General features: G+C 64.5%; 53 protein-coding genes and 1 tRNA gene (2 of these 54 running past the window's edge). 25 read left to right on the top strand and 29 right to left on the bottom strand.

What is annotated here, in order from left to right:
• Positions 1-393: the 5' portion of a nucleoside deaminase gene (locus tag L5849_RS09535; protein WP_236925388.1), read on the bottom strand. Its footprint begins 63 nt before the window's first position; the window shows 393 of its 456 coding nt (coding positions 1-393); its start codon is at positions 391-393; its stop codon lies off the left edge, out of view.
• 158 nt (positions 394-551) lie between these two features.
• Between L5849_RS09535 and rpmB the strand changes: the two genes are divergently transcribed.
• A complete protein-coding gene (gene rpmB / locus L5849_RS09530) occupies positions 552-842 on the top strand; it encodes a 50S ribosomal protein L28 (protein ID WP_115415467.1) in 291 nt (96 codons plus the stop codon).
• 57 nt (positions 843-899) lie between these two features.
• Here rpmB and L5849_RS09525 read toward each other — a convergent pair whose 3' ends face one another.
• The 4 genes from L5849_RS09525 to xseA are packed head-to-tail and all read right to left on the bottom strand — an operon-like array spanning position 900 to position 4527.
• Complete coding sequence (locus L5849_RS09525) at positions 900-1877, bottom strand: esterase-like activity of phytase family protein (RefSeq protein WP_236925387.1); 978 nt, start codon at positions 1875-1877, stop codon at positions 900-902.
• 44 nt (positions 1878-1921) lie between these two features.
• A complete protein-coding gene (locus L5849_RS09520) occupies positions 1922-2839 on the bottom strand; it encodes a M23 family metallopeptidase (protein ID WP_236925386.1) in 918 nt (305 codons plus the stop codon).
• Positions 2836-3045: a DUF2093 domain-containing protein gene (locus tag L5849_RS09515; protein WP_115415465.1), complete on the bottom strand. Its 210-nt coding sequence runs from the start codon at positions 3043-3045 to the stop codon at positions 2836-2838. The genes L5849_RS09520 and L5849_RS09515 overlap by 4 nt, the downstream gene beginning before the upstream one ends.
• A 24-nt stretch (positions 3046-3069) precedes the next feature.
• On the bottom strand, positions 3070-4527 hold the full coding sequence (gene xseA / locus L5849_RS09510) for an exodeoxyribonuclease VII large subunit (protein ID WP_236925385.1): 1458 nt from the start codon (positions 4525-4527) through the stop codon (positions 3070-3072).
• Between xseA and purD the strand changes: the two genes are divergently transcribed.
• Positions 4526-5800, top strand: coding sequence for a phosphoribosylamine--glycine ligase (purD, locus tag L5849_RS09505; protein ID WP_236925384.1), 1275 nt, complete (start codon positions 4526-4528; stop codon positions 5798-5800). The two genes, xseA and purD, sit on opposite strands and share 2 nt — an antisense overlap.
• A gap of 11 nt (positions 5801-5811) precedes the next feature.
• Entirely contained in the window at positions 5812-6492 is a 681-nt protein-coding gene (locus L5849_RS09500; RefSeq protein ID WP_236925383.1) for a phytanoyl-CoA dioxygenase family protein, read from the top strand.
• Between the two features lie 102 nt (positions 6493-6594).
• Here the strand turns inward: L5849_RS09500 and L5849_RS09495 are convergent, their stop codons facing one another.
• Positions 6595-7590, bottom strand: a complete 996-nt coding sequence (locus L5849_RS09495) for an adenosine kinase (protein WP_236925382.1) — start codon at positions 7588-7590, stop codon at positions 6595-6597.
• Between the two features lie 112 nt (positions 7591-7702).
• On the opposite strand from L5849_RS09495, the gene L5849_RS09490 reads away from it, so the two are divergent.
• The 4 genes from L5849_RS09490 (at position 7703) to L5849_RS09475 (ending at position 11014) form a co-directional block, all read left to right on the top strand.
• Positions 7703-8392 carry an EI24 domain-containing protein gene (locus L5849_RS09490; RefSeq protein WP_236925381.1) on the top strand — a complete coding sequence of 230 codons (690 nt, stop codon included), beginning with the start codon at positions 7703-7705 and terminating at the stop codon, positions 8390-8392.
• Complete coding sequence (locus L5849_RS09485; RefSeq protein WP_115415460.1) at positions 8385-8804, top strand: hypothetical protein; 420 nt, start codon at positions 8385-8387, stop codon at positions 8802-8804. Before L5849_RS09490 ends, L5849_RS09485 begins: the two co-directional genes overlap by 8 nt.
• A gap of 279 nt (positions 8805-9083) precedes the next feature.
• Positions 9084-10121 (top strand): diacylglycerol kinase family protein, encoded by a 1038-nt coding sequence (locus tag L5849_RS09480; protein WP_115415459.1) that lies wholly within the window; start codon positions 9084-9086, stop codon positions 10119-10121.
• Positions 10118-11014 carry a hypothetical protein gene (locus L5849_RS09475; RefSeq protein WP_236925380.1) on the top strand — a complete coding sequence of 299 codons (897 nt, stop codon included), beginning with the start codon at positions 10118-10120 and terminating at the stop codon, positions 11012-11014. The genes L5849_RS09480 and L5849_RS09475 overlap by 4 nt, the downstream gene beginning before the upstream one ends.
• On the opposite strand, the gene L5849_RS09470 is transcribed toward L5849_RS09475, so the two are convergent.
• Complete coding sequence (locus L5849_RS09470) at positions 11005-11502, bottom strand: DUF2141 domain-containing protein (RefSeq protein WP_236925379.1); 498 nt, start codon at positions 11500-11502, stop codon at positions 11005-11007. The genes L5849_RS09475 and L5849_RS09470 overlap by 10 nt on opposite strands.
• A gap of 280 nt (positions 11503-11782) precedes the next feature.
• Here L5849_RS09470 and rpe point away from each other — a divergent pair, with 280 nt between their 5' ends.
• The 7 genes from rpe to dxs all read left to right on the top strand — a co-directional run bounded on the left by rpe (position 11783) and on the right by dxs (position 19324).
• Complete coding sequence (rpe, locus tag L5849_RS09465; RefSeq protein WP_236925378.1) at positions 11783-12445, top strand: ribulose-phosphate 3-epimerase; 663 nt, start codon at positions 11783-11785, stop codon at positions 12443-12445.
• Entirely contained in the window at positions 12442-14304 is a 1863-nt protein-coding gene (locus L5849_RS09460) for a heparinase II/III family protein (protein WP_236925377.1), read from the top strand. The genes rpe and L5849_RS09460 overlap by 4 nt, the downstream gene beginning before the upstream one ends.
• Before the next feature lie 7 nt (positions 14305-14311).
• A complete protein-coding gene (purH, locus tag L5849_RS09455) occupies positions 14312-15898 on the top strand; it encodes a bifunctional phosphoribosylaminoimidazolecarboxamide formyltransferase/IMP cyclohydrolase (RefSeq protein WP_236925376.1) in 1587 nt (528 codons plus the stop codon).
• Between the two features lie 107 nt (positions 15899-16005).
• The gene (locus L5849_RS15940) at positions 16006-16137 is read left to right on the top strand and encodes a hypothetical protein (protein WP_255704225.1); all 132 of its coding nucleotides are present in this window, start codon (positions 16006-16008) and stop codon (positions 16135-16137) included.
• Complete coding sequence (gene msrA, locus L5849_RS09450) at positions 16137-16817, top strand: peptide-methionine (S)-S-oxide reductase MsrA (protein ID WP_236925375.1); 681 nt, start codon at positions 16137-16139, stop codon at positions 16815-16817. The genes L5849_RS15940 and msrA overlap by 1 nt, the downstream gene beginning before the upstream one ends.
• Positions 16818-16855: 38 nt before the next feature.
• The gene (locus tag L5849_RS09445; RefSeq protein WP_236925374.1) at positions 16856-17323 is read left to right on the top strand and encodes a Fur family transcriptional regulator; all 468 of its coding nucleotides are present in this window, start codon (positions 16856-16858) and stop codon (positions 17321-17323) included.
• A 78-nt stretch (positions 17324-17401) separates the two neighbouring features.
• Complete coding sequence (gene dxs / locus L5849_RS09440) at positions 17402-19324, top strand: 1-deoxy-D-xylulose-5-phosphate synthase (RefSeq protein WP_236925373.1); 1923 nt, start codon at positions 17402-17404, stop codon at positions 19322-19324.
• 10 nt (positions 19325-19334) lie between these two features.
• On the opposite strand, the gene L5849_RS09435 is transcribed toward dxs, so the two are convergent.
• A complete protein-coding gene (locus L5849_RS09435) occupies positions 19335-20240 on the bottom strand; it encodes a LysR substrate-binding domain-containing protein (RefSeq protein WP_236925372.1) in 906 nt (301 codons plus the stop codon).
• A gap of 118 nt (positions 20241-20358) precedes the next feature.
• On the opposite strand from L5849_RS09435, the gene L5849_RS09430 reads away from it, so the two are divergent.
• From L5849_RS09430 to L5849_RS09420, 3 genes are all read left to right on the top strand, one after another.
• Positions 20359-21078 carry an FMN-dependent NADH-azoreductase gene (locus tag L5849_RS09430; RefSeq protein ID WP_236925371.1) on the top strand — a complete coding sequence of 240 codons (720 nt, stop codon included), beginning with the start codon at positions 20359-20361 and terminating at the stop codon, positions 21076-21078.
• A gap of 316 nt (positions 21079-21394) precedes the next feature.
• Entirely contained in the window at positions 21395-22798 is a 1404-nt protein-coding gene (locus L5849_RS09425) for a serine hydrolase domain-containing protein (protein ID WP_236925370.1), read from the top strand.
• 238 nt (positions 22799-23036) lie between these two features.
• Positions 23037-23834: a crotonase/enoyl-CoA hydratase family protein gene (locus L5849_RS09420; protein WP_236925369.1), complete on the top strand. Its 798-nt coding sequence runs from the start codon at positions 23037-23039 to the stop codon at positions 23832-23834.
• 103 nt (positions 23835-23937) lie between these two features.
• Here L5849_RS09420 and L5849_RS09415 read toward each other — a convergent pair whose 3' ends face one another.
• The 5 genes from L5849_RS09415 to L5849_RS09395 form a co-directional block, all read right to left on the bottom strand.
• Positions 23938-24621: an NnrU family protein gene (locus tag L5849_RS09415; RefSeq protein ID WP_236925368.1), complete on the bottom strand. Its 684-nt coding sequence runs from the start codon at positions 24619-24621 to the stop codon at positions 23938-23940.
• A gap of 247 nt (positions 24622-24868) precedes the next feature.
• Positions 24869-25357: an FKBP-type peptidyl-prolyl cis-trans isomerase gene (locus L5849_RS09410; protein ID WP_234041517.1), complete on the bottom strand. Its 489-nt coding sequence runs from the start codon at positions 25355-25357 to the stop codon at positions 24869-24871.
• Positions 25358-25370: 13 nt separating this feature from the next.
• Entirely contained in the window at positions 25371-26750 is a 1380-nt protein-coding gene (locus tag L5849_RS09405; RefSeq protein ID WP_236925367.1) for an amidohydrolase family protein, read from the bottom strand.
• Positions 26747-28129, bottom strand: coding sequence for an amidohydrolase (locus L5849_RS09400; protein ID WP_236925366.1), 1383 nt, complete (start codon positions 28127-28129; stop codon positions 26747-26749). The genes L5849_RS09405 and L5849_RS09400 overlap by 4 nt, the downstream gene beginning before the upstream one ends.
• A gap of 106 nt (positions 28130-28235) precedes the next feature.
• Positions 28236-29882, bottom strand: a complete 1647-nt coding sequence (locus L5849_RS09395) for a peptide MFS transporter (protein ID WP_236925365.1) — start codon at positions 29880-29882, stop codon at positions 28236-28238.
• 219 nt (positions 29883-30101) lie between these two features.
• Here L5849_RS09395 and L5849_RS09390 point away from each other — a divergent pair, with 219 nt between their 5' ends.
• The 4 genes from L5849_RS09390 (at position 30102) to L5849_RS09375 (ending at position 31818) form a co-directional block, all read left to right on the top strand.
• Entirely contained in the window at positions 30102-30443 is a 342-nt protein-coding gene (locus L5849_RS09390) for a GntR family transcriptional regulator (protein ID WP_115415444.1), read from the top strand.
• A gap of 152 nt (positions 30444-30595) precedes the next feature.
• Positions 30596-30877 carry an integration host factor subunit beta gene (locus L5849_RS09385; protein ID WP_115415443.1) on the top strand — a complete coding sequence of 94 codons (282 nt, stop codon included), beginning with the start codon at positions 30596-30598 and terminating at the stop codon, positions 30875-30877.
• Between the two features lie 73 nt (positions 30878-30950).
• A tRNA-Leu gene (locus L5849_RS09380) sits at positions 30951-31036 on the top strand.
• 146 nt (positions 31037-31182) lie between these two features.
• On the top strand, positions 31183-31818 hold the full coding sequence (locus tag L5849_RS09375; RefSeq protein WP_236925364.1) for a PilZ domain-containing protein: 636 nt from the start codon (positions 31183-31185) through the stop codon (positions 31816-31818).
• A 91-nt stretch (positions 31819-31909) separates the two neighbouring features.
• Here the strand turns inward: L5849_RS09375 and msrB are convergent, their stop codons facing one another.
• From msrB to L5849_RS09355, 4 genes are all read right to left on the bottom strand, one after another.
• Positions 31910-32422: a peptide-methionine (R)-S-oxide reductase MsrB gene (gene msrB / locus L5849_RS09370; RefSeq protein ID WP_236925363.1), complete on the bottom strand. Its 513-nt coding sequence runs from the start codon at positions 32420-32422 to the stop codon at positions 31910-31912.
• 68 nt (positions 32423-32490) lie between these two features.
• Entirely contained in the window at positions 32491-33831 is a 1341-nt protein-coding gene (locus tag L5849_RS09365; RefSeq protein WP_115415441.1) for a cytochrome P450, read from the bottom strand.
• A 149-nt stretch (positions 33832-33980) separates the two neighbouring features.
• Positions 33981-35192, bottom strand: coding sequence for an ABC transporter permease (locus tag L5849_RS09360; RefSeq protein WP_236925362.1), 1212 nt, complete (start codon positions 35190-35192; stop codon positions 33981-33983).
• Entirely contained in the window at positions 35189-36169 is a 981-nt protein-coding gene (locus L5849_RS09355; RefSeq protein WP_236925361.1) for an ABC transporter ATP-binding protein, read from the bottom strand. The genes L5849_RS09360 and L5849_RS09355 overlap by 4 nt, the downstream gene beginning before the upstream one ends.
• A gap of 66 nt (positions 36170-36235) precedes the next feature.
• Between L5849_RS09355 and queG the strand changes: the two genes are divergently transcribed.
• The gene (gene queG / locus L5849_RS09350; protein WP_236925360.1) at positions 36236-37285 is read left to right on the top strand and encodes a tRNA epoxyqueuosine(34) reductase QueG; all 1050 of its coding nucleotides are present in this window, start codon (positions 36236-36238) and stop codon (positions 37283-37285) included.
• Here the strand turns inward: queG and L5849_RS09345 are convergent.
• The 10 genes from L5849_RS09345 to L5849_RS09300 form a co-directional block, all read right to left on the bottom strand.
• Positions 37269-38495 carry an NAD(P)/FAD-dependent oxidoreductase gene (locus tag L5849_RS09345; protein WP_115415438.1) on the bottom strand — a complete coding sequence of 409 codons (1227 nt, stop codon included), beginning with the start codon at positions 38493-38495 and terminating at the stop codon, positions 37269-37271. The two genes, queG and L5849_RS09345, sit on opposite strands and share 17 nt — an antisense overlap.
• A gap of 46 nt (positions 38496-38541) precedes the next feature.
• Positions 38542-43230 (bottom strand): NAD-glutamate dehydrogenase domain-containing protein, encoded by a 4689-nt coding sequence (locus tag L5849_RS09340; protein WP_236925359.1) that lies wholly within the window; start codon positions 43228-43230, stop codon positions 38542-38544.
• A 179-nt stretch (positions 43231-43409) separates the two neighbouring features.
• Positions 43410-44387, bottom strand: a complete 978-nt coding sequence (locus L5849_RS09335; protein WP_236925358.1) for an LLM class flavin-dependent oxidoreductase — start codon at positions 44385-44387, stop codon at positions 43410-43412.
• Positions 44384-45223, bottom strand: a complete 840-nt coding sequence (locus tag L5849_RS09330) for a tetratricopeptide repeat protein (protein WP_236925357.1) — start codon at positions 45221-45223, stop codon at positions 44384-44386. Before L5849_RS09330 ends, L5849_RS09335 begins: the two co-directional genes overlap by 4 nt.
• Positions 45220-45963, bottom strand: coding sequence for an alpha/beta hydrolase (locus L5849_RS09325; protein ID WP_236925356.1), 744 nt, complete (start codon positions 45961-45963; stop codon positions 45220-45222). Before L5849_RS09325 ends, L5849_RS09330 begins: the two co-directional genes overlap by 4 nt.
• A 39-nt stretch (positions 45964-46002) precedes the next feature.
• Complete coding sequence (locus L5849_RS09320) at positions 46003-47109, bottom strand: M48 family metallopeptidase (protein ID WP_236925355.1); 1107 nt, start codon at positions 47107-47109, stop codon at positions 46003-46005.
• The gene (locus L5849_RS09315) at positions 47084-48175 is read right to left on the bottom strand and encodes a YjgN family protein (RefSeq protein ID WP_236925354.1); all 1092 of its coding nucleotides are present in this window, start codon (positions 48173-48175) and stop codon (positions 47084-47086) included. The genes L5849_RS09320 and L5849_RS09315 overlap by 26 nt, the downstream gene beginning before the upstream one ends.
• 56 nt (positions 48176-48231) lie before the next feature.
• Entirely contained in the window at positions 48232-48441 is a 210-nt protein-coding gene (locus tag L5849_RS09310) for a helix-turn-helix transcriptional regulator (protein WP_115415431.1), read from the bottom strand.
• On the bottom strand, positions 48438-49013 hold the full coding sequence (locus L5849_RS09305) for a hypothetical protein (RefSeq protein ID WP_115415430.1): 576 nt from the start codon (positions 49011-49013) through the stop codon (positions 48438-48440). The genes L5849_RS09310 and L5849_RS09305 overlap by 4 nt, the downstream gene beginning before the upstream one ends.
• Positions 49010-49192, bottom strand: coding sequence for a hypothetical protein (locus L5849_RS09300; RefSeq protein WP_162814813.1), 183 nt, complete (start codon positions 49190-49192; stop codon positions 49010-49012). Before L5849_RS09300 ends, L5849_RS09305 begins: the two co-directional genes overlap by 4 nt.
• A gap of 160 nt (positions 49193-49352) precedes the next feature.
• Between L5849_RS09300 and L5849_RS09295 the strand changes: the two genes are divergently transcribed.
• The 3 genes from L5849_RS09295 (at position 49353) to L5849_RS09285 (ending at position 54041) form a co-directional block, all read left to right on the top strand.
• A complete protein-coding gene (locus L5849_RS09295) occupies positions 49353-51020 on the top strand; it encodes an alkaline phosphatase (protein ID WP_236925353.1) in 1668 nt (555 codons plus the stop codon).
• A gap of 234 nt (positions 51021-51254) precedes the next feature.
• The gene (thrS, locus tag L5849_RS09290; RefSeq protein ID WP_236925352.1) at positions 51255-53285 is read left to right on the top strand and encodes a threonine--tRNA ligase; all 2031 of its coding nucleotides are present in this window, start codon (positions 51255-51257) and stop codon (positions 53283-53285) included.
• A gap of 9 nt (positions 53286-53294) precedes the next feature.
• Positions 53295-54041 carry a sulfite exporter TauE/SafE family protein gene (locus tag L5849_RS09285; protein WP_236925351.1) on the top strand — a complete coding sequence of 249 codons (747 nt, stop codon included), beginning with the start codon at positions 53295-53297 and terminating at the stop codon, positions 54039-54041.
• A gap of 167 nt (positions 54042-54208) precedes the next feature.
• Here the strand turns inward: L5849_RS09285 and L5849_RS09280 are convergent, their stop codons facing one another.
• Both L5849_RS09280 and L5849_RS09275 read right to left on the bottom strand, forming a co-directional pair.
• Positions 54209-55201: an agmatine deiminase family protein gene (locus L5849_RS09280; RefSeq protein ID WP_236925350.1), complete on the bottom strand. Its 993-nt coding sequence runs from the start codon at positions 55199-55201 to the stop codon at positions 54209-54211.
• 23 nt (positions 55202-55224) lie between these two features.
• A protein-coding gene (locus tag L5849_RS09275; RefSeq protein WP_236925349.1) for a M28 family metallopeptidase crosses the window boundary here: on the bottom strand, positions 55225-56516 show its 3' portion. 415 nt of this gene lie beyond the right edge of the window; only the last 1292 of its 1707 coding nucleotides appear in the window; its start codon lies beyond the right edge, outside the window; the stop codon is at positions 55225-55227.

Genomic DNA, 56516 nt, shown 5'->3' with positions numbered 1-56516 from the left:
ATAGACCTCGGGCCGGTGCAGGCACTGGGGCTGCTCGAACACCCGCGCGCCGTGTTCGACCGCGCCGCCCTTGGGATCGCTCGCCGCATAATAGAGCTTGCCGATGCGCGCATGGACGATCGCGCCCGCGCACATGGCGCAGGGCTCGAGCGTGACCCACAAGTCGCAATCTGTGAGGCGTTCCTCGCCCAGCGCGCGCGCCGCGCGGCGAATCGCGAGGATTTCGGCGTGGGCGGTTGGATCGTGCGTTTCGCGCGGGGCGTTGTGCGCCTCCGCTATCACCTCGCCGCCGCGAGTCACCACCGCGCCCACCGGCACCTCGCCCAGCGCGGAGGCCTTTTCTGCAAGCGCAAGAGCGCGCTCCATGGGTTGCGGAAGTGTCCAGGCGGCCATATCCGCCAGGCGCTAGCCCTCGACGCGCAAGCGTGCAACGTGCTTGACGATTCGCACCCTCGCCGCTATGCGCGCCGCTTTCCGGGACAAGAACGGACCCACACTGCTTTTGCGCAGGACGGGAAAGCTCGCCCGCCCATTCGAACGAGAGACGTATCATGTCGCGCATTTGCGAACTCACCGGCAAGGGCCGCCAGGTCGGCAACAATGTGAGCCACGCCAACAACAAGACCAAGCGGGTCTTCCTGCCGAACCTCCAGAACGTCACGCTGATGAGCGAAAAGCTCGATCGCAGCTTCAAGTTTCGCGTATCGACGCAGGGCCTGCGCAGCGTCGAGCACAATGGCGGCCTCGACAACTGGCTGCTCAAGACCGGCGACGACAAGCTGTCGGCCAATGCGCTCAAGGTGAAGCGCGAGCTGAAGAAGGCGAACGCCGCTTCCGCTTGAGGTCTGCGGGGCGCCGGGCGCCCTGGCAACAGCGGAAATTCGAAGGGCGCGCGAGGGCTACTCGCGCGCTTTTTCGCGTTGGTCCCAGCGTAGTTTGAGCAGCAGGGTGCGCTGGGTCGACATGAAATTGTCGTCCGAGATCAACCACAGATGCGTCCCGTCGTGGTCACGGGTCAGCGTCAGCCCCTCGTAATTTTCCTGCGGAATCGCATCGCCGAATTCGGTCACCAGACGCGCGGCGATACTGCCATCGGGGTTCCGCCGATCGATATTCACGTGAGCGATCGCCGATTCGAAGCCGGGCGGGATGCCCCAGACCACGCGGCGCAGAAGCACGAGCGCCTGCCCGCCGCCGATCGGCGTGCCGTCGACAGGACGGTAGCCCGCCGGAATGCCCACGATCGCTCTTGCGGGGTCCCGATCCTTCACGGGGTCGGTGGCGAAGACAAGGGCATGATGCCGCCCCCGCCCGCGGCGCGCGCGTTCTTCCACCACGAGAAAACGGCCGTCCGCCAAACGGACCAGCGTTTCGGCTCCGGCATTGTCTTCCCAATCGCGCATCCCGGCCGGTCGAACCTCGGCATCGGGATTGAAGCGTGTGTCGAAGCGGACAATCGACTTGCGATATTCGTAGCCGCCCCACACCGTGCCGCTGGCCGGGTCGACCGCCAGGGATTCCAGATCGCGCCCCACTTTGGCGCTCGCTTCCTCATGGGCGAACCGGGCGAGCACGCCTGGCTGCGCGCTGCGGTCGGGCCGCTCGAATTGCAATCTTCGCCCCGTATCCGACCCGGCCAGAAAACGCCTATCGTCCCGTGCGACCAGCGCGGAAAATCCGCCGAATTCCAGCCGGTCGCCGGTCAATTCCCATGCGGCGGAGAGCGTAAAGGGGCCGCGCCGCTCCGGCGTTATCGCCAATGGCCGGATCGTCACCGACCGTTGGAAATCGCGCGGGGGTTCGGGCGCACGCCACCAGAGGCCCGGCGCAAGCGCCGCCGTGAGCAGGATGATGGAGAGCAAACGCGTGCGGCGCATGGGCGGTACGTTTCCTTCGCTGGGCGGGCGGGCGCTTTAGGCGCTCAGCGCATCGGACCGGTGAACAGCAGCGGGTCGAGCCGGGCATTGCGCCATTTGAGGCTCCAGTGCAGATGCGGACCCGTCGCCCGGCCGGATGAGCCGATATCGCCGATGTGCTGGCCCTGCGTCACCCTGTCGCCCTTGCCCACATAGAGCCGCGACGAGTGCAGGAAGGCGCTGTTGAGCCCCTGCCCGTGATCGATAATCAGCAACTTGCCCTCCAGGCTGAAATCGTCTTCCGCCAGCACGACCACACCGTCGGCGGGCGCGACATAGGGCGTTCCGCTGGTGCCGGTGCTGATGTCGATTCCCGAATGGTAGCTGCCCGGCTCGCCGCGATAGATGCGCTGCGCACCGAAGCGGCCCGAGATACGTCCCGATACCGGCCAGATGAAATCCTGCTGCCAGCCCCGCGCGCCGGTTTCCGCCAGCCGCGCATTCCAGATGGCATCGAGTTCGGGCTGGCGACGGCGCATGAAAGCCGCGTTCGACCCCCGCGGCCTGCGCGCGACGTTGACGTGCTCGATATCCCAGGCGCGCGGAGCCACGGTCAGCGGGCTGTCTATCGTCTGCCCATCGGTCAGCCGCGCGATCAGCCGCATCGTTTTCGGCGAATCGCGGTCGAAGGCGGCGAAGAACCGCCCCTCGCCATCGAAAGCGAGCTCTTCCTCGCCCAGCATCGCCTGGGCCGTGCCGTTCGGCACTGTTCCGCGTATCCAGCCCCCCTGTTCCAGCTCGCCCGCGAAAGTGAAGACTGCGGGGCGTGGCGGGTACGGCGCCGGAGTCGGAGTAGGTGCGGGGGCCGCGCGAACCGGCTGTACCACTTCCGTGCGCCGCGGCGGGGGTGCCTGCTCCGCCTCGGGGGCGGGAATGCAGGCTGTAGTCAGGAAGAGAAGCGGTGCGACCCGGGTGAAACTCACGGCGCCATTCGCTCGGTGGCGAGCTGCGCGCTGGCATAGGCTTCCTGGTGTTCGACCGACCAGTAACGCAGCTCGTCGAGCGGAATCGGCACACCGCTCATCGCACAGAAGACGTGATTGCCCGCGCGCAGGACGCGGAAGCCGGAAGGGCCATATTGCAGCTTGGCTTCGCCATTGGACGGGCCGGAATTCTTGTTCATCAACATGGTGTGAATCCTAGCAGGTCGACCTTAACCGAACAAATCGTCTTGTTTCGGTGCGGTTCGGGTCTTGCGCGGTTTGCGGCGGGGGGGGGCAGGAGATGCGGCGTCTGCGGTCGCGACATCGAGCTCGCCGTCGCGGAACTTGAGGGTGAGGGCGGCCTCCTTGGCCGCAGCGGCCTTGTCGGTGATGGTGCGCCCGTCGGGGCCGGTGACCCGGACATAGCCACGTTGGAGCGGGCGGTCGGGGTGGAGCTGTTCGGCGAGCCGCGCCAGAGCGGCCAACCGTTGGCGCCGCTCGGCAAGGGGCCGTTCGACCAGCGCGGGCACAAGCTTTTGCCCCGCCAGCGCGCGCTGCGCCTCGCGCAGATTGCGGTGGAGCGCAGCCGGAGCAAGGCGCAGGTTGGAGAGCTGCTCGCGCCCCTGCGCCGTCCGATCGCGCAGGCCCCGGCGCAGGCGTTCGGCAAGGTCGTCCAGCCGCTGCGCATGCGGTTCGAGCAACGCTTCCCGCTTCGGCAGCCGGTCGGTGCGCGCCTGCAACCGCTCGCGGCCCAATTGCACAGGGCGCAGGATTGCGCGTTTCTTGCGCGCTGCGAAATCGGCCAGAGTCGCGGCAAGTTCGGCGCGCACGGGAACGGCGATCTCGGCGGCGGCGGTGGGGGTCGGCGCGCGGCGGTCGGCGGCATAGTCGGCCAGCGTGGTGTCGGTCTCGTGCCCGACGGCGCTGATCGTGGGTATCGGGCAGTCGGCAATCGCGCGGACGACCACTTCCTCGTTGAAGCTCCACAGATCCTCGATCGAGCCACCGCCGCGCGCAACGATCAGGAGATCCGGCCGGTCGGGGTGGCCTTCGGGAATGGCCGAAAAGCCGCGCACCGCACCGGCAACCTGCTCCGCCGCGCCTTGACCCTGCACCAGCACCGGCCACACTATCACCCGGCTGGGGAAGCGATCCGCCAGGCGGTGGAGAATGTCGCGAATGACCGCCCCGGTGGGCGACGTGACCACGCCGATGGTGCGCGGCAGGAAGGGCAGCGGCTGTTTGCGCTCCTGCGCGAACAATCCTTCGGCCTGCAACCGGGCGCGGGTCTTCTCGAGCAGCGCCAGCAACGCGCCTTCGCCTGCCAGCTCCATCCGTTCGATGACGATCTGGTATTTCGAACGGCCCGGATAGGTGGTCAGCTTGCCACTGGCGACCACCTCCAGCCCGTCTTCGGGATTGAACGGCAGGCGACCGGTATTGCCCCGCCACATCACCCCGTCGAGCACCGCCTTCTCATCCTTGAGCGCACAATACATATGCCCGCTCGCCGCGCGCTTCACGCCCGACAGTTCACCACGCAGCCGCACGAAGCCGAAGCGATCCTCCACCGTGCGCTTCAGCGCTAGCGATATTTCGCTGACTGTAAGCGGCTCGGCGTTGTCGCCTGCGCGCGCCTTCGCTACCAAGCTTGCATCTTCTGCATCTGACGGGAAATCGGTGGGCATGAATATCCTTTTGCTTGGCTTGGGCGGTCGCGAGCATGCATTGGCGTGGAAACTGGCGCAATCGCCGCTGTGCGACAAGCTGTGGGCGGCCCCGGGCAATCCCGGCATCGCCCAGGACGCGGAATGCGTCGCGCTCGACGCGACCGATCATGACGCCGTGATCGCATTCGCGCGCGAGAAGGAGATCGGCCTCGTCGTGATCGGGCCAGAGGCTCCGCTGGTCGACGGATTGGCCGATTCGCTGCGCGCGGCGGGCATCGACGCGTTCGGCCCTTCGAAACAGGCTGCACAGCTCGAAGGCAGCAAGGGCTTCACCAAGGAGCTGTGCAAGCGCGCGAACATACCCACCGCGCGCTACGAACGCTGCACCTCGCTGGAGGCGGCCTGGGGGGCGCTCAAGAAATTCGATCCGCCCTTCGTTCTCAAGGCCGACGGGCTGGCTGCGGGCAAGGGCGTGGTCATCGCCGACACGCGCGAGGAAGCGCAGAATGCGCTGAACGAGATGTTCGACGGCAAGTTCGGCAGCGCGGGCAGCGAGGTGGTGATCGAACAGTTCCTGACCGGCGAGGAGGCGAGCTTCTTCGCGCTCACCGACGGCACTGCGATTCTCCCCATCGGCACCGCGCAGGATCACAAGCGCGTGGGCGAGGGCGATACCGGCCCCAATACCGGCGGGATGGGCGCCTATTCCCCCGCCCCGGTGCTGAGCGAGGCGCTGCAGGCACAGGTGATGCGCGAGATCGTCGAGCCGACTGTGCAGACGCTGCGCGAGGAAGGCATGCCCTATTCGGGCGTTCTTTATGCCGGGCTGATGCTGACCACAGACGGGCCGCAGCTGATCGAATACAACGCGCGCTTCGGCGATCCGGAATGCCAGGTGCTAATGATGCGGCTCGAAAGCGATCTCGTCGAGCTGATGCAGGCCTGCGCGCGCGGCACGCTGGGCGAGGTGGCTGCGCCGGTCTTGTCGGACGATTTCGCGCTGACCGTGGTAATGGCAGCCGAGGGCTATCCCGGCACGCCCAAGAAGGGCGGCACGATCCACCTCGGCGAAGCGGAAGCGAGAGGCGCCAAGGTCTTCCACGCCGGCACCAAGCTCGACGGCGACACGCTCACCAGCAGCGGCGGTCGTGTCCTCAATGTGACGGCGCGCGGAGCAAGCGCGACCGAGGCGCAGGCCAATGCCTATGCCGCCGTCGACGCCATCGACTTCGCCGACGGTTTTTGCCGCAGGGACATTGGGCAAAGAGAGGTGAGAAGGGAGCGCGGGTAATCAGACCTACGTTGTCGCTGGTTGATCGCGGCCTTCAACACTTCCCCCAAGCGCTTACAATTGGGATTGAAGCCCTCGAGGCAATCCTAAGCGAAGTCGGGCAAGAAGGCCCCGGGACGCGGATCACCAATGCGCCGGAACTAGACCGCTTTCTGGATCCAGAAGGTGCTCTTGCTGCTGTGTTGGCAGAATGCGGAGCCCTCGGAACTCGGCCCGTACGTGCCATCCTGTTCGACAAATCCATGAACCAGAATTGGGCGCTGGGCTGGCATCAAGACCGGACAATTTGCGTCAAGGACCGGGTGGGGGTTGAGGGTTTCGGTCCATTTACGAGAAAGCAAGGCCTCGTCCACGTCGAACCGCCGTTCGAAATCATCGAACGAATGACGACTCTTCGAATACATCTCGATGACGTACCCATGGACAACGCACCACTCTTGGTCGCCGAGGGTTCGCACCGCCTCGGAAAAATTCCCGTGTCGGAAGTCGACGCAATCGCGGCATCGCTGCCAACTTGCGCTTGCCTTGCGAGACGAACTGACGTGTGGGCCTATTCGACGCCAATACTGCACGCATCAAAGCGCGCCGGAAACGGAGGTCGCAGAAGGGTTCTGCAAGTCGACTACTCGCCCGACGATTTACCGCCTCCCCTTGAATGGCTTGGCATCTGCTCGCCTTCGGAGCCGAACTGATGTTGTTTACCCCGGTAACGATACCCATTCGCGCCTACCTTGGACGCAACTAGATATGCTACAAGAAGCGCCACTCCCCTTGATGTCTATAGCGGGTGAGCCTCAACCCAACTTCTCAGCCACCAGCGCCTTCAAATCCGCTTCGCTCCTCGCGCCGTAATGCGAGATGATTTCGGCGGCGCAGATGGCGCCCATGCGCAGGCAGGTCTCGAGGCTCTCGCCGCGGGCGTGGCCGGTGAGGAAGCCGGCGGCGAACAGGTCGCCCGCGCCAGTCGTGTCGACAACCTTGTCGATCGGCTCGGCGGCCACTTCGGCGCGCTGGCCATTGGCGATGCCGACCGCGCCCTTGGCGCTGCGGGTGGCGACGAGGACGGGGATCTGGTCCTTCACCATGGCGAGGCCCGCTTCGAAATCGTCGGTCCCGGTCAGCGTGGCGAGTTCGTGCTCATTGACGAAGAGGATGTCGATCTGTCCCTCTTCGATCAGCGCGCGGAAATCGTCGCCGTGGCGGTCGATCACGAAGCTTTCCGAAGCGGTAAAGGCGACCTTGCGCCCCGCCTTGCGCGCCACCTCGATCGCCCGGCGCATGGCGCTGCGCGGCTCTTCGGGGTCCCACAGATAGCCTTCCAGATAGAGGATGCCCGCGCTGGCGATCAGCTCGTCGTCGAGCGCGGCGGGCGGCAGGAACTGGCTCGCGCCGAGGAAGGTGTTCATCGTACGCTCGCCATCGGGCGTCACGAAGATGAGGCAACGCGCGGTCGAGGGCTGGCCTTCGCGGGCAGGCGTGTCGAAATCGATGCCGACCGCGCGGATGTCGTGGCTGAAGACGTCGCCCAGCTGGTCGGCTGCAACCTGTCCGACGAAAGCGCATTGCGCGCCGAGTGCCGACATGCCGGCCAGCGTGTTGGCAGCGGAGCCGCCCGAAATTTCCCTCGCCGGTCCCATTGCCTCGTAGAGCCGCCGCGCACCCTCCTCGTCGACCAGGGTCATGCCGCCCTTGTTCAGTTCGAGTTCGTCGATCAGCTCGTCGGTGCAGGGGGCCATCACGTCGACAATGGCATTGCCGATCGCAATAACGTCGTAGCGGGGTTCGGTCATGGGTACTCCGGCGGGGGGATTCGAATTGTCGGGCGCCGTTAGCGCTTCGTCGCGCATAGGCCAAGGGCAGCGTTGACTTAGACCCAGGCCGCGCGCATCCCGGCACCGCATGATGTCGCTGCCTGCCGCTCTCGCCCTGTCGATCCGCCAGTTGGGCGACCCGGCGATCCTGAAGGTTCTGTTCAAGACCGCGCTGGCGACCCTGGCCATCTTCGCCGCAGGGGGGGCGGGGCTCTATGTGCTGGTCGAGCGCGCGATCGACAGCGTGACGAGCGCCGATACCTTCGGCATGGGTGCGCTGGTCGCAGCAGCGGGTATGATCCTGGCAGGCTGGTTCCTGTTCCGTGTCGTGGCTCTTTTCGTCCTCCAGTTTTTCGCCGAGGACGTCGTGCGGGCGGTCGAAGCGAAGCACTATCCTCAAGCTGCGCATACGGTTCGCGACATTCCCCTGAGCGAGGAAGTCGGCAATGCGTTTCGATCGCTCGCGCGCACGGTCCTTGCCAATGCAGCCGCTCTGCCAGTCGCGGGCCTGCTGCTGGTCACGGGTGTCGGTGCGGCGGCCGTGTTCTGGGCCGTCAATGCCTATCTGATCGGGCGAGAGCTGCGCGACATGGTCTGGCTGCGCCACCGCGTCGATGCAGCCGAGATCGCGCCGATGGGCAGTGCCAAGCGGTTTTTGCTCGGCGGCGTGGTGGTCGCCTTGCTCGCGATACCTTTCGTCAACCTCCTCGCCCCGATAATAGGTGCGGCCAGTGCGACCCATCTGGTCCACCGCGCCCGCGAGAAAGGCATCGATGCGTAAGTCCGCCCTGTTCCTGCTTCCCTTGCTCGGTGCCTGCACCACCGTTCCCGCAAGCGTGCCATCCGCGCCCGCCGCATCGCGGCCAGCCGCTTCGCCGCCGCCGCAGGAAGTGCGCGTGGCTCCGACTACCCCATCGTTCCGCGCGCCGAGAGTGATGAACGTGCCCGGCCTGGAAGGTGTGATCGGCAGAAACGAGACGGCACTCGCCAATATGTTCGGTCCGCCGCGCCTGAACGTGACGGAAGGCGATGCCAAGAAACTCCAGTTCGTGGGCGAGGCCTGCGTGCTCGACATCTATCTTTATCCGCTGGAGCCGCGCGGCGAGCCGAGCGCGACCTATGTCGACGCGCGGCGGGCCAGCGACGGCCTCGATGTCGACCGGGCCGCCTGTGTGCAGGCCCTCAAACGCTAAGCTCCGCGCCAGCGCCTTGCGGGTGTGTGCCGAATCGATGTGATGAGCCTGGCACGATGCTGGCGATCAACAGATACGATGGAGGCGCAGCTATGCTCAGCACCATACGGCATTCCGGGCACGGGCACGCTGGGTCGGCGCCTCGTTCGGATCCGCTGATACCGCACCGATCGTATCCTTATCGGCACACCCGATCCGAAGAATGCGAGGCGGCACCATTACAATTTGACGAAAATATCCTAGGTAGGCGCCAGCGGGGGCGATTAAGGCACAAGGGCCATGGAACGGGTAATCTACAATTTCGACAGCCTGCCGCTACGGCATAGCGCGACGACGGCACCCAAGCGCCGTTCGATCTACCGTGCGCGGCGCGTGCCCGAGCCCCGTATCGGAATCATCTACAATCCGCGAAGCCACCGCAATCAGGGGCAGGATCTCGCCTGTGCGGGCGCCGACAGCGTCATGGTTGCGCAACCGCGCACGCGTGACGAGATCGCGCATGCCCTGGCCGGTTTCGCCCGCGACGGGATCGATTTCCTCGTCATCAACGGCGGTGACGGCACGGTCCGCGATGTGCTGACCATGGGCCAGGCGGTATTCGCCGATCGCTGGCCCGCAATAGCGGTGCTTCCCAAGGGCAAGACCAATGCGCTCAACGTCGATCTCGGCGCCCCCGCCGACTGGTCGCTCGAAGGGGCGATCGCCGCCTATGCCTCGGGCCGGCGGCTGGTTCGCCGCCCGCTCACGGTGAGCCGCGATGGCGAACAATCTCCCGCAATGCTCGGTTTCATTTTCGGTGCCGGGGCGTTTACGCTGGGCATCGAGGCCGGGCAGGACGCGCATTCGCTGGGTTTCTTCAACAGTCTGGCGGTTGGCGCAACCAGCGCCTGGGGCGTGCTCCAGGGCCTGTTCGGGAGCGATCGCAACAAGTGGCGGCGGGGCACGCAGATGGAGCTGCGCTTCCTTCCCTCGGGCACGCCCGTTCCGCGGTCGGCCCATGGCAATCCCGCACGCCGCAGCGTCATGCTGGCATCGACGCTGGAGCGCATGCCGATGGGTATCGAGCTTTTCGGCCAGCCGCGTCCGGGCCTCAAACTCGCCGTGCTCGATCACCCGCGTCGCCGCGTGCTCGCGGCGCTGCCCGCTATCCTTATGGGCTGGCGTCCGGGCTGGCTCGCCAAGGCCGGGCTCCACCAGCTCGATGCCGAGGCGCTGGCGGTCGACGTCGATGAACCGGTCATTCTGGATGGCGAGGCCTTTCCTCCGGGTCGTTACCGGGTCGGACAAGGGCCGGAACTCACTTTCATCAGCGCGTGAAGCCCGCTCTTTCGCAGCGGATCGCGAGCGCACTCGATCGCCCGGTGCGCGACGAGGTCGCGGCCTATGCCCGGCAGCTTGGGGAAGAGGCGGGCGCGCTTGCCGTGTTGTTCTACGGGTCGAATCTGAGGACCGGCTCGCTCGAGGGTGTGCTCGATTTCTATGTCCTGCTGCCCGGCCCCCAACGCGAGCGCGTCTGGCCGCGCGTCGGCTATCGCGAATGGGATCATGCGGGAGAGTGCCTGCGCGCCAAGATCGCGACCATGTCGCTCGCGCAATTCGCCAGGGCCGCGGAAGGGCAATCGCGCGATACGACGATCTGGGCGCGCTTCGTCCAGCCATCGGCCCTGGTCTGGGTAGCGGACGATACCGCCCGCACCGCAGTGCTTGCGGCGCTGGCATCGGCGGCCGTCACCGCAGGGCGGCTGGCCGCGGCGGTCGGCCCCGAAAGCGGACCGGCCGAAGACTATTGGCGGGCGCTGTTTCGCGCTACCTATCGGGCGGAATTCCGGGTTGAGAAGCCGGGCCGGGAAGATTCGATACTCGATGTGAATGCGGCGCATTTCGATGGCCTGCTGCCGCTCGCCTGGGAGGCTGCCGGGATCGGTTTTACGCGTGAGAACGGGGTGCTGCGGCCCAGCCTGCCCGCTTCGCGGCGCCGCCGCATTCTCGGCTGGTGGCGCCGCCGCGCCCGCCTTGGCAAGCCGCTCAACCTGCTGCGGCTGGCCAAGGCAACCACCACCTTCGATGGCGCTGCCGACTATGCCGCGTGGAAGCTGCAGCGGCACACCGGCATCGCTCTCGAAGTGACACCGTTCCGCGCGAAATACCCGCTGCTCGCCGCGCCGGGGGCGCTGGTCGAGCTATGGCGCAAGCGCCGCGCTCAGCGGTAGCGCATCTGGATCGACATCGTTTTCACGCCGGTGCCGACATCGAAAGCGGTCTTCTTGTAGCTCGGCTTGCCGAGATTGAAGATGTTGATGCTGGGATTGTTCGACATCGCGCCGCCATCGGTGAAGATATCGGTCTTGCCATTGCCATTGACATCGTGGCGTACCGCAATGCCATATTTCCCGGGAGCGGGCAGCGGCATGCAAAATGTCATCGACCCTGCCTTGGCAGGCGCTTCCATGCGGTAGATCCAGCGGCCCTTTTCGAGCCAGTCCTGCTTGGTCCCGCGATAGCTTTGCACACGGATTGTACCGGTGCTGGCCTTGATACCATTGATCGTCACCGACACGGCGGGGCCTGCGGCAGATACGCATTTGCTGGGATCATGGGTGATCTTTTCGCGATATTGCGCTTCGGCGGGGGCGGGCGCGGCCAGTCCCGCGAGCGAGAGCGCTGCGATGGCCGAAGCGGCGATTGTCGTGCGTTTCATCAGCATTGTCCGAATCAAATCCGTAGAAAACCGGCATATGGGCGCCGGTGAAGCGAGGCGCGCTGCCCCGAGATATGGCTGCTGTTTACCTATATTGCGCTGAATTGCGGCTGAATTACTTCGCCGCGCACGATCTGGTCCGTATGGATCGGAATGACGCCATCGACCGTAGAGCAGATGCAGCCCATGTGGAAAAGGGCTCCCCGCTCGCTTGTTAACCCTCCTTTCGCGCGCGTAGGGCTGGCCAAAGCTCACACGCGACCCAAGGCCCGTGCCCCGCATGACCACCCCGTTGATTTCCCCATCCATTCTGTCTGCCGATTTCGCCGCGCTGGGCGCGGAGGTGCAGGCGATCGACGCGGCTGGCGCGGACTGGATCCATGTCGATGTGATGGACGGCCATTATGTGCCCAACATCACCATTGGTCCGGCCGTGGTGAAGGCGTTGCGCCCCCACACCGACAAGCCGTTCGACGTTCATTTGATGATTGCGCCGATCGATCCCTATCTGGAGGCGTTCGCCGAGGCCGGGGCGGACATCATTACCGTGCATCCCGAAGCGGCGCCGCATATTCACCGCACGTTGCAGGCGATTTCCAATCTCGGCAAGAAAGCGGGTGTCGTGCTCAATCCGGGCACGCCGGTCGAATCGCTCGACTATGTTCTGGAAGACGCCGACCTCGTCCTCGTGATGAGCGTGAATCCCGGATTTGGCGGGCAGAGCTTCATCCATTCGCAGCTTCGCAAGATCGAGGCGATCCGCAAGCGTATCGATGCGCTGGGCAAGCCCATCCATCTGGAGGTGGATGGCGGTGTGAATGCCGAAACCGCGCGGCTTTGCGTCGATGCCGGGGCCGACGTGCTGGTTGCCGGATCGGCGACCTTCAAGGGTGGGCCGTCGCGCTATGCGGCGAATATCGCCGCGCTGAAAGGGCAGCAGTGAGCCACGACGCGCGCACTCTCCTGCGCGCGGATGGCAGCGCCGCCGAAAGCGAAGCTGCGCCGGCCCTGCCGCTCACCGGCATGGCGGAACCGCTGGTGGATAATGCGGCGCCCGCCGAACTCGAAGCGGTTGCCGTGGAACCGGCGCGTGCGCTGGTCCTGTCCGACTTTCGCCCGCCGCGCGCAGGCCCCGTCGACAGCGTGGTTCGCTGGGCCTACCGGATCGGTGTGCCCGGCTCGGTGCTCGCGGCGCCGCTGCGCAAGCCCTCCGCCCTGCGTATGCTGGCAACCGTTGCCAGCCCGCTGGAAGGGGAGCGGGCTGCGGGGATGGCGTTGCGGGCGGGGCAATTCCTCGTCCATGGACTCAAAGTGCCGATCGACAAGGTCGATTTCGCCAGCAATGCATCGCTGACTCCTCCGGTGCAGCGCGTGGTGCAGGGCTTCACCTGGCTGCGCGATCTCGGTGCCTGCGCCCCGCGCGAGGAATGCGCTGCGATAGGCGAGAAGCTGCTGGCCCGCTGGCTCAAGGCCAATCCGGTGCCCGCCAAGGGGCCTGCATGGAGCGTCGAGCACGCCGGGCTGCGATTGCTGGCCTGGCTGGTTCATGCGCCCCTGCTGCTGGGCGGTGATGCCAAATTGCGCGGACAAGCCCTGGAAGCGATGGAGGCGACGGCACGTTTTCTCGACCGCCAGGTGGCCAGCGCCGACGATCGGCTCGGGCAGGTCGCGGGCTGGTGCGCGATCGTGGCGGCGGGCCTGCTCATGCCCGATGGCCGTCCGCGCCGCCTGTTCGGGGAAGCAGGATTGCTGCGCGCCCTTGGCGAACTGGTCGGCGATGATGGCGGCGTGCTCTCGCGCAGCCCGCTCGCGCAGATGGAGGCCATCGCGCTGCTGGTCGATCTGCGCGCCTGCTATGAAGCGGTTGATCGCGCTCCGCCGCCCGCGCTCGAGACCATGCTCGCCATGCTCGTTCCGCCGCTTCTGGCCCTGCGGATGGGGGATCGCGGGGTCGGTAGCTGGCAGGGTGCGGGGGCGACGTCGGCCGCTCGGCTCGATGCGCTGGTTGTCGCCAGCGGTGTTCGTGCGCGACCGGGCAAGGAGTGCAGGCATTGGGGCTACCAACGCGTCGATGCAGGCAAGTCCGTGCTTGTGCTCGACGCGGCCCCGCCGCCGCGTGCGCGCCATGCACGCCATGGCTGCGCTTCCACACTTGCCTTCGAACTGTCGCATGGCGAACAGCGCATCATCGTCAATTGCGGTGGTGGAGAGCTGGCCGGGGGGCAGGTGCCCGTGCGGATCGAACAGGGTTTGCGGGGCACGGCAGCCCATTCGACGCTGGTGCTCGACGATGCGAATTCGACCGCTGTGCTGATCAAAGGGCAGATCGGCAAGGGCGTCGAGGAAGTCGATATCGCGCGCACAGCGGTCAAGCAAAAGGGCCGCGATGCGGTGCGGCTCGAAGCTTCGCATAATGGCTATGCCGCGCGTTATGGCCTGATCCATCGCCGGACGCTGTTGCTCGGCGCCGATGGCAGCGGCTTGTCGGGCGAGGACATGCTCGAACCTTCGGGCCGCCAGGGCAAGCGCGGCAAGATTGCTTTCGCGATCCGCTTTCACCTCGGCTATGGGATCGAGGCCGGTCTGGCGGACGACAGGCGCGGGGCTGGGCTCGCCCTGCCCGACGGAAGCTACTGGCAATTCCGGCTCGGAGGCGATAGCGGCGAGGCGCAAATCGCGATCGAGGACAGCCTCTGGGTCGACGGGCAGGGACGCCCGCGAGCGACCAAACAGCTTGTCGTCGAAGGACTGACATCGCGCAGCGGGGGGCGTTTCCCCTGGCTGCTCAAACGCATGGGATAACCGACACGTGACGGATGTAACGATCAAGCGGGCACTGCTTTCGGTGTCCGACAAGACCGGCTTGGTGGATTTGGGCAAGGCGCTCGCGGCTAAGGGCGTGGAGCTGGTCTCGACCGGCGGCACGGCCAAGGCGCTGCGCGAAGCGGGCCTCGAGGTAAAGGACGTCTCCGACCTCACCGGTTTTCCCGAGATGATGGACGGGCGCGTGAAGACGCTGCATCCGATGGTCCATGGCGGCCTTCTGGCGGTGCGCGACAATCCCGAACATGCGGCGGCAATGGAAGAACACGCGATCGGCGCGATCGATCTGGTCGTGGTCAATCTCTACCCCTTCGAAGCGACCGTGATGCGCGGGGCGGAGCGCGACGAGATTATCGAGAATATCGATATCGGGGGGCCGTCCATGGTGCGCAGCGCGGCGAAGAACCACCAGTTCGTCACCATCGTCACCGATCCGGCCGATTACGATACGCTGATCGGCGAACTGGAGGCGAGTGGCGCGACCTCGCTCGATTTCCGCCGCAAATGCGCCGCCAAGGCTTTCGCCGCCACCGCGGCCTATGATTCGATGATCAGCCAATGGTTCGCCTTTGCCGACCAGCAGCAGCTCTTCCCCGATTTCCTCGCCGTCAACGGCCAGACGCCGGTCGAGCTGCGCTATGGCGAAAATCCGCATCAGAAGGCCGCGCTTTACACCCCCTCCGGGCCGCATGGGCACGGCATCGCGCAGGCCGAACAGCTCCAGGGCAAGGACCTCAGCTACAACAATTACAACGATGCCGATGCCGCGCTCGAACTGTGCGCCGAATTCAAGGGCGGCGATCCGGCGGTGGTGATCGTCAAACATGCCAATCCCTGCGGCGTGGCGCAGGCCTCGACCTTGCTCGATGCATGGAACGAGGCGCTCGCCTGCGACAGCGTCTCGGCTTTCGGCGGGATCGTCGCGGTCAATACCGAACTCGACGGAGAAACCGCGCGCGCGATCTGCGAAATCTTCACCGAAGTCGTCATCGCCCCTTCGGTCAGCGACGAAGCGCGCGAGGCCTTTGCGAAGAAGAAGAACCTGCGTCTGCTGGTTACCGGCGATCTGCCCGATCCGCGCCGTGGCGGCCTGTCCATCAAGCCGATAACCGGCGGCCTGCTGGTGCAGACGCGTGACAATGGCGCCATCAGCGAAGCCGACCTCGAGGTCGTCACCCAGCGCGAGCCGACGGAGCAGGAGCTGAAAGACTGCCTTTTTGCCTGGACCGTGGCGCGCCATGTAAAGTCCAACGCTATCGTCTATGCCAAAGACGGTGCCACGGCCGGGATCGGCGCGGGCCAGATGAACCGCCGCGATTCCTCGCGCATTGCCGCGATGAAGGCCGCCGAAGCGGCGGAGAAATACGGCTGGGACAAGTCCCGCACCGTGGGAAGTGCGGTGGCCTCCGATGCCTTCTTCCCCTTCGCCGACGGCCTGCTGGCTGCGGCGGAAGCGGGCGCGACCGCGATCATTCAGCCGGGCGGCTCGATCCGCGACGAGGAAGTGATTGCGGCGGCGGACGAAAAGGGGCTGGCCATGGTCTTTACCGGGATGCGCCACTTCCGCCACTGAGCCGGGAGCAGGCGGCTCATCGCCTGAACCGATCACAACGATCCGATTAAGCGCGTTGCAATAACGGCGCGTGTAACCACGTCGGCAATCCCGACGAAAGATATTGCATGACCCTCTTCACTCCCGACCTCTATCGCAATTTCGGCATCGGCTTCGGTGCCGGTGCCATCGCCGTGTTGCTTGCCAGCGGTGGCGAAATCTTCGCGGCCGTGCCGCAACTGATCGCCGCGATTTTCTGATGCACTGGCGCGCCGCTCTGGTTGCGGCCGCGCTCGGGCTTGCCGTGTCGGCCTGCCAGGAGCCTGTCAGTGCGGCTGAGAAAACGGTCGCGGCGCCTGCCGCAAAGCGCGTCGCCGAGGAAGGCGAAGGGCTGAAAACCGCAGTCTTCGCAGGCGGATGCTTCTGGGGTGTCGAAGGGGTCTTCAGCCACGTTAAGGGTGTGAAGAGCGCGGTTTCCGGCTATCACGGCGGCACCAAGCGACAAGCGGCGTACAAGCTCGTTTCATCGGGCATTACCGACCATGCCGAGGCGGTAAAGGTCACTTACGATCCCAAGGTGATCCGCTACGATCAGTTACTTCGCATCTTCTTTTCGGTGGTTGCCGATCCCACCCAGATCAACCGGCAGGGTCCCGACGTTGGGGCGCATTACCGCAGCGCGCTGGTGCCCCAATCGCGCGAACAGGCTGCGGTGGCAACTGCCTATCTCCGGCAATTGCGCGCGGCCAGGCTGTGGTCGAAGCCGATAGTGACCAAGATGGAGCGCGCCCAGACCTTCTACCCAGCCGAGAGCTACCATCAGGATTTCATGCTCAAGAACCCCCGACACGGCTATATCGTGCGCTGGGATGCGCCCAAGGTGAAGGCTCTGAAGGCGATGTATCCCGGTGTCTATTCGGCGCGCTTCCAGCCTGACTAACTTGCGGCGAACGGGCGGCACCCCTATTTGGGCACTCTATGGCTATTCACGCGCACGCTCACCACGAACATGCAGGCGATGACCTGATCGAGGCGGCTCGCCTCGCGCTTCTCGACAGCGGCGAGCAATGGACGGGTATGCGCCAGTCGGTGTATGAAGAGCTCGCCCGGCACGACAAGCCCGCCAGCGCCTACGATATTGCCGACAATCTTTCGCGTTCGCGCGGGAAACGCGTGGCCCCCAACAGCGTCTATCGGATTCTCGACCTGTTCGTGCGCACCAACCTTGCCAAGCGGATCGAGAGCGCCAATGCCTATCTGGTCAATACGCATCCCGGCTGTCGGCACGACTGCATCTTCCTGATCTGCGACGATTGCGGCAAGGCGACGCATATCGACGATGATCGCGTGACCGGCGCATTGAGAGAGGCGGGTAGAGACGCAGGCTTTACCGACGTGCGCCCGGTGGTCGAACTGCGCGGCCTGTGCGATGAATGCGCTGAGTAATTCACGACGGCAAACCGTTCATTTTCGTCGACGAACCGTTCATCGACAGTTTCGATTTCCGAGTGTAGAGCAGTGGGCATGACAAGCCGCCCCAAGACGCCGTTGCTCGATACGGTCGATACTCCCGACGATCTTCGCAAGCTGAAAAAGAGCCAGCTTCGCCAATTGTCCGACGAATTGCGCGCCGAGATGATCGACGCGGTCGGAACGACTGGCGGCCATCTGGGCTCGGGACTGGGCGTGGTCGAATTGACCACCGCCATCCATTATGTGTTCGACACGCCGACCGACAAGCTGGTGTGGGACGTCGGCCACCAGTGCTATCCGCACAAGATACTGACCGGGCGGCGCGACCGCATTCGCACGCTGCGCCAGGGCGGGGGCTTGTCGGGTTTCACCAAGCGCGCGGAAAGCGAATACGATCCCTTCGGCGCGGCGCACAGCTCGACCTCGATCTCGGCGGCGCTCGGCTTTGCCATGGCCAACAAGATGCAGAACCGCCCCGGCCGCGGCATTGCGGTTATCGGCGATGGCGCGATGAGCGCCGGCATGGCCTATGAGGCGATGAACAATGCCGAACAGGCGGGCAATCGCCTGGTCGTGATCCTCAACGACAACGATATGTCGATCGCCCCCCCAGTGGGCGGCCTGTCCGCCTATCTCGCGCGGATGGTGTCGAGCAGCGAATATCTCGGCCTGCGCTCGATGGCTTCCAAGATCGCCAAGAAGCTCGGCCGCCGCGTGTGGGGCGGGCTGGAAAAGGCCGAGGAATATGCCCGCGGCATGGCCACTGGCGGCACGTTGTTCGAGGAACTCGGCTTTTATTATGTCGGCCCGATCGACGGCCACAATCTCGATCATCTCATCCCGGTGCTGGAGAATGTGCGCGACAGCGAACAGGGGCCGGTGCTGATCCATGTCGTGACGCAAAAGGGTAAGGGCTATGCCCCGGCCGAAAATAGCGCCGACAAATATCACGGTGTCGCCAAGTTCGATGTCGTCACCGGCGAACAGAAGAAGTCGAAGGGTGGTCCGCCCGCCTATCAGAATGTCTTCGGTGAAACGCTGGCAAAGCTGGCAAACGACGATCCGCGAATCTGCGCCATCACCGCAGCCATGCCGAGCGGGACGGGCGTCGACAAATTCGCCAAGGCGCATCCCGACAAGGCGTTTGACGTCGGTATTGCCGAACAGCATGGCGTGACCTTTGCCGCCGGTCTCGCCGCCGAGGGTATGCGGCCCTTCGCGGCCATCTATTCGACCTTCCTGCAACGTGCTTACGATCAGGTGGTGCACGATGTGGCGATCCAGAACCTGCCGGTGCGCTTCGCGATCGACCGCGCGGGTCTGGTGGGGGCCGATGGCTGCACGCATGCGGGCTCGTTCGACATCACCTACCTCGCCACGCTGCCCAACATGGTCGTCATGGCCGCCGCCGACGAGGCCGAGCTGGCGCATATGACCTATACGGCGGCCGAATATGACGATGGCCCGATAGCCTTTCGCTATCCGCGCGGGGCCGGGACCGGCGTCGAGATTCCCGAGACGCTCGAAAAGCTCGCGATCGGCAAGGGCCGCGTGGTTCGTGAAGGCACCAAGGTCGCGATCCTGTCGCTCGGCGCGCGTCTGGAGGAGGCGAAGAAGGCTGCCGACCAGCTCGAGGCCAAGGGCCTGTCGACCACCGTTGCCGACATGCGCTTCGCCAAGCCGCTCGACACGGCGCTGATCGAAAAGCTGATGCGCAGCCACGAGGTCGTCGTGACGGTGGAAGAAGGTGCCGTGGGCGGCCTCGGCGCGCATGTCCTGACTTTCGCGAGCGATAGCGGGCTGACCGATGGCGGTCTCAAGGTCCGTACCATGCGACTGCCCGACCTGTTCCAGGACCATGACGATCCGGCCAAGCAGTATGACGAGGCGGGTCTCAACGCCCCGCATATTGTCGACACAGTGCTTGATGCATTGCGCCACAACAGCGCCGGTGTGGAGGAGGCGCGGGCCTGAACCGGCGTCGCTAATCCGGACGCCCTGAGCCACCGGCCGAAATCTCGGATAGCCGTGTAACGATGCGTTCAAGATCGCCGCTGCGCGGGTGCCCGGCGCGGTGGACGGCCCAGAATGGCGGCATGGGGAGGTAGCGCTTGCCAAGCCGCACGAGTTCGCCCCGCGCCAACCGGTCCGTGATCAGCCGTTCGGACAGCAAGGCGGCACCGAGGCCCGATGCCGCAGCGCCGATGGCATGGCTCTCCTCGCTGAAATCGCCCGCAATGGCGAGATCGTCGGCGGAGATGGTCGCGCCGAACCATTGATGCCACGCAGGGGCAGGCCGTTCGCGCAAGGCCCAGCGATAGCGGATCAGCGGCAGTTCGCGCAATTCGACATCCTCCGGCGTCGGCGCAAACCGCTTCACCAGGGCAGGCGCTGCGACCGCGATCAACCGATCGCCGAACAGCCGGTGCCAGACATGGTCCGAACCGGGCTGTTCCTGCGTGCGAATGGCCAGATCGACATCGCCACCATCGAGGCTCGCCGGGCGGTTGTCGGCCTCCACGATCATGTCGAGCCCGGTATCGGCGCGCAGCCGGGGCAGGCGGGGGGTGAACCATTCGGCTGCAAAGCCCATCGTCATCGAGATGGCGAGCGGCCCCTGCCCGGCGTCGGAAGCGCGCATGATCGCCGCCTCCATATTGTCCAGCGCATCGCGGATCGCCGGATAGAGCAGCGCCCCCTTTTCCGAAAGATGCAGCGGGCGGGGATGGCGATGGAACAGGGGCGCGTCGAGCCACGCTTCCAGCTTGCGGACCTGGTGGCTGATGGCCGTCGGGTCGAGATCGAGTTCTTCCGCCGCGCGGCCGAAATGCAGGTGACGCGCGGCGGCTTCGAAAGCGCGCAGGGCGTGAAAGGGCGGGAGGCGGCGCATGGCGATTTTCCTGCGAGGATGAATTGCATTCATCTCATGCCTGAACGGGCGCCAATGGCCAAGTGCGGCTCGATCGCCCAGTTGGCGGGCGACCAACCGCTCTCTGAAGGAAACCTCGATGACCAATCTGCTACGGATCGATGCCAGCGCTCAATCGGAAGATCGTTCGCTGACCCGGCAACTCACCAGCCTTTTCGCGCAGACGTTTCTGGAGGTAGCGCCGGATACAACCCTGGTGTCGCGCGATGTCGGACATTCCCCGCCGCCCTTCGTCGATGGCCGGTTCATACATGCGGCTTTCACTGCGCCGGACCAGCGCGAGGACTGGATGGCCGATGTGCTGGCCCCATCCGACCGTCTGGTCGACGAAGTCGTGGCGGCGGACATCATCGTCATGGGCGTACCGATGTACAATTACGGCATGCCGGCCGCGCTGAAAGCCTGGATCGATCAGGTTGCCCGCATTGGCAGGACGTTTTCCTTCGATCTGGAGCGCGGGGATTTTCCCATCGAACCGATGCTGTCCGGAAAGCGGCTGGCGGTTCTGTCGTCCCGCGGCGAGTTCGGCTTCGCCCCGGGCGGTATCCGCGCGCACAAGAACGCGCTCGACCCCGCCATTGCCGCGTGCGCCCATTATTTCGGTGTGGACGAAACGGCGATCGAATCCATCGCGATCGAATATCAGGAATTCAAGGACGACCGGCATCGCGCATCGATCGATCAAGCCCGCGCGAGAACGGCTGCCCTGGCGCGGCGCCTCGCCGCCGAGGCGTCGACCGGGAGCGAAAGCGAGCCGAATTTGCCCACCTTGGAGCTTAATCTGCCCGACGGGATGTGACACAAGGCGGCTCTTTGTTTCTCCGCTTCGAAGGACCGCCGCGAATGGGCTTGCTCACGATCGGCACCGTCAATCACGGCACGGCCCTCACCCTCACCGACACGATGAGCCCGCTTGGCGCGCCGAGCGTGTGGAAGAGGCGCGGGCGTAAGCTTCTTAGGGTTGCAACCGCATCGGCAAGGCGCCACTGTATTATTAATATAATACAGTAGCGCCTTGCCGAGAGGACAATCTGATCAAGACACTCCCCATTCTGACAGCTGCATGTGCTCTGGCATCGTGTGCCTCCCTCTCCACCGAACCAGCGCGTACAGTCGTGCCCGAACCGACCCCTACGGTTGATACAGCCGACGAATTCTCCGGGGTCGAAGCCTTGATGGAGGAACATCGGCTGGTCGGGTTAAGTCTTGCCGTGTTCGACGACTATGGGAAGGTCACGACACGCACATTCGGATCGAAGGCTCGCGGCGGTCCGGCGATGGAAGACACCACGGCATTCTCCACCGCGTCGCTCTCGAAGCCGGTCACGGCGCTGCTGTGCCTCGTTCTGGCGTCGGAAGGTGCGATCGATCTCGATGCGCCGATTGCGGATTACCTCACGCGCTGGAAGTTGCCTGACAGCACGGTGCCCGGCAGCGCCGGAGTTACATGGCGCCACTTGCTGACGCATACAAGCGGTACGTCGCAGCACGGTTTTGCCGATTTCTATCAGGGGGATTCCCTGCCCACTCTGGTCGACAGCGTCGAAGGCAGGCTGCCGCGATACGACAAGCCGATCGCTTTCCTATTTTCCCCCGGGAAAGGCTGGAAATACAGCGGCGGCGGTTATGTCATCTTACAGATGGCGATCGAGGATCGCCTCGGCACGCCGTTGCATGCGCTGGCGCAGGACCGGATATTCACTCCGCTTGGCATGCGGCACACGACGATGGTCCAGCCGGGCCAGCCCGGCTTCCCGACCGATGTAGCACGGGTGCATGATGCCGAGGGGATGCAGATCCGGGACGGGCTGCCGATCACACCGCAGATTTCCGCATCGGGAATGTGGTCCACCCCGTCGGATCTCGCGATATTCGCGACAGCTATCCAGCGCGCGCTGCGCGGCGAGACCGTGGGGCCACTCACGCCAGAGATCGCCCGCGCCATGACCGATGTATTCTCGCTCGAGCATGTCGGCGGAATGGGAATGCCCTTCTTTCGCGGGTTCGGCCTCGGCAATACCGACTGGCTTCGCCACGATGGCTCCAACACCGGGGTCAATGCCGATCTGCTTGCTGCGATGGACGGCGGCTATGGCCTGGTGCTGATGGGCAATGGCGATGATCCCAGTACCGATCCGGTGTTTGCCGAACTGCGCCGACGCATCATCGATGCCGAAGGCTGGGCCGCAAGGCATCCGATCCGCAGCGCCCCGCTCGATCCTGCCTTGAAAGCCGCGATCCTCGGCAGCTACAAGGGGCTGCTGTATAATCTTGGCCTGGATTACCGGATTGTCGAGCAGGACGGCGAGCTCGTAATACTGTCGGAGTTCTTCACCCAGTTCATTGGTCGGGAAGCCAGCCCGATCCATCATCTGGGTGACGGACTATTCCGGATCGAGGATTATCCCAATCTGTTGCAATTCGAATTCGGAGAAGACGGCGCCGTTACCGCCGTGACCTTGTCGCGTCCCGGAATCGCTTCGGCACCCGTGCGCCGCGAAATAGGCGAGCTGCGCTGATCGAAGCGGCGTCTGTATGGCAAGCACCCGGTTTCTGATGTCCACCCCGGGTGTTCGTTCGAACCCGATATCGCGGCAGGCGAGCAGGCTTTTGTCACCGGCCCTGGCACGGCGGCATGCCGCAAGGGCGCAGACCGCGCGAAAGCGAGCCGAATTTGCCCACCTTGGAGCTTAATCTGCGCGACGGGATGTGACACAAGGCGGCTCTTTGTTTCTCCGCTTCGAAGGACCGCCGCGAATGGGCTTGCTCACGATCGACACCGCCGACCACGTCACCACCCTCACACTCAACCGCCCCGATACGATGAATCCGCTCGGGGCTAAGGGCGATGGCGACGCCTTTGCCGCGGCCTGCGATGCGATCAATGCGGATATGGACGTGCGCTGCGCGATCCTGACCGGGGCGGGACGGGCCTTCAGCGCGGGCGGCGACATCAAGGCGATGAAGGAGCGGACCGGCACTTTCGGCGGCACCGCGCCGGAAATCTCGGACGGATATCGGAACAACATCCACAAGGTCCTGCGCGCGCTCTACGGTCTGCGAGTCCCGCTGATCGCGGCGGTGAACGGTCCGGCGATCGGTCTGGGCTGCGATCTGGCCTGTCTCGCCGACATGCGCATTGCCAGCGCGCGCGCGAAGTTCGGTGTCACCTTCCTCAAGCTCGGCATCATTCCGGGCGATGGTGGAACATGGATCCTCCCGCGCATCATCGGCGAGGCGCGGGCGGCGGAGCTGTTCTACACCGGCGATGTAATCGACGCAGCCACCGCGCAGGAGTGGGGCCTCGTCAGCCGCGTCGTCGAAGGAGACCGCCTTATGGACGAGGCCCGCGCGCTGGCGGCCAAGGTCGCCGCCATGCCCCCGCATGCGCTGCGGCAGGCCAAGAACCTGATGCGGCAGGGGCGCTCGATCTCCTACGACAGCGCGCTGGAAATGGCGGCCAATACGCAGGCACTGATGCACCTGACCGAGGATCATATGGAAGGCATCGACGCGCTGCTGGAAAAACGCGCGCCGCGCTTCACCGGGGGGTAGTTTGCTTGTCGCCCGCCGCTTCGCTGCTTGAGGGTCCTATGTTCGCCCTATCGCTGTGCTGCTTGAGGGCCATGTTCGCCCTATCGCTGCGTTGCTTGAGGGCTTACCCCACCCAGCGCCAGATGCCTGCGGGAATCCCATTGGCGTGGATATGGCCATAGGTTGCCGCCAGCCAGATCACGATTCCCCCGATCCATGCGGTAGGCCCCGCCTTGGCGAAACCCGACAGGCGCGGCCAGAAACGCGTGCGGCTTTCCCAGTCCGCCCAGGCCTCGCCCATCAGCGCTTCCTTCTTGCGGTCCTGCAGATGCGCGCCGACCAGCGCGAGGAACCCGAGCGCACCCGCCAGAACGATCTGGCGCGGTGTCGCGCTCGTCAGAATATGCATGGCCGCCCACAGCGCGAAGCTCCACATCATCGGATGGCGGGTAATGTGAAACACCCCGTGGACCGGCAGAGCGGCATTGGTCGCGGCTTTCGGATCGGGCAATGCGGGATTGCGCGCGAAACTGCCCGCGAACAGCACCGAGGCGAACAGCATGATCGCCGTCGCGGCGATCCAGATACCGTCGCCCATCCCATTCCATAACGGTACGCCGCCCGGCCCGACCGCGCGAAACGCGAGCACTGCCCAGACGAAGGTCGCCAGCGCAACCAGCGAATAGAGCCCGCGAAACCCGTTCTCGCCGATCGTCCCGACGAGCGGTGCCCTCAGCGGGTGCGAGAGCGCGAAATGTGTGCCGACGAATGCGACCGAACCGGCAACCAGAGACAGCAAAGGATCCATATCCTCATTCCCCTTCCATGGGCCAGGTTATCACAGGGCGGCCAAGCGGAAAATGGCGCTGTCCTACAGATGTGCAGTGTGTCTAGAATGGCGAGGTCCGCAAACCCGCCGCGATGCGGCAGGCGGGGGGGGAGGCGCACATCGTCCGCCTCCGTTTCAGGCAATTAAACCCTTTTATATCCGCTGCTTGGCGTCGCCGATCCTGGGTGACGGGGTGTAAACTTCGTCATCCAGGTGTCACCCCGACCTAGCGCCCTTCGATACCGATCAGCTTGACCGTGAACAGCAGCGTCGCACCGCCGGGGATCGGCCCCTTGCCGCTCGCGCCATAAGCGAGGTCCGCAGGCGCGGCGATTTCGATCGTGTCGCCCACGCCCATTTCGGGGATCGCCATCTGCCAGGCCTTGATCAGTCGGCCCAGCGGAAAGGTGGCGGGCTCGCCGCGCTCGAAGCTGGAATCGAACGTCTCGCCATCGATGAAGGTGCCCGCATAATGCACGGTCACCGTGTCTTCGACACGCGGCTTCGCCTCGCTCGCGGCATAGTCGACATAGCGCCACTTGAGCCCGCCCGGCATGGTACGCCAGCCGTCTTCATGCGAGAGGCCCGCGAGATAGGCCTGCTGAGCGCTCATCCAGGCGATGTCCTGCGAGCGGTCGGGTTTATCCTGCGCCGAGAGCGCATGGAAGCCGACCGCAGCGGCTGCCGCGCCCAGCGCGAGCAGGGTGGTGCGCATTTCCTTCATGTCCTTACCAATCATAGGCTTTCGGCAGGTCGCTTTCGTCGAGATCGCGATAGCGCTCCTTGAGGCGGCTCTGATGATTGTCGAGCGGCTGTTCGACGCCATCGATGAACACTTTCACCGGCATCGAGCCGACTTCGAGCGGATCGCCGTCCCAGATCACGAGATCGCCCATCGCGCCCGGCGCGAGCACCCCGGCCTTGCCGCCCATGCCGCTGATCGCGGCGGGAACCGAGCTGATCGCGGCGAAGGCCTGGCCCCAGCTCAGCCCGTCGGCGCCCGGTATCCGGGTCAGCGCGACGAGGTTGCCGGCATACTGATTGAGGTTGCGCGGGTTCTCCATGGCGGCGGCATTGATCGCCACCTTCACGCCCGCCTTCACCATGCGACCGATATTCGACTGGGTGCTGGCGAGCTGGTCGAAACCTTGCGGCAAATCGTCCAGCCCGTCCGCGATGACCGGCACGCCCGCCGCGGCGATTTCGCTCGCCACGAGCCAACCCTCGCTCGCGCCGACAAGGACCATGTCCAGCCGCGGGAATTCCTGCTTGAGGGCCAGGGCGCTGCGGATGTCGGCCGCACGCTCGACCAGGACATAGAGCGGCTGCTCGCCCCGCGCCACGGGCACCAGCGCCGCTGCGTCGAAGCGCGTGAGCAGAACGTCCGAAGCGCGATCGCGAGCGGTGCGCGCCATGCGGCTGTCGATGCCGATATCGTCGCCTTGCCGGGTGATCCCTCGCCCGCCGCCCGGGCTTGTGATCGTGCCATTGCGCTCAAACTCGCCCGCTTCGAGCAGGGCGTTGCGGAAAAGCGCCTGGGCCGACGCGCGGCTACCGCCCGCAAGGCGTGCACCGCCCTCTCCCAATTCGACCACCTGGAATGCGCGAGGGCGGGTTACCGCCTGGGCATCGGAGCCCAGATCGATGATCGCCCCCTGCCCGGCAAAGATCGACCCACTGGCCGCCCCCGCCACCGCCGCACGGGTTATCCCGGCTGCCCGGTGAATGAGGATATGCTGCGAGGCAGGATTGACTACGGGGGCGACATCCAGAGCGGCGCTGAACGGCGAGCCGCCCGCGCGGATATCGTTCGATTCCCGGACTGCGCCGACGTCCCACAGGCCGAGATTTGTCATCGTGGCGAAAAGGCCGGGCGTGACCCAGCGCCCACCGCCGTCCACCGAGATCCCGGCAGGCACGGCGGGCATGTTCTCGGCATGCCCGGCATAGACCACCTTGCCGCCGCGGACGACGACCGAACCATTCTCGATCGGTTCGGAGCCGTCGCCGGTGACGACCGTAACATCGGTGATGGCGATGTCCTGCGCGGCGGCGGGTGCGGCGGCGAGTGCGAGGAGGCTGGCCGCCATGGTCAGGGCGCGCTTCATTTCACATCTCCTTCGCCCGGCTGGCCGAGCTCGAAATCGCTTACCGGCCGCCGCTTGCGGTCCATCGCATCATACATCAGCGCCCCGTCGATCCAGACCTTTTCGGGCCGGGCATAGACCGATAGCGGATTGTCGTTCCACAGAACCACATCGGCCATCTTCCCCGGCTCGAGGCTGCCGGTCATTTCATCGATACCCATCGCCTTGGCAGCGTTGAGCGTGATCCAGCCGATCACTTCGGCATCGGGAATGTCGATCCCCACCCGGCGTCCGGCGGCTTGGGCCTTGGCGGCTTCCTGATTGAGCCGCTGGATGCCATTGGCATCGTCCGAATGGATGACCACGCAGGCCCCCGCCTGGCGCAGGAAGGCGGCGTTCTCGAGAATACCGTCATAGGCTTCCATCTTGAAGCCGTACCAATCCGCCCAGATCGCGCTGCACACCTCGTTTTCGCGCAGAAGGTCGCCGATCTTATAGGCTTCGACCGCGTGGTGGAAGGCGGTGACCTTGTAGCCCATCTCCTTGGCCATATCCATGACCAGCGCCATTTCGTCGGCGCGATAGCAGTGGTTGTGGATCAGGATTTCGCCGTCGAGCACACCCTTGAGCGTTTCCTTGCCCAGATCGCGCTTCTTCCCGTCATAGGCCTGTGCATCGAGCCACATTTGCCGGTTGACCGCGAAATTGCCCATCCGGGTGGAGGGCATGCGGCCCTTGCCACCGTAAACCCGCTTGGGGTTCTCGCCGCAGGCCATTTTCATGCCGTAGGGAGCGCCCGGGAATTTCATCCCCTGAACCGTGCGTGCCGCGACGTTCTTGAGCGTGACCGAGCGCCCGCCGGTCAGATTGGCCGATCCGGGAAGGATCTGCAGCGCCGTGATGCCGCCATTGGCCAGCGCGCGGGTGAAACCGGGGTCCTGCGGCCAGACCGAATGTTCGGCCCACACCTCGGGGGTCATCGGGCTGGTGGCCTCATTGCCGTCGGAATGGGCTTCCACGCTGGGCGTCGGATAGTCGCCGAGGTGCGAATGGATGTCGATAATACCGGGAGTGACGAACTTGCCGCTGCCGTCCACCCGATCATAGCCTTCGGTTGACAGCGCAGCGTCGCCCACGGCGACTACCTTGCCATCGCGAAAGAGCACGGTGCCATTGTCGATCCGTCCGCCTGTGCCGTCGTAGACCGTCGCCCCAACGAGTGCCGTCGGACGACCGGGATAGGGCGTGTAAGTCGAGGGGAAAGGCGTGTTGCCGTCCGCGCCGACGGGCGCATCCCAATCCTTGGTCGAAGCGGATGCGACGCCATCGCCCCCGCCGGTGGTCGAGCATCCGGCCACCGCAAAGGCAGCCGCGCAGGCGAGCAGGACGTGTTTTTTCATGGAACCCCCAATGCAGTCGGGCCGGAGCATTGCTGCCCCGGCCCGCCCGGTCAATTGGTTTTGGTCGAGGAGAATCGACGCTCCGACGATTCTCCTCCGCGGGGGATCAGGCGCGGCTGGTCGGGTGGATGCCCGCTTCCTGCGCCTCGAGCCCGGCTTCGGCCTGCCCTTCGAGGGCGTCGTCCTTGAGCGTGTCGAGATGCATCAGTTTCTTGATCAGCGGGCTGATGACCATAACGCCGACACCGATCGCGACGGCGTACCAGCCGACGGTCGAGTAAACGCCAAGCACGACCTGCTTGCCCGCTTCCTCGCCGACGCCTTCCGCGCCGGTCGCTGCCGCGATGAGACCGGCGGCGAAGTTGCCGGTGGCCGAAGCGAAGAACCAGGTGCCCATGATGAGCGAAGCCATATGCGCCGGGCTGAGCCGGTTCATCGCCGAGAGGCCCACTGGCGAGAGGCAGAGTTCACCGGTGGTGTGGAGCAGGTAGATCAGGAAGATGAAGATCACCGGCGTCGGCACATTCACGCCGACGCTTTCCGCGCCCCAGACGAGAACGAGGAAGCCAAGGCCCACCTGGATGACGGCGAGGCCGAACTTCATCGGCGTGCTTGGCTCCGCTCCCTTGCGCGCCAGCCCCTGCCACAGCATCGCGAAAAGCGGGGCGAGCAGGACGATGTAGATCGCGTTGATCGACTGGAACATCGAGGCGTTGACGCCCTGCGTGTCGACATGGCGATCGGTGAACAGGTTGAGGCTCGACCCGGCCTGTTCGAACAGTGCCCAGAACACGATCGAGGTCAGGATCAGGAACATCGCCGCGAAAATGCGGTCTCGTTCCTGGCTGGGCAGTTTGGTCACCGCGGTGAACAGGACGTAGAGTACCAGACCCCCGCCGAAGGCACCCAGTACGTATCCGACGAGTTCCTGATACTGGATCGCCGCCCAGCACAGCAGGACCATGGCGAGGCCGGCACCGTAGATGCCCCATTCCCTGGCGCCCTTGATCTTCGCGGGATCCTTGGGTTCGCCCTTGCCCAGAAGGAGCGGCTTGCCGATCACGAAGAATACGAGGCCCAGAAGCATGCCGAAGCCGGCAAGGCCGAATCCGTACTGCCAGCCATAGGTCTGGCCGAGATAGCCGCAGATGATCGACGCGGTCGCCGCGCCGACGTTAATGCCCATGTAGAAGATCGTATAGGCCGGGTCGCGGCGAACATCGGTGCGCGAATAGAGCTGGCCGACAATCACCGAGATATTGGCCTTGAGGAAGCCCGAGCCGACGATGATGAGCGCCAGGGCAAGCCAGAAGACATTGATCATCGGGTCGGCCTGGCCACCCGATCCTTCGAACGCCATGAAGAAGTGCCCGAACGTCAGCAGCACCGCCCCGAACAGCACGGCTTTGCGCTGCCCGAGATACTGGTCGGCAAGGTAACCGCCGACGACGGGGGTAATGTAAACCAGCGCGGTGTAGGCGCCGTAGATGATCGAAGCTTCGCTGTCGCTGAACAGCCAGTGCTGCACCAGGTAGAAGATCAGCAGCGCGCGCATGCCGTAGTAGGAAAAGCGTTCCCACATTTCGGCCATGAAGAGAAGGAACAGACCCTTGGGGTGTCCGATCACCTCTTCCTGCGGGCGGGTAACGAGCACGACGCCGCCGATGAGAAAGGCTGCAAGCGCGATTACGGCTATCCTGAATGCCCACATTTCGAATGCAGAGCCGAATGTGAAGAACATGCCCTCGACCATATGATTCCGGTGTCCCTTATTTCTATCCGGAGTCGCGCGACCACGCCGACCCTCCCCAAAAGAAGCACGTACCGTAACGTTTTCGCGCCTCATGTGAAGCATTAGTTACACTCGTGACTGTCTGCACGGGCCGACAGCGGGCGGGAACGCTCTCGGAAGGGAACCTTGTGCGCCGCGCTGTATTATGTCACTGTAGCAGTCTGTCGTCGGGGAATTGTTATGTCCAACCAGTCCAAGCCGGTCTATCTCAAGCTGCGAGACATGATCGCGGCTGCGATTATCGATGGCCGCTATGCCGAGGGCGAAATGCTTCCTTCCGTACGCGCACTGGCGGCGGAACAGGGCGCCAACCCGCTGACGGTGGCCAAGGCCTACCAACAATTCCAGAACGATGGCCTCGTCGAAGTCCAGCGCGGCGTAGGCATGTATGTCGTGAGTGGCGCCGCCGATCGTCTGCGCCAGTCCGAACGCGAGGCTTTTTTGTCGGAGGAATGGCCCGAAATCCGGGCACGGATGGATCGCCTTGGCGTCTCGGCGAGGGAACTGCTCGCCGAAGCCTGACGGCGATGGCGAAAATATACAATCATGAACTTGCGGGCGCCGGTGGCTTCTGTCACAAGGCATCTCGCTGGAATCGAGTGCAAAAGCACAATTCCTTCAGGGGCGCATCGTGTGAACGAATTGTTGCGGCCGTATCGGCCGGGAGACGCCAGATGATCCGATCCGAACTTCTTTCCGCCCTCGCACAGGATAATCCCGAGCTGCGCGCCGAAGAGGTTGAACAGGTCGTCGATATTTTCTTCGAGGAAATAGCCCAGCGCCTGACCGAAGGCGGCCGGGTCGAATTGCGCGGGTTCGGAGCGTTTTCCACCCGCGAGCGCGAAGCGCGCAAGGGCCGCAATCCGCGTACCGGCGAAACGGTCGATGTACCGGCCAAGCGCGTGCCTTATTTCAAGCCGGGCAAGGACATTCGCAAGCGCCTCAACGAAGGCTAAGCGCCCTAAGACAACGAGAATGCGATAGGACGTTGCTCCCGCGCCGGGCAGCGATTAGGGCGGCTCGGCGCCGGCGGGTGTGGCGGAATGGTAGACGCCGGGGACTTAAAATCCCCTGATCTTGTGATCGTGTGGGTTCGAGTCCCACCACCCGCACCAAGCATTCCCTGTTATCAGCATGTAGTCTCAACCGGTTTTCTAGGCATTAACCCCTATTGGTCTATTAGCCAGGCTCGAAGAGAACTTGGGCAGGATACACTTGGCGGCAAATGCGAAGCCAGTTATTGTGAGGAATGCGCAGGGCGATGGAGTATACTAGCGGGCTCGCCATGAACGAAGAGAATTCTGCGCCCCCTGGCGACCAGCGTGGAGCGCCGCGCTTTACCTCGCTCATCCGGGCGGCGAAGCTGGTCTGCGGCCAAGGCGAATTCGTCTGCGTAATCCGCGATGTCTCGGCCACCGGCGTGTCCGTGCGCACGTTTCATCCGCTACCGACGGACAAGACCGTCGCGCTCGAACTGCAAAATGGCGAGAGCTACGAACTGCAGCTCGTCCGCGGCGAAGGGTGCGAAGCCAGCTATAAATTCGACCGGCCCATTGTCGTCGAGCGGTTGATCCATGAAGACTGGCACTATCCCAAGCGACAACTTCGCCTCAACATCACGCTCCCGCTCAAGGTAAGCGCGCTCACCGGCAGCGCGGAGGCCATTACGCTCAACATCTCGCAGCAGGGCGCGCGGATCGAATGCGACGCCGTGTTCGCCATCGATCAACGCGTGACGATCAGTTGCGAACAGCTGCCCGACATTCGCTGCAAGGTCCGCTGGCGCAAGGACAGCAATTATGGCCTCGTCTTCGAGGACACCTTCTCCTTGCGCGAATTCGCCATATTTGCCGCCCGGGTGCAATGCCCCGTCCTGTTCCAGAACGATCCGTCCTAGGCTCGGCCCCGGGATGACACGGCCGGATGAAGGCTGCCCGCAGGTCTAGCCCGGCAAGCGGCTGCCCGGATTCTCGCTCTCGACCCGCATGTCAGGCCGGTCTGAAATCGAGCGCCACGCCGTTTATGCAATGACGCTTGCCGGTCGGCTTGGGGCCATCGCTGAAGATATGGCCAAGATGACCGCCACAATCTGCGCAGTGCACTTCGGTACGCGGATAGCCGATCTTGTAATCGGTGCTGGTGCCGACCGCGCTCTTGTCGATCGCCCGCCAGAAGCTCGGCCAGCCGGTGCGCGAATCATATTTTGTTTCCGAACTGTAGAGGGCATTGCCGCAGCCGGCGCAGACGAAGGTGCCAGCGCGTTTCTCGTCATTGAGCGGTGAGGAATAGGGTCGTTCGGTCCCAGCCTGACGCAGAATGTAGAATTCCTGCTTGCTGAGCCGCTTTCGCCACTGTGCTTCCGACAGTGTCACCGGAAAATCCTTCGCCTCGGCATGGCCCGAGCCGCAGGCGGTCAGCGCCACGAAGCTGGCAGATGCGCCGATCCAGCCGAGCAGGCGGCGGCGGTCGATAGAGGTATCGGTCATAATGCGCCGGTTCATGACGTGGGACCTTGGCGCCCCACGTCTGAACCTACGCTTGAACCAGCCCGTTGGTTACGGGGCCGGTATCAGAACTCTTCGATTTTCACTTCGAGCTTGCGGAAGCCATGAACGAAATTCGCCCGCACCCGCTCGACATCGCCCACCACTTTCACGCGCATGCGGCGTTTGTGGATTTCCTCGAGCAGAACCCGGAGCTGGAGTTCGGCCAGACGCGCACCGACACAGCGATGAATGCCGTAGCCGAAGGCGATATGGCGCCGTGCGTTCTCGCGCGTGATGTCCAGCTTGTCGGGATTGTCGAACACTTCCTCGTCGCGGTTGGCGGAGATATACCACAGAACGACCTTGTCGCCTTTTTTGATGGTCTGCCCGAACACCTCGGTGTCTTCGGTGCAGGTCCGGCGCATATGCGCCAGCGGGGTCTGCATGCGCAGGATTTCCTGCACCGCATTGGGAATGAGGTCGGGCTTTTGCTCGAACAGATCGCGCTGGTCCGGATTCTTGTCGAGCTGATAGATAATGCCGCTCATGGAATTGCGCGTGGTGTCGTTGCCGCCCACGATCAGCAGGATCAGATTGCCCATGAATTCTTCCGGGCTCATCTGGTTCATCGCTTCGGAGTGGATCATCATCGAGATGAGATCGTCGCCGGGTTCCTTGTCCTGCGTGCGCTCGATCCAAAGCGACTGGAAATAGGCCGCCATCTCGTTGAGGAAGCCCCAGCGCATTTCATCCAGATCGCGGACCGTGGCAAGCTCGGTATCGCCCGACCAATCGGACCAGAAGGTCAGCAGGCGGCGGTCTTCCCAGGGGAAGCCGAACAGGATCGCGAGCATGCCGGTGGTGAGTTCGATCGACACCTTGTCGACCCAGTCGAACACCTCGCCGCGCGGCAGCGAATCGAGCAATTCGCCGGTGCGCTGGCGAATCTCGCCTTCCATTTCGGCCATGCCGCTGGGCGTGAACTTGGGGGCGACGGTGCGCCGCTGGCCGGTGTGCTGCGGGCGGTCCATGGCGATGAACATGGGCAATTCGCGGCGTTCCTCGATGCCTGCTTCGGCCAGCTCTTCGTCGGTCAGGCGGTTGAGGATGGTTATGCCGCCATATTCCCAGCTCGAGGAGAAGACGTCCGGCAGCGCCTCGATATGCTGGATCGCCTTGTGGCTGACCACCGCCCAATAAGGGCCGAACGGACTTTCGGGGATATAGTGCAGCGGCCCCGCTTCGCGCATTTCCCGGAAAATGGGCTGCCAGGTGTTATCGGCGTAGATATCGCTGCGGCTGACATCCCATTTGTGCGGATGGTCGAGCTTATGCTCGGGGTGCTCTTCGAAATGCTTCTTCAGCGCCTCGTATGCAGTCGGCGAAGTCCGGCATTGGGGGCGTTCGATTGCGGCGGTGGCCATATGTCTCTCTCCTCGTGGGAGCGACTCCATTCGGTCGCTCTCTCCTCGACATCCATCCTGCCCTAACTTACAGGCGAGTCAATAGTGCGTTGCAAATCGCCACTCAAAACGGGGCGAATCGCATCTCCTGCGCGCTGTGGCCCGACCGGTCAGGCGGGCGTGGTCCCGCCGACATGCCCTTTGACCGCTCGCCCGCCCTTGCCGGATTTCATCACCCGGCGGCGGAAGATCAGCGCGCCGAAGCGAACGAAAAGAAGGACGCAGAGCGCCTGCCATGCCAGCGCGAGCGCATGCGGCCAGAGCGCGTCCGACTGGGCCGCGCGGGCGAGCATGGCGAAGGGCGAGGACAGCGGGAACACCGCCGAAAACAGCTCCATTGGCGATCCCGGTCGCGTGATCGAGGATGCCGCGAGGAAGAACACCAGCAATTGCGCCATCGTCACCGGCATGGATAGGGTCTGCACCTCGCGCACGGTTGCCGCCATTCCGCCGATCGTGAGAAAGAGTGAGCCCAGCAGGAGGTATCCCATCGCGAAATAGGCGATGCCGAGGGTGACAAAGAGGGGCCAGCCCAGCGCCGGTTCGGGCAATCGTGGCAAGGCTTCGCCCGCGAGCAACGCGATCGCTCCGCCGAACATGGCCCATACGGCAATGCCTACGAAACTCACGCCGAGCATGGCCACCAGCTTGCCGAGGAACACCGCATCCATGGGAATCGCCGCAGCGAGCACCTCGATGACCTTGTTGGCCTTTTCCTCGACCAGATTGGACAGCACCATGCCCGCGAGCAGCATCATCAGCAGGAACAACAGCAGTTGTCCCGCCTGGGCGGTGCGAATGCGGTCGGTCCTGACGGCAGCGGTGCTGGTCGCGACCGGACGTGCGGTTACTTCGGGATAGGCGGGGATGTCTCGAGCGCCCGCCTGGGCGGCGATCATCGATATCGGCCCGCTCCAATAGGCGATCGCTTGTGGCGGGGCGGTGATCTCCGGCGCATTTAGCGTACCGCTTACCACCGCGCTGTAATTCTTGCCGGGCTCGCGCAGAATCTCGCTCGGGCGGGCCGTGCTGGTCGTCGCCTCCAAATCGGGCAGAGCGGTGCCGACCCTTGGAGACAGCCGGGCGCGCGCCTCGACCATTGCGGTGGCATCCGCCTCCGCCATCGCCACGGCCACCAGCCGCGTATTCGCATCCCGTTGCACCTGCCCGCCAATCCCTCCGGCAAGCACGCCGATTCCGATGGGGAACAGCGGGCCGAGCAGGAAGAACAGGAAGGCACGGCTAAACAGGATGGCGCGGAAATCGCGCCGCGCGACGACGCGGGCGGCTTCGAAGCGTGACAGGCGGGTCGTGTCGTTCAACGGCTTTCTCCCGCCGCAGTGTCCTGTTTCAGCGCGCGCGCCGCGGCTTCTCCGGCGATCTCGACGAAGGCGTCGTGCAACCCGGCGCGCTCGATCGACAGCGACAGAATACCTGCATGGCCGTCGATCAATTGCTTGAGCATGGCCTCGATCCCGGTCTCGGGTACGGGGAAATGCCAGAAATGGCTTTCGTCGCCTCTGCGGTCGTGACGTGCGTCATCGGGAAGCGCCGCCCGCCAGGCCCCTTCGCTGGCGCGGGTTTCCAGCCTGACCTGCGCGGGAATGCGATCGCGCGCGGCGTCGACCGATCCGGCATAGGGCACCTTGCCCGCGGCAATGATCGCCACTTCATCGCACAGCCGTTCGGCATGATGGATGACATGGGTCGAAAAGATTACGGTCACGCCATCTCGCGCCAGTTCGCGGATCGTGACTTCCAGCTTGCCCTGGTTGATCGCGTCGAGGCCGCTGAAGGGTTCGTCGAACACCACCAGGCGGGGGCGATGGACGAGCGTGCCGAGCAATTGCACGGTCTGCGCCATTCCCTTCGAAAGCTGACGGATCTGCCGGTCGATCGCGTGGCCCAGCCCGTGGCGTTCGAGCAGTTCGCGTCCGCGCGCCCTGCCTTCGTCGAGCGGCAGCCCCCGCAACGCGCCCATGAAGGCGATTGCCTCGTCGCATTTCATCGCCGGATACAGCCCGCGCTCCTCGGGCAGATAGCCGATCAGTTTCGCGACCTCGTGCGGGCGGTCCTTGCCGAAGATGCGGCGCACCCCTTCGTCGGGATCGATAATGCCCAGCAACATGCGCAATGTGGTGGTCTTGCCCGCGCCATTGGGGCCGAGAATGCCGTAGATCGCGCCTTCGGGCACGGCGATATCCACCCCGTCCACCGCCAGAATGCCGTCGAACCGCTTGACCAGGCCCTGTGCCTCGATAGCGAGCGGGCGAGACCCGGCAGGGGAGAGTCGCGTCATCGTGCCTGTTTCGGTAAGCATGGGCGCATGACTAATGGCTGGCAGTGAACGGGAGCACACGCAAGCGTGGTTAATGCCGAGTTGCAGGCCGATTTGCGCGGGGAGGCCCGAAGGCTGGGTTTCGCCGCCTGTGGCTTTGCGTCCGCCGCGCCCGATCCGCGCCGTGCCGCGCGGCTGGAGGAATTTCTCGGCCATGGCCGTCACGGCTCGATGCAATGGATGGAGGACCGCAAGCAGCAGCGGGCCTCGCCGCAGGGTCTATGGCCCGATGCGAAGAGCGTACTTGCGCTCGGCATGAGCTATGCGCCCGATGTCGATCCGCTGGCCTTGGCAAGCGACGGCGAGAAAGCGCGCATTTCGGTCTATGCGCATGGGCGGGATTATCACGATGTGGTCAAGAAGGCGCTCAAGGCCCTTGCCCGATGGCTGATCGAATGCGCGCCGAACAGCGAGCTGAAAGTGTTCGTCGATACCGCGCCGGTGATGGAAAAACCGCTGGGCGAAGCGGCCGGGATCGGCTGGCAGGGCAAGCATACCAATCTGGTGAGCCGCGACCATGGGAGCTGGCTTTTCCTGGGAGCCATCTATTCGACGCTCGAATTTGTGCCCGATGCGCCGGGCACGGACCGGTGCGGATCGTGCCGCGCCTGCCAGGACGCCTGTCCCACCGATGCTTTTCCGTCGCCCTACCGGCTCGATGCGCGGCGCTGCATTTCCTACCTCACGATCGAGCACAAGGGACCAATCCCGGAAGAATTCCGCGCTGCCCTGGGGAATCGGATCTATGGCTGCGACGATTGCCTGGCGGTTTGTCCGTGGAACAAATTTGCCGAAACGGCCCACCGGCACGCCAAGCTTGCCCCGCGCGAGGAGCTGCTGGCACCCGACCTCGCAACATTCCTGCAATTCGACGATGCGGGCTTTCGCCAGTTCTTTTCCGGTTCGCCGATCAAGCGGATCGGGCGTGACCGGTTCGTCCGCAACTGTCTCTACGCGGCCGGGAACAGCGGTTCCGCCACGCTAAAACCATTTGTAGCCCGCCTGCGTTTCGACGATGATCCCACGGTCGCCGAAGCGGCCGCCTGGGCGCTGGCCCGGCTTAGCGCATCTCCTTGAGCGGGATGTCGCTGTCGGCCAGCAAACCGGGATCGATCTCGGCGCGGTCCACCACGAGCTTGCGACCCTGAACGTAGTCCTTGACGCTGTTCACACAGTCGAGCGCGATTACCTGGCCTTCCTTCAGATAGATCACGCTGAATTTCTTCGCTTCCGGATCGCCGCGCAACACAGTCGCATCATATCCGGTCGCGATACCCACCGTCTGCAGCTTCAGATCGTACTGGTTCGACCAGAACCACGGCACCGCATCGTAATCCTGCTTGTCGCCCATGATCGCCTTGACCGCGCAGCTTGCCATGTCGTTGGCATTCTGCACCGATTCGAGGCGGATGACCTTGTTTTCCGCATAGGGATTGGCGTGGCTGGCGCAGTCGCCGATGGCATAGATATCGTCCAGCGTGGTGCGCCCATATGTGTCGACGTCGACCCCGTTCGAGCCTGCCGCTCCGGCGGCGATCAGCGGGCCGACCGAGGGGACGATGCCGATACCCGCGATGATCACGTCGCAGGCGATCTTTTCGCCGCTGTCGGTCAATACCCCGCTGACGCGGCCATTCTCGCCCTCGATCGTCTCGACGCCGGTGGACAGACGTAGATCGACGCCCTGCTGGCGATGGTAGGCGGCATAGTAATCGGACAGTTCCGGACCGGCCACGCGCGCCAGCACGCGGTCGAGCATTTCGACCACCGTGACCTCGCAGCCAAGCTTGCGCAGGACCGCCGCCGCTTCGAGCCCGATATAGCCCGCCCCGACAATGACCGCGCGTTTCGCCCCCGCGGCAAGCTCTTCCTTGAGCAGGTCCACGTCCCGCCGTGTGCGGATATAGTGGATGCCCGCGTAATCGCTTCCCGGACAGGACAGGCGCCGGGCATCGCCGCCTCCGGCCCAGATGAGCTTGCGATAGGCAATGCGCGTATCGTCGGACAGGGCGAGTTCGTGCGCGACGGGATCGACTTCGTTGACATTGCGGCCGAGGCGCAGCTCGATACCCTTGTCGGCCCAGAACTGTTCGGGGCGTATCTGGATGCGCTCGAAGGGCTTTTCGCCGGCGAGATATTCCTTCGAGAGCGGCGGGCGCTCATAGGGTGGATTGCGGTCCCGGCTGACCATGAGGATCGACCCCTCATGACCATTCTGTCTCAGCGCGATGGCGGCCTGGGCACCCCCATGCCCGGATCCCACGATAACAACGTCGAACTTTTCCATGGTCACGCTGGCTGGCGTGAAATCGCCATCCGGTCAAGCGTACCGGTTATCGACCGAGCAGATTGCGAGCCATGCTGGCGATCTGTGCCAGCATGGCCGGCGCCACCGGAGACTGGCCCTGTGCCCGTGAAACCATGGCGCGGAAGCCATGCACGGCGGCAGACTGTTCCTCGGCCCATTTGGCAACGATTCCCGGCATGTCCTTCTTGGCATCCTTGCGCCGCGCGAGACGGCGCAACAACTCCAGCCGCATCTGTTGAAAATCGCGTGCAAGGCCGGACACGAGCAGGCGTTCCCACACATCGGAGGGGCTCATGAGCGCTGCCGTCGACTGCGCCCAGTCGAGCCCGAGCCGGTGACCGACTTCGGTAAAGGCTTCGGTCAGCCCGATCGGCGGGATGCCGGTTTCGCTGGCCAGTTTGGCAAGGCCAACCGCCCCGTCGAGATCGTAGAGATGCGCGACCCGCGCGGCCAGCGGCTCCGGCGCACCTGCCGCTACGAGCTGTTCACGCAAGCGGTCCGACTGCTGCCGCGATTCGGCGGACAAGAGCTCGCCCGTCGCATCGGACAGCTTCGCGACTCCCTTGCCGATTTCGGCAACAAGCGCGCTGGGATCGACCTTGCCTCCCGACGTCCGAAGCACATCCGACATCAGATTGCCCGTGGCCGCGGCGATCCGGTCGAATATCATCAGGCGCGCCTTTTCGGGCATGTCCGCGACATCGACCGTGTCCCACAGGTCGGGCAGGCCGAACAGTTCCTCGACCGCGACGAAAGCGGCTGCGACCTCGCACAGTTCCGCGCCTTCCTCTTCGGAAAGTTCGAAAGGATGGATCATGCCGAGACGGTTGACGATGCGGTTGGCCAATTTGGTCGCGATGATCTCGCGGCGCAGCTGGTGCCCTGCAATCTGCGCCTTGAACTTCTTGCGCATCGGTTCGGGGAAAGCCTCGAACAGCGTATCCTCGAGCAGTGTGTCCGCGGCAAGGCCGCCCCGTTCGACGGCATCCTGCAACACCAGCTTCGACGAGGACAGCAACACGGCCAGTTCCGGGCGGGTCAGGCCCTGCCCATCGGCAGCTCGCCGTTGCAGCGTCTGGTCGTCGGCCAGGCCTTCGGTTCGCCGGTCGAGATTCCCGCCCGCCTCGAGCGTTTCGACGAGATGGCGCTGCGACGCCATAGCGCTTGCTCCGCCAATCTCGGCGATCGAGAGAGCCAGGGCCTGCAGCCGGTTGTCCTCGAGGACAATCCGGCCGACTTCGTCGGTCATCGATTCGAGCAGGGCGACGCGTTTGGGTTCGGACAGCTTGCCTGCGCGTTGCGCCGCCGCCAGCGCAATCTTGATATTGACCTCGTTGTCCGAGCAGTCGACGCCGGCGGAATTGTCGATGAAGTCGGTGTTCGATCGACCGCCGACTTGGGCGAATTCGATGCGTCCGGCCTGCGTAATGCCGAGATTGGCCCCTTCGCCAATGACTTTCGCGCGCACGTCCCTGCCATCCACGCGCAACGCGTCATTGGCGGGATCGCCGACCTGCACGTTGTTTTCGTGGCTCGCCTTGATGTAGGTGCCGATGCCGCCGAACCAGATCAGGTCGACCGGCGCCTTCAGAATGGCCGAAATCAGCGCCTCGGGTTCGATTTCCGATTGATCGATGCCAAGCTTCGCCTGCACCGCCTTGGTCAGCTTGATGCTCTTCGCATCGCGCGGGAACACGCCGCCGCCCTTGGAAATCAGCTTGCTGTCGTAATCCTCCCAGCTCGACCGCGGCAAGTCGAACAAACGCTTGCGTTCTTTCCAGCTTGCCGCCGGGTCGGGATCGGGGTCGAGAAAGATGTGACGGTGATCGAAGGCGGCGACCAGTTTGATCGCCTTCGACAGCAACATACCGTTGCCGAAAACGTCGCCCGACATGTCACCGCAGCCGACGACTTCGACGCTGTCGCTCTGCACGTCCACGCCCATTTCGAGGAAATGGCGCTGGACGCTGACCCAGGCACCCTTGGCGGTGATGCCCATGGCCTTGTGATCGTACCCTTTCGAGCCGCCCGAGGCGAAGGCGTCGTCGAGCCAGAAGTCCCTCGATTTCGCGATTGCATTGGCGATGTCGGAAAAGGTTGCCGTACCCTTGTCGGCGGCGACCACGAAATAAGGGTCCTCGCCATCGGTGATGACGACGTTTTCCGGATGCACGACCTTGTCGTCGACGATGTTGTCGGTGACCGAAAGCAGCGTGCGGATGAACGTCTCGTAACTCGCGCGTCCTTCGGCCGCCCAGCCTTCGCGATCGATGGCGGGGTTGGGGAGTTGCTTGGGATAGAACCCGCCTTTCGCCCCGGTCGGCACGATCACCGCGTTCTTGACGCGCTGGGCCTTCATAAGGCCCAGGATTTCCGTGCGGAAGTCGTCGCGTCGGTCGGACCAGCGCAAGCCACCGCGCGCAACCGGGCCGCTGCGCAGATGGATACCTTCGACGCGGCGCGAATAGACGAAGATTTCGCGATAGGGAATCGGCTTGGGCAGGCCCGGAACCTTGGCGGAATCGATCTTGATCGCAAGCGCTTCGCTTGCGGCGGGCGCGAAAGCATTGGTGCGCAGAATCGCGTCGATCAGCGAGTTGTACAGGCGCAGCAGGCGATCGTCATTGATCGCCTTGACCTTGGCGAGGCCCCGCTTGATCGCGTTGCGCGCGTCCCCGACTGCCTTGTCGCGTCCGCTGCCGAAATCGGGATCGTGACGCGCAGTGAAGAGGGCGATCAACGCCCGGGTGACATCGGGCGCGGCCGCGAGAGCATCGACCACCGTATAAATCGTGAAGCCCATGCCGACTTGCCGCAGGTAGCGGTAGAAGGCGCGCAGCCAATTGGCTTCGCGCGCGGACAGTCCCGCTTCGGGCACCAGGCGGTTGAAGGGATCGTTTTCCGCTTCGCTGTTGAGCACGGATGCGATTGCTTCCTCGATCGCATCGGATCGATCGATCAGCGCTTTGGGATCGGCCCCCGGCTTCAGATCGAGCAGGAAGTCGTGGATCGTCCCCAGCCGCCCCTCGTCGAGCACGGTGGGCATTTCGGACCGCACGTAGAAACCGAAATCCTCGAGCGCGGGCACGCCTTCGGAAAGCGGCAGGCTGCCTTCGGACTGGTACAGTTTCAGCCGCAGGCAACCATCGATTTCGCGCTCGCAAAAATACATCCGCGCGCCCCGTACGACTTCCTCGCTTTCGAGGCTGGCGCCGAGATCGTGCAGCCGAGATATATCGAGTGCGGCCTCGCGAGGGCCGAACCGGCCGCGAAAGCCGGTCGGGAAATGTTCGGCGAAGCGCATGGCCAGGCCGGCCGCGCGCGAGGGTTCTTCCCGTGTGCCGAGCTCCGCCTCGACCGCTTCGCTCCAGCCGCGCAGCAGCGTCTGCATCTGCTGTTCCAGCCGGTCCTCGTCCGGTATCGTGTCGCCATCGCGAATGTCGAAAACGAACCGGATCGTGGCTAGATTGCCCCCCTCGACCTCCAGGCTCCAGTCGAGCAGGCGCGCCGCTGCGGCCTCTTCCAGCAGGGCCTGGATCTCCAGCCGGACCTGCGTTGCCACCATGTCGCGCGGCAGCCAGACAAAGGCGAAAAGGTGTCGGGCAAGCGGAGCCTCGACCAAGGCAAGCCGGGGGCGAGGGCGGTCGACCAGGCTCATCATCGTGGTCGCAACGCGTTCGACATCGCTTTCGGAAAAGCCGATCAGCAGATCGTGCGGCAGCGTCGTCAAGGCATGGACCAGAGCTTTGCCCGCATGGCCGGTATCGTCGAAGCCGTGGCGCTCGCGCAGAGCCTCGAGTTCGCGGCGCAAGCGCGGCACATTGCGCGGCGGCGCGGCCAGCGCGGCACTGGTCCACACGCCCGCATGGACCGAAAGCGCGATGGTCTCGCCGCCCTCCTGGATCGGCACGATGAGCAGATCGAGCGGCACGCGGCGGTGCACATTGCTGAGGTGGTTCGCCTTGATTATCAGGGGGCGGCGCCTGTTGTCCTTCTTCGCGAACCACGCGAAAGCACGCTCGTAGGAAGCTTCCGCGAGGAGTTCCCGAGCGCTTTTGCGACAGATGCCGAGCTGGTCGCGCTGCGTGCCATCGCGATGGCGCGTGACGTGGCCAAGCTGGGTGAGCATGCCCGAATTGAGCCAGTCGAGCAGGTCCGCGCCTTCTTCGTCCGTATCGCGGATGCGATCGGCATCCTGCGTCATCGCCTGCTGGAGCTTGGGCCAGTCGCTGACCGCCGCCCGCACGTCGGCGAGGGTTTCCTTGAGGCCTTCCTGCAACTGGCGGCGCGTCTTCGCATCGACGCGGGCCGCCTCGATATATATCATCGATTCCCAATAGGCATCGTCGGGATCGTTATCGGGAATGCCGGTCAGCCTCCCCTTGTCGTCGCGTTCGACGGGAATGACCGGATGCACCAGCCGGTCGATCGACAGGCCCAGCGCGGCGATGGTCGCGGCCACCGAATCGACGATAAAGGGCATGTCGTCATTGACGATCGCAATGCGCGTAAGGCGGCGTTCGTCGCTGATGCTCTCGATCGCCATGGACGAGCGACCGAAGGTGCGATCCGCCGCCAGCGCGCCGACGAAGGACGCAGCATCGGCAAGCCTTGCCTTGTCGAAGGGCGTATCGCCTTTCAGCAGCGACTGGCGCATTCTTTCGGTGATGGCGTTTTGGAGCTTCTTGGGAAGCGCGGCAGTCTTCGAACCCATAAGGGGCCTCTCTCCTTGCGGCGCATGATCGTTTCCGCGCCGCGAAATATCCGAGTCGTGTGCGCCACGACCTGCGCGCCGCGCCTAGGCCTGTTGGAGACGGCTCGCAAGGTGGTGCCGTCGAGAATTTGCAATTGCAAGCCTATGATGCGGCGAAACGCGGTGCCGTTACGGCATGCTCATGCGCGGAGCCGGTCCATGGCCAGCGCGAGCGAGCGGCATCGCGCCTCCGGATCGAACATGCTGCCGCCGAAGATGACCTCGTCCGCTCCCGTGCGTCCAACGAAGGCCTTTACCGTCTGCGCCGCCTGTTGCGGCGTGCCGATGGCGCTGGCCTGCCCGATATGCGCCAGCATCGCCTGTGCGGGTGCCGGCAATTGGTCGCGATATCCGCGCACTGGCGGGGGCAGCTTGCCCGGCGTGCCCGTGCGCAGGGCCACGAAAGCCTGGAGCTGGGAGGAAGCCAGATATTCGGCCTCTTCCTCGGTGTCGGCGACAAACAGGTTCATCGCGACCATCACATGCGGTTTTTCCCAATCCTCGGACGGCTGAAAATCGCGCCGATAGAGTTCGAGCGCGGCGTCCAGGTGGTCGGGCGCGAAATGGCTGGCGAAGGCATAGAGCATGCCCAGCTGCGCGGCGAGCCGGGCACCGAAGAGGCTGGAGCCCAGCATCCAGAATTCGGGCTTCGCGCCAAGCCCCGGAGTGGGGTGAATGGCCGTCTCGCCTGCCATCAGTGCCATAAGTTCGGCCACGTCCTGCGGGAACATTTCGGCGGCGCGATGAAGATCCTTGCGCAAGGCGCGCTGAAGTTCCGGCCCCGCTCCGGGCGCCCGCCCGAGGCCCAGGTCCACCCGACCGGGAAACAGCGCGTCGAGCGTGCCGAACTGTTCGGCGATCTGGAAAGGCGTGTGATTGGGCAGCATGATCCCGCCCGACCCGATGCGGATGGTGGATGTCGCATTGCCGATATGCGCAAGCACGACCGAGGTCGCCCCGCCGGCAATACCCGCCATCGCGTGATGTTCGGCCACCCAGAAGCGCTTGCAGCCGTCGTCTTCCGCGGTTCGGGCAAGCTCGGTCGCCGCCTCGAGCGCTTCGCCGACGTTCCCTCCTTCGCGCACCGGAACCAGATCGAGGACGGAAAAATCGGTCACGATTTGAGCTGTTCCAGATAGCCGCGCGCACGCTTGGCCTCGTCGCTGTCTGGCGCGACGAGCAGTACCGATTCGAAGCTGCGTCGGGCCTCCTGCTCGCGCCCCGACAGCGCGGCAATCACGCCTGCTTCGAGGCCCACGGCGGGATCCCGCGGTGCCAGCAGCGCTGCTTGCGCGATCTGCTCACGCGCTTCGCCCAGACGTTCCATCCGCCGGGACAATGTGGCCGAAAGCAGCCATGCGCGGGCATTGGCAGGGTCGTTCCCACGCGCCTTTTCCAGCGTTGCAACGGCTTCGTCATTGCGCTCGAGGGCTACCAGGGCGCGGGCGCGGTCGATCAGGACGCTGGCGAGAAGCGGCGCGTCGTCCGCTTGGGTGGCAAGGGTGACGGCGCGGCCGAAAGCAATGTCGGCGATCGCTGGCTGGTCCTGGGCCATCGCCGCGTTGCCGGACATGGCCGCGAGGCGCGACTGGTAGGCCGGGGCGCCCAGGGGAACTTCGTCGGTCGCCAGATCGAAGGCTCTTTGTGCCTCGGCGAATTCGCCCTCCCGAACGAAGGCGATGCCCAGGCAATGAGCCGATTGGGCCAGTTCGAGCTGGGTAGCCGCCGCTTCGCGCCACTTCTGTGCGTAATCCCTGGCGGCTTCGGCATCGCCGCGCGCCAGATTTACGCAATCGGCAAGCTTTCCCTGGGCCGGTGATGCGGTATCCGCCCGGTCCCGCGCCTGCGGCCGTTCGGGTCGATCGCGCAGCTCGTCGGGCAGGCCGGGGAAGGCATCGATGGACGGGTTCGGGCCGACCTGCATCATCAGCAGGGCAAGGGCGGAGGCGATCATTCAGGACCTTTCGAAAGCGCGTCGACGGTGCGCAGCAGCAAAGCGATGTCCTGCTCGCGCGACAGACGGTGGTCGCCATCCTTTACCAGCGTGACCTGTACGTCGTCCGAACGCAACGTTCCGGCAAGGCGCAGGCTTATTTCCCAGGGCACATCGGCATCGCGCTGGCCGTGGATCAGACGGACGGGGGCATCGATGGCGATCTCGCCGCCAAGCAGCACTTGCGCCTGCGCGTCGGTGAAGAACCGGGGGTGCATGGGGGTGGGGTCGGGGCCGTAGGGGTTCTCGTCATACACGATCTCGCCCCCGGCCAGTTTCGCCTTGTCGGTTTCGGAACGGCCCCATTCGGTGAAATCTGGCGCCGAGGCGATGCCGACAAGCCCGGCCAGCCGATCGCCCAATGCCATTCCCAGAAGCAGCATCAGCCAACCGCCCATCGAGGACCCGACTAGGATGACCTGGTCGTCGAGTTTCGCCTCAATCAGAGCGAGCGCCTCGTCGCGCCATTTCGAGAGCGTGCCGTCCGCAAAATCGCCCTCGCTTTCGCCGCAACCCGAATAGTCGAGCAGCAGGCAGGCGCGCCCCTGCTCGCGCGCCCAGTCGAACAGCGCAGTCGCCTTGCTGCCCGCCATGTCGGACATATAACCGGGCAGAAACACCAGCGCGGGGCCATTGCCACGGATATGGCGGAAAGCGAGGCGCCGCCCATCGGGCAGCTCGAAATGCTTGGTGTCGAACATGGCGCCCGATGTCGCCCCCCGGCCTCGCGAATGCAAGGCCTAGAAGAGGTCGAACGTCTCCACGTCCGGATCCTCTTCACACATGGATTTCAGGGCGGCGAACTCCTCGGGAGCCAGGACGGGCGTATAGCGCGCATCACCATCCGCCGCGTCGCGATAGGCTTCGGCGCGCTCGCCCGAGGAGGGATGGCTTGCAAGCCAGCCCGCGAGGGCCGGTGCGTCGGCGCTGTCGCCATACTCCTCCGACATTCTCTCGAAGAAACCTGCCGCGCCCAGCGGTGAGATGTTGCTCTCCGCCATGCGCGCGCGGGCGTAATCGTCGGCTTCGCGTTCGGCGTCGCGCGAATAGCCCATCGAGGCGAGCCCGAATACGCCGTTGGTAACGCTCGAGTCCGCCCCGGCCAGCAAGATCGACAGACCGAACTGTCTGAGCAGCGCGGTCATCACATGCCGTTCGCGCACATGCCCGACCTCGTGGGCGAGTACGCCCGCCAGTTCCTCGGGACTTTCGGCCTGCTGGACCAGCCCGTCGAACAGCAGCACCTGGCGGCCGGGGAGCGCAACGGCATTGACCATTCCCATATTCGCGATGCCCGCGCGGACTTTTTCTTCTGCCGGGTCCACTTTCGCGAGCAGCTTGGCGAGCGCGGCGTCGCCTTCGGGCGTGTGGCAGATACGCCCGCCGAAATCGCCGACCATGGCCTCCCCGATATTGCGTTCCCAGCTTGCCGGGATGCGCGGGCCGAGCCAGTCGGGTGCCGTCATGAAAAGCGCCACCGCAGCCGCGCTGACGACACCGAAGATCGCTACGGCCTTGCCCAGTCCCAGCCGGTCGACCCAGGCGCCGTATTCGCTCTTCGCGGGGAGCCGCGCGGCCAGACCGGGGGGAATGTCTTCGGGCAGGATCAGCCGGAAGTCGGGTACGCTGTCGCGCCGGTAGACGATCTTGCCGGGGCGCGTTTCGCCAAAGCGCAGATCAGTCGCCGCGAAGCTCTGGCGATCCGTGGGGCCATCGAGCGTGAAGGCGCCGCGTCCATCCCAAGTCAGCTCGCCCGAATGGCGCACCGCATTGATCCCATCGTACCATTCGGCGGCAACCAGGAACGCCTCTCCCATCGGGTCAGATCGCGCCCATGTCGAAGGCATCGAGCAGGCCCTCGCCATGCCTGGCGGTCCTGGTCTCCGATTGGGTGAGTTCGTCGAGCAGGATTTCACCGCCCGCTTCGAGATGCGTCATGAAGAACTTCCAGTGGCGGTAGGACAGGAAGATCAGGCCGATCCCGAACGTGAACACCACCAGCACGGCATCGATCACCAGCAGCTTGACCCAGTCGAGCGTCGAGGCTTCGAAGCTGAATTGGAGATCGCGCCAGCGCGTCGCGCCCACGACCTCGCGATAGAACTTGGCGTAGAAGGCCACGGCGATCAGGCCGAGCCCGAGATAAAAGAAGAGGAGCAGGCCGAGAATGCCGACCACGCCGCCGACCCTCATCCCGTCTTCGCCGCCGATACCATAACCCGCCAGCATGCCCATTCCGGCCATGATCATCCCGCCCACGAACAGCACGAAGGGCGCGAGGTAGAACAGCAGGAAACGGACGAAGACTCCTCCGGCCTCGGCATTCGATTCGAAGCGAAAGGGGCCGAAGCTCATTTTGTTCCAGCGCTCGTTCCACAGGCTGGTCATCGACCAGGGGATGAGCAGGCCGAGCGGGATCCAGCCGACCATCGTCTTCCACATGTAGGACAGGCCGAAAAGAAATCCGCCATCGTCGCTCCCGCCGCGAATGCCGCGCCAGCGCGTGCGCGAAAGGCGGTAACGCAGGCCCCGAAACCGCGCGACGCCCAAGAGGTAGAAGATTGCCGTCAGCGCCACGAAAGTCAGGCCGACGCCCAGCGCTTCATAGCCGCGGGCGACCAGCGCCTGAGCAATGAAGGTGAGGAAGACATAGGGGATACCGAACAGCACGAAGACCATGAGGAAGCCGAGAAACAGCTCCATTCCCGTGCCCGCCCATTCGAGATGCTCGTCGACGAACCGTGTGCGCGACCACAGATAGCGGCGCTCGCGCGCGGTCGCCCAAAACCGGTAGATGCCCAGAGTGACGATCGTTAGCAGCAAGTTGGGGAAGGCGATCTTCGCGAAATCGCGCCAATTCCCCTCGAAAACGAAGGCGCTATTCGTGCCCTCCATGTCCTGCGCCCCATGCATGATAGAAAAACCCTTCGATCCCTGTGTCGCTCTGGTCGTGGATCGAAGGGGCGGTGTCAATCGGCGGTGGGTTTTTCTTCGCGCAGGAAGATTTCTTCGATGGCCAGGCCGAATACGTCGGCGATGCGAAAGGCAAGCGGGAGGGACGGGTCGTAGCGCCCGGTCTCGATCGCGTTGACGCTCTGGCGCGAGACGTCGAGCCGCGTGGCGAGGTCCTGCTGGCTCCAGTCGCGCTCGGCGCGCAGGACCTTGAGGCGGTTTTTCATGACCCGCGCACCTTCTGCCAGAGCTGCGCCATGCCGAGACCCAGCGCCCAGACGGGCAGGACCCACCAAGCCCAGATGTGCGGCACCAGTTCGAACATCTCGAGGAACCCCCAGAAGATGCCGATGGCAAGCACGAAGCCTAGGGCGACGAGTGCCGCCATGATCGTGCGATGGCGCAAGTACTCGTCGCGTTCCTCCGCGATATAGCGGGCCATCGCCCAGATGATCCCGAAGGTCGGGAGGGTCGGCAGCAGCGAAATCGCGAAGACGAGCGGTCTCGACAGCTCGTAACCGTTCCATAGCGTCACCGCGATGCCGAGGCCGAGCACGTAGCCGAAGCTGCTTAGTAAGACCCGCCGGTTGTAGGTCGCCATGGCCGCGCTGGTGCAGGCACCGGCGCGCCGCATCGGGATCATGAGCGCGCCTGTGGCAATGGCCAGCAGGATGAAGCCTGTCGGCCCGTCGATGGCGTCGGTCAGCTTGAGGGCGCCGATCACTCCCACGCTGGCCAGATAGATGCCGACCCAGAACCCTTGCGAACGGGTCGAGGCGATCGGTTCACCTCCGCTCATGCTCGTATCTTTCCGCAGGGCGCGCAGGGGCGCTGCGTGAAGATCGAGACGGCGGCGAGGGCAGGCAGGGCGATTACGCCGTATCTGGCGACATCCTGCGGCACGAGCCCGAATGCGCCGAACACCGCGAAGGCGATGATCCCGGCGGCCCAGATGAGAGCTTGCTCGGTCCTGGTCATGGCAATGATCCTTTCCTTGGTGTCAAGGAACATTTACATGTTCTTCTAGGATTTGTCAAGCATACTTTCCAAAATGTCGATATCGTTTTCCGTGTGCTCGATTTCCCTTGTCTCTGTAGCGTCATCGGGAGCAGGCAGGCGGGAGAGAGAGGAGACGCCCATGATCGCTACCGAACCGCCTGCCGCCGCCGGTATCCCCGCGCTTGATCGCCGCAGCTTGCTGAAGGGGGGCATGCTTGGCGCAGGGCTGGTGGGCGCACCGCTATCGGCTGGGTTGAACTCCGGCGCATCGGGATTCACGCACGGCATTGCCAGTGGCGAGCCCGGGCCGGGCCGCGTCCTGCTGTGGACGCGCTACGCCGCTACGCAAGACACGCGGCTCGACTTCCAGGTCAGCGATTCGATAGATTTTGCCACTGCGGCGTCGGGCGGTTCGGTTACCGCCAGCGCGGACAATGACTGGTGCTGCAAGGCCTGGGCCGAGGGGCTTGAACCGGGCCGCTGGTATTATTATCGCTTTATCGCGCCCGACGGATCGCATTCCGATATCGGGCGGACCAGAACGCTGCCCGTCGGGAAAACCGACACGTTTCGCATGGCGGTGTTCTCCTGCTCCAACATCGGCTTCGGCTGGTTCAACGCCTATGCTCATGCCGCGGCCGATGGCGGGTTCGATTGCGCCCTGCATCTGGGCGATTATTTCTACGAATACGGCCCCGGCACCTATCCTTCGAACGCGGAAGCCCAACCGGGCCGCATTCTGTTTCCGGCGGGCGAAACCGTCGCTCTCTCCGACTACCGCCTGCGCTATGCGACGTATCGTGCGGATGCCGATCTGCGGAGATTGCATCAACTGTATCCGATGATTTCGGGCTGGGACGACCACGAGAGCAGCAATGATTCCTGGGAAGGGGGCGCGCAGAACCACCAGCCCGATACCGAAGGCGAATGGTCTGTTCGCAAGGCTGCCGCCGCCAGGGCCTATCGCGAATGGATGCCGGTGTCGGACGAACCCTGGGCGGCCTACGAGGTCGGCGATCTCGCCACTCTCTTCCGGCTCGAAACCCGCCTGACCGCGCGTGCCGAACAATTCTCGATCGGCAAGATCCTTGCGGGAAAAACCTCGCCCGAAGACGCGATGGCCGCGCTCGTCGCCTTCCGCGACGGAGACTATCGCGGTGCCGACCGTGAACTCCTCGGCATGCGGCAACAGGGCTGGCTGGCCGACGGTCTCAAGCGGTCCGCGTCGGCGGGCAAGCCGTGGCAGGTGCTCGTCCAGCAGGTTCTGATGGGGCGGCTCGCCAGCGCGACCAGCCTGACCGACAACCTTCCCGCAGACCTCCCCGATTTCGTCCGCCAGCGTATTCTCGCGGGCGCTATGGCAAGCCGCGCCGAACTGCCGCTCAATATGGACGCATGGGATGGCTACCCCGCTGCGCGCGGGCGCGTGTTCGAGGCGGCTCTGGCGGCCAATGCGAACCTGGTCAGCCTGGCAGGCGACACGCATAATGCCTGGGCTTTCGATCTCGACCATGGCGGCGAAAAGGTCGGCGTCGAATTCGGCGGCCACTCGGTCACTTCGCCCGGATTCGAAACCTATCTCACCCATCTCGATCCGCGCGATGTCGAGCGGGCGATCGTCGCCCACAACCGTCAACTCAAATGGATGGACGGATCGCATCGCGGCTACATGGCAGTCGAACTCACGCCCGGCAGCGCGTCGAGCGAATACCGTTTCCTTTCGAGCGTGCGCGAAAAGGGCGCCGGTGTCGTATCGACCAAGCGTATCACCACGCTCGCGGGAAGCCGCACGCTCGAGGTGGGTTGAGAAACCGACCGGCGCCCGCTATCTCGCACCCCATGGCGCATATGCGGATCATAGCCACGACTACTACCACCCCGGGCCACCGGGGGCGGTCGGTCGCGGCATAAGCGATCCACCGCCGCCCGGTTTCGGGCGGTTGGCGTTTCCCCCCGAAATCGCAAAATCTTCGCAAACGCCGCTTCAAGGCTAAGCGCGCCTGTGCCATGGCGCCCGCCAAGCAAACGGACGACGAGTGACATGACGGAACTGCTCAAGATCAGCCTGCCCGACGGTTCGGTGCGCGAAATGGAACGTGGCAGCACGCCTGCCGATGTCGCTGCCGCGATCGGTCCCGGTCTCGCCAAGGCCGCCATCGCCGCGCGCGTCGATGGCGAGCTGCGCGACATCAACAGGCCTTTCGAAGGCGATGCGGAACTGGCGCTGATCACAAGCCGCGACGAGGAGGACGCGCTCGAACTCGCACGCCACGATTTTGCCCATGTGCTCGCCGAAGCCGTGCAGGCGCTGTGGCCGGGCACGCAGATCACGTTCGGCCCGGCAACGGACGATGGCTTCTATTACGATGTAAAGGCGCCCGATACGCGCGAACCGTTCAGCATGGACGATCTGCCCGCGATCGAGGAAAAGATGCGCGAGATCATCAAGGCCGACAAGCCGCTCAGGCGCGAAGTGTGGAGCCGCCAGCAACTGATCGACAAGTGGGAAGCCGAAGGCGAGACCTTCAAGGCCGAATGGGCCAGGGAACTGCCCGAGGACGAGGAGCTGACGGTTTACTGGTCGGGCGAGGACTGGCTCGACATGTGCCGCGGCCCGCACCTCGCCTCGACCGGCAAGCTCGACCCGCAGGCCTTCAAGCTGATGCGCGTGGCCGGGGCCTATTGGCGCGGCGACCAGAAGAACGCGCAGCTCACGCGCATCTACGGCACGGGCTGGCTCAACAAGAAGCAGCTCAACGCTCACCTGACGCGCTTGGAAGAGGCCGCCAAGCGCGACCATCGCAAGCTGGGCCGCGAGATGGACCTGTTCCATTTGCAGGAAGAGGCGCATGGCAGCGTGTTTTGGCACCCCAAGGGCTATCGCATCTGGCGCGAGCTGGAGGCGTATATGCGCCGCAAGATGGATGGCGGGGGCTACCGCGAGATCAAGACGCCGCAACTGATGGATGTGCGCCAGTGGGAGCAGTCGGGCCACTGGGGCAAATATGCCGAGAACATGTTTGCCGTGCCCGATATCGTCCCCGAGGTCGAAGGGCTGGGCGACGATAATGGCGGTAAGGGAGCCAATCCGCAGGTCGCCGGCGATGCCGACTGGATGGCGATCAAGCCGATGAATTGCCCGGCGCATGTGCTGGTTTTCAAGCAGGGCATCACCTCTTACCGCGACCTGCCGATTAGGCTGGGCGAAATGGGCTGCTGCCACCGGAACGAGCCGCATGGCGCGCTGCACGGGTTGATGCGCGTGCGCCAGTTCACCCAGGACGATGCGCATATCTTCTGCACCGAGAGCCAGGTGGTCGAGGAAGTTCGCGCCTTCTGCAAATTGGCGGACGAGGTCTATTCGGACTTCGGCTTCAAATACGAAATCAAGCTGGCGCTGCGTCCCGAGAAGCGGCTTGGGTCGGACGCGGATTGGGACCGCGCCGAACAGGAATTGCGCGATGCGGTGGCCGAAGCGGGCATGGACAATGAGACCTACGGCTGGGAGGAACTGCCCGGCGAAGGCGCCTTCTACGCGCCCAAGCTCGAATGGCACCTCACCGATGCCATCGGCCGCACCTGGCAGGTCGGCACGATCCAGGGTGATCGCGTGCTGCCCGAACGGCTCGATGCGAGCTATGTCGGCGAGGATGGCGAGAAGCATCGCCCGGTCATGCTGCACCGTGCGATTTTCGGGTCCTACGAGCGTTTCATCGGCATCCTGATCGAACACTTTGCCGGCCGCCTTCCCGTGTGGCTCGCCCCGGTGCAGGCGGTGGTCGCGACGATCGTTTCGGACGCCGACGACTATGCCAGGGAAGCGGTCGCGAAGCTGCAAGCCGCCGGAATCCGCGTGGAAAGCGATCTGCGCAACGAGAAGATCAACTACAAGGTGCGCGAACACAGTCTTGCCAAGGTTCCGCACCTGTTGGTGGTGGGCAAACGCGAGGCAGAGGAGGGCACGGTTGCGGTGCGAACTCTGGGCGAGAAGGAGCAGCGCGTCATGAGCCTCGACGAGGCGATCGTCATGCTCAAGGATGGCGCGACCCCGCCCGATTTGCGCGAAGGCTAGGGCCACCGCGTGGACCTTCTCGCAGGGTATGGCGGGCCGGCCATCGTCGCCGCGCTGGTGGCGGCTTTCGTGTCGGCCTTCGTGCGCGGGCTGACCGGCTTCGGCATGGCCATCCTGCTGGTGCCGATCCTCGCCCTGGCGCTGTCACCGATGGAAGCCGTATTGCTGACGAATTTCCTGTCGGTGTTCATCGGCATGTCGGAAATCCGGCGCTTGCTGCGCAGCGCGGAAAAGTCGGCGTGGATCATTATTGCGCTGGTCGCGGTGTCGACTCCGGTCGGGCTGTATATCCTCAGCATCACCGCGCCCGCTCTTGCGCGCGTGGTGATCGCCTTTATCGCGCTCTCGGCCTTCGCGGCCGTTCTGCTCCCGCGCCGTGGCGCCTTGGATCATCACCTCGCGACGACCGGCGGGGTCGGCGTGTTGAGCGGATTGATGACCGGATATGCGGGAATGCCCGGCCCGCCGGTCGTCCCCTATTATGTGGGCCGCGATATTCCGCGTGAAACCGCCAAGGCATCGATGCTGCTGATCTTCACCTGTGCATCGAGCACGGGATTGGTGAGCGGCGCGGCCATGGGCGTGCTCGACTGGACGCTTGCTGTCCTGGCCATCCTGCTGTTTCCGGCGATTTTGCTCGGCAATTGGCTCGGCAACAAGGCTTCCGGACGCATAGAGGACCGGACCTGGCGCATCTGCGTGGGTGCGGTGTTGGGCGGAGCTGCGATCGCAGCGCTCTGGAAGGCTTTCGGCTAACCGCTCAGAACGGCAGCACCGGTCCGGCAAGAGCCAGTGCGAGGCCACAGCCGCAAACGATTAGCGTTCGCGCGATGTCTGCCACCGGGTGCGGAGCAACGTGAGCGCGAGTGAGAGCGGTAGCCTTGGCCATGCACGCATTGTCGGCTGCAAGCCCTAATGAATCGTTAAGGGCGCCATCGGGCGGACGGCATTTGCTGGCTGGCGCAGTGGAAGCCGCCGCCGCCTGCCAAGACCGCATCGCCCGGCAGGCCGATGGTCGCGCGATCGGGGAAGAGTTCGGCGATGGCCGCTACCCCTTCCTCGTCATACGGGCTGCCGAAGGTCGGGACCACGACGAGATGGCTGGTGATCGCGAAATTGGCGTAGCTGGCGGGTTCGATGTGATCGCCGCTGGTGATCAGGCCGGGCGAAGGGATATCCTTCACCGTCAGGCCCGCATCCTCGGCGCGGTGCCTGGCATCGGCATAAATCGCCGCGTTGGGATCGTCGCTGCCAGTCGCGCGCGGCAGGCACAGCGTGTTTGCGGCGACGAAGCGGCCGAGATTGTCGACATGGCCGTCTGTATGGTCGTTGATCAGGCCATCGCCGAGCCAGAGCACCCGGGTAAAGCCGAGATCGCGTGTCAGGCGCCCTTCGATCTCCTCGCGCGAAAGCTGCGGGTTCCGGTTGGGGTTGAGCAGGCATTGCTCGGTCGTGACGACGAGGCCTGTGCCGTCGCCGTCGATCGCTCCGCCCTCAAGTATCCAGTCGGCCACCGTTAGCGGCAGGTCCGCATCCCCGGCGAGTTTGGCGCCGATCATCTGGTCGCCTTCCATCAGATATTTGCCGCCCCAGCCGTTGAAGCCGAAACGGCGCGCGGCGCGATTGCCCTCGCCGTCGCACAGCACCAGTGGCCCGGTATCGCGCAGCCAGACATCGCCATAGGCGCGGCGCTCCAGCTTCACGCTGCCGGTCACAAGCTGGCGTGCGCGGGCCTCGTTGGCCGCATCGCGTACCAGCAGGCGGACCTGCTGCCCACTTTCGGCCACGGCGTTGGCGAAAGCCGCAATCTGCTCCTGCGCGCGGCCGAGCACGCCCGGCCATTCGTCCTCGTCATGCGGAAAGCCGATCCACAACCAGTCCTGCGGCGCCCATTCGGGCGGCATCTTGAAGGGCATGGATCGGCTCTCCGGCTTGCGAATCAAGCAGGTGCGCAGCCAGCGCCCTCGGTGGCGCAGTCCTCGTCGCGCGTACCCTTGAACTCGTCGCCCTCGTTCCAGTTCGGCCAGCTGGTCGAATCCGCCAGCATGCGGCCAATGCGATAGAACAGCGCAAGATCGCTCATCACACCCGACCAATCCCAGTTCGGATCGTATTCGTCCTTGGGTCCGTGATAGCGGTTTTCGCGATAGTCGGCCGCCACCGCGGCGCCCGCTTCCGCGCCGCCTTCGACGAGGTCCTCGCCGCCATCGAGATAGAGCATCGGTACACCGCGCTTGGCGAAGGAGAAGTGATCCGAACGGTAATAATAGCCGGCTTCGGGATTGGGATTGGGCGTCGTCACGCGGTCGTCGTTCATCAGCGCCTTGTCGAGGAACAGGTCGAGCTGCGACTTGCCCGGCCCGACCACGGTCACATCCTTGGCCGTACCGGCCATCAGGAAGGCGTCCATATTGATGCCGCCTACCGTCCGGTTGAGCGGGAAAACCGGGTTCGCGGCGTAGTAATCCGCACCCAGCAGGCCCGATTCCTCTGCGGTTACGGCGAGAAAGACGAGGCTGCGTTTGGCCGGCCCCGCCTTGGCATGGGCTTCGGCCAGCGCGACCAGTGCTGCGGTCCCGGTCGCATTGTCGACCGCGCCGTTGCAGATATCGTCGCCATCGGGAGCGGGCGTGCAGCGTCCGAGATGGTCCCAATGCGCCGTATGCATGACGTATTCGTCCGCGCGCTCGCTTCCCGGCAGGATGCCGATCACATTTTGCGAAGCGAAGGTGCGGATATCGTTCGAGAAGCTGGTCGACGCGGTGAGGCCCAGCGGGACGGCTGCGAAGTCCTTTTCACGCGCGGCGGCCATCAGCTCGTCGAGATCCTGGCCTGCGGCCGCCAGGATTTCGCGCGCCTTCTCCTTCTGTACCCAGCCATTGACCTGCGTCATCGGCGGCGGATTGTCGCCGCGCGAGGCATAGGCCTGCGGGCCGGACCAGCTACTTTCGACGACGTTCCAGCCATAACTGGCCGGTTCGGTATCGTGGATGATGATGGCGCCCGCCGCGCCCTGGCGGGCGGCTTCCTCATACTTATAGGTCCAGCGGCCGTAATAGGTCATCGCCTTGCCGTTGAAGGGACCTTCGAGCGTCTCCGTCCCGTAATCGGGATCGTTGACCAGGATGACCGCGGTCTTGCCCGCCATGTCCACGCCGTCATAGTCGTTCCAGCCCTTCTCGGGCGCGTTGACGCCGTAGCCGACGAAGACCAGTTCGCTGTTCTCGAGAG

The organism is Erythrobacter sp. SN021, assembly GCF_021864455.1.
Note: the sequence above shows the minus strand (reverse complement) of the source record. Positions and strands in the feature narration are given on the sequence as shown.

What these genes read in the sequence shown, in the direction of transcription:
- rpmB (WP_115415467.1), top strand. Translation starts at nt 552, where the DNA reads ATGTCGCGCATTTGCGAACTCACCGGCAAGGGCCGCCAGGTCGGCAAC.
- L5849_RS09525 (WP_236925387.1), bottom strand. Translation starts at nt 1,877, where the DNA reads ATGCGCCGCACGCGTTTGCTCTCCATCATCCTGCTCACGGCGGCGCTT.
- L5849_RS09515 (WP_115415465.1), bottom strand. Translation starts at nt 3,045, where the DNA reads ATGTTGATGAACAAGAATTCCGGCCCGTCCAATGGCGAAGCCAAGCTG.
- purD (WP_236925384.1), top strand. Translation starts at nt 4,526, where the DNA reads ATGAATATCCTTTTGCTTGGCTTGGGCGGTCGCGAGCATGCATTGGCG.
- xseA (WP_236925385.1), bottom strand. Translation starts at nt 4,527, where the DNA reads ATGCCCACCGATTTCCCGTCAGATGCAGAAGATGCAAGCTTGGTAGCG.
- L5849_RS09495 (WP_236925382.1), bottom strand. Translation starts at nt 7,590, where the DNA reads ATGACCGAACCCCGCTACGACGTTATTGCGATCGGCAATGCCATTGTC.
- L5849_RS09490 (WP_236925381.1), top strand. Translation starts at nt 7,703, where the DNA reads ATGTCGCTGCCTGCCGCTCTCGCCCTGTCGATCCGCCAGTTGGGCGAC.
- L5849_RS09485 (WP_115415460.1), top strand. Translation starts at nt 8,385, where the DNA reads ATGCGTAAGTCCGCCCTGTTCCTGCTTCCCTTGCTCGGTGCCTGCACC.
- L5849_RS09480 (WP_115415459.1), top strand. Translation starts at nt 9,084, where the DNA reads ATGGAACGGGTAATCTACAATTTCGACAGCCTGCCGCTACGGCATAGC.
- L5849_RS09470 (WP_236925379.1), bottom strand. Translation starts at nt 11,502, where the DNA reads ATGAAACGCACGACAATCGCCGCTTCGGCCATCGCAGCGCTCTCGCTC.
- rpe (WP_236925378.1), top strand. Translation starts at nt 11,783, where the DNA reads ATGACCACCCCGTTGATTTCCCCATCCATTCTGTCTGCCGATTTCGCC.
- L5849_RS15940 (WP_255704225.1), top strand. Translation starts at nt 16,006, where the DNA reads ATGACCCTCTTCACTCCCGACCTCTATCGCAATTTCGGCATCGGCTTC.
- msrA (WP_236925375.1), top strand. Translation starts at nt 16,137, where the DNA reads ATGCACTGGCGCGCCGCTCTGGTTGCGGCCGCGCTCGGGCTTGCCGTG.
- L5849_RS09445 (WP_236925374.1), top strand. Translation starts at nt 16,856, where the DNA reads ATGGCTATTCACGCGCACGCTCACCACGAACATGCAGGCGATGACCTG.
- dxs (WP_236925373.1), top strand. Translation starts at nt 17,402, where the DNA reads ATGACAAGCCGCCCCAAGACGCCGTTGCTCGATACGGTCGATACTCCC.
- L5849_RS09435 (WP_236925372.1), bottom strand. Translation starts at nt 20,240, where the DNA reads ATGCGCCGCCTCCCGCCCTTTCACGCCCTGCGCGCTTTCGAAGCCGCC.
- L5849_RS09430 (WP_236925371.1), top strand. Translation starts at nt 20,359, where the DNA reads ATGACCAATCTGCTACGGATCGATGCCAGCGCTCAATCGGAAGATCGT.
- L5849_RS09420 (WP_236925369.1), top strand. Translation starts at nt 23,037, where the DNA reads ATGGGCTTGCTCACGATCGACACCGCCGACCACGTCACCACCCTCACA.
- L5849_RS09415 (WP_236925368.1), bottom strand. Translation starts at nt 24,621, where the DNA reads ATGGATCCTTTGCTGTCTCTGGTTGCCGGTTCGGTCGCATTCGTCGGC.
- L5849_RS09410 (WP_234041517.1), bottom strand. Translation starts at nt 25,357, where the DNA reads ATGCGCACCACCCTGCTCGCGCTGGGCGCGGCAGCCGCTGCGGTCGGC.
- L5849_RS09405 (WP_236925367.1), bottom strand. Translation starts at nt 26,750, where the DNA reads ATGAAGCGCGCCCTGACCATGGCGGCCAGCCTCCTCGCACTCGCCGCC.
- L5849_RS09400 (WP_236925366.1), bottom strand. Translation starts at nt 28,129, where the DNA reads ATGAAAAAACACGTCCTGCTCGCCTGCGCGGCTGCCTTTGCGGTGGCC.
- L5849_RS09395 (WP_236925365.1), bottom strand. Translation starts at nt 29,882, where the DNA reads ATGGTCGAGGGCATGTTCTTCACATTCGGCTCTGCATTCGAAATGTGG.
- L5849_RS09390 (WP_115415444.1), top strand. Translation starts at nt 30,102, where the DNA reads ATGTCCAACCAGTCCAAGCCGGTCTATCTCAAGCTGCGAGACATGATC.
- L5849_RS09385 (WP_115415443.1), top strand. Translation starts at nt 30,596, where the DNA reads ATGATCCGATCCGAACTTCTTTCCGCCCTCGCACAGGATAATCCCGAG.
- L5849_RS09375 (WP_236925364.1), top strand. Translation starts at nt 31,183, where the DNA reads ATGGAGTATACTAGCGGGCTCGCCATGAACGAAGAGAATTCTGCGCCC.
- msrB (WP_236925363.1), bottom strand. Translation starts at nt 32,422, where the DNA reads ATGAACCGGCGCATTATGACCGATACCTCTATCGACCGCCGCCGCCTG.
- L5849_RS09365 (WP_115415441.1), bottom strand. Translation starts at nt 33,831, where the DNA reads ATGGCCACCGCCGCAATCGAACGCCCCCAATGCCGGACTTCGCCGACT.
- L5849_RS09355 (WP_236925361.1), bottom strand. Translation starts at nt 36,169, where the DNA reads ATGACGCGACTCTCCCCTGCCGGGTCTCGCCCGCTCGCTATCGAGGCA.
- L5849_RS09345 (WP_115415438.1), bottom strand. Translation starts at nt 38,495, where the DNA reads ATGGAAAAGTTCGACGTTGTTATCGTGGGATCCGGGCATGGGGGTGCC.
- L5849_RS09340 (WP_236925359.1), bottom strand. Translation starts at nt 43,230, where the DNA reads ATGGGTTCGAAGACTGCCGCGCTTCCCAAGAAGCTCCAAAACGCCATC.
- L5849_RS09330 (WP_236925357.1), bottom strand. Translation starts at nt 45,223, where the DNA reads ATGATCGCCTCCGCCCTTGCCCTGCTGATGATGCAGGTCGGCCCGAAC.
- L5849_RS09325 (WP_236925356.1), bottom strand. Translation starts at nt 45,963, where the DNA reads ATGTTCGACACCAAGCATTTCGAGCTGCCCGATGGGCGGCGCCTCGCT.
- L5849_RS09320 (WP_236925355.1), bottom strand. Translation starts at nt 47,109, where the DNA reads ATGCCTTCGACATGGGCGCGATCTGACCCGATGGGAGAGGCGTTCCTG.
- L5849_RS09315 (WP_236925354.1), bottom strand. Translation starts at nt 48,175, where the DNA reads ATGCATGGGGCGCAGGACATGGAGGGCACGAATAGCGCCTTCGTTTTC.
- L5849_RS09310 (WP_115415431.1), bottom strand. Translation starts at nt 48,441, where the DNA reads ATGAAAAACCGCCTCAAGGTCCTGCGCGCCGAGCGCGACTGGAGCCAG.
- L5849_RS09305 (WP_115415430.1), bottom strand. Translation starts at nt 49,013, where the DNA reads ATGAGCGGAGGTGAACCGATCGCCTCGACCCGTTCGCAAGGGTTCTGG.
- L5849_RS09300 (WP_162814813.1), bottom strand. Translation starts at nt 49,192, where the DNA reads ATGACCAGGACCGAGCAAGCTCTCATCTGGGCCGCCGGGATCATCGCC.
- L5849_RS09295 (WP_236925353.1), top strand. Translation starts at nt 49,353, where the DNA reads ATGATCGCTACCGAACCGCCTGCCGCCGCCGGTATCCCCGCGCTTGAT.
- thrS (WP_236925352.1), top strand. Translation starts at nt 51,255, where the DNA reads ATGACGGAACTGCTCAAGATCAGCCTGCCCGACGGTTCGGTGCGCGAA.
- L5849_RS09280 (WP_236925350.1), bottom strand. Translation starts at nt 55,201, where the DNA reads ATGCCCTTCAAGATGCCGCCCGAATGGGCGCCGCAGGACTGGTTGTGG.